Consider the following 56119-nt stretch of genomic DNA (forward strand, 5'->3'; position numbering starts at 1 on the left):
CTGTCCCTTGATCAGCCGCTTCGCCTGCCGCTTGGCCCGGCTCTTCTCCTTCCGGTTCTCCACCATGGTGTAGAGGGTCGGCACCAGGATCAGGGTCAGCAGGGTCGAGCTGACCAGGCCGCCGATCACCACGATGGCCAGCGGCTGGGAGATGAAGCCGCCCTCGCCGGTGAGACCCAGCGCCATCGGGATGAGCGCGAAGATGGTGGCGATCGCGGTCATCAGGATCGGGCGCAGCCGGTGCCGGCCACCCTCGATCACCGCCTCCCGCACGCCGTACCCGGCGGCCCGGTAGTGGTTGATCAGGTCCATCAGCACGATGGCGTTGGTCACCACGATGCCGACCAGCATGAGCACACCGATCAGGGCCGGCACGCCGAGCGCGGTTCCGGTGACCAGCAGCAGGATGATCGCGCCGGTCGCCGCGAACGGGATGGACACCAGCAGGATCACCGGCTGGATCAGGCTCCGGAAGGTGGCCACCATGATCACGAAGACGATCGCGATGGCGGCGAGCACGGCCAGGCCGAGCTGTGCGAACGCCTCCTCCTGGTCGGCGCTGACGCCACCGATGGCCCACTCGGCGCCGGCCGGCAGGTCGAGCTTCTCCAGAGCGGCGGTCAGATCCTGGTTGATCTGGGTGAGGTTGTCGCCGGTGACCACGCCGGTCACGGTGACGGTACGGCTGCCGTCCGCCCGGTTGATCTCGACCGCGCCGTCCACCTGCTTGACGTCGGCCACCTGGTCCAGCGGGATCACGCCGCGCGGGGTGGTGAGCGGAACGGCGCGCAGTGCGGCCGGGTCGGCGGGCGCCGTGCCGAACGAGATCACCACGTCCTGGGTGGTGCCGTCGACGTTGATCTGGCCGGCCGGGGCGGACTGGAACAGCGCCGCCACGTTCTGAGCGATCTGCGCCTCGGTGAGGCCCGCCTGCGCGGCGGCCTTGCGGTCCACCACCACGTCGAGACGCGGCACGCTCTCGGCGAGCGAGGTGTCGACGTCGGAGACCCCGGCCACCCCGGCCATCGCCGTACGGACCTGCTCGGTGGCCGCGGTCAGGACCTCGTTGTCGGGGGCGGTCACCGAGACGGACAGCTGGCTGCTGCCGAGGCCGGAGCTCTCCTGGCCGATCTTGATCTCACCGGCGCCGGACAGCGCGCCGAACTTCTCGTCCAGCTCGTCGGAGATCACCGCGGCGTCCGCGTCCTCCTCCAGCGCCACGTTGTAGGTGGCCGTGCCGGCGCCGCCGCCACCGGCGAACGGGTTGGCGGAGCTGCCGCCGACGGTCACCTGGTACGTCTTGACGCCGTCCTGGTCGGCGAGGACCGCCTCGACCTGCTTGGCCGCCGCGTCGGTGGCCGCCAGGCTGGTGCCGGCCGGCATCTCCTGGCTGATCGTGATGCTGTCCTGCCCCGACTCGTCGAGGAAGTTGGTCTCCAGCCGGGTGCTCAGGGCGAACGTGCCGATCAGCACCGCGATGCCGATGAGCACCGTGGTCCAGCGCTTGGTGGTGGCGAACCGGATGACCGGCAGGTAGCCGCGCTGCAGCGGGCTGCGCAGCTCCTTCTCCTCGGCGGCCTTGCGGATCGCCTCGGTGTCGGCGCCGGCCGGCGGCGGCTTGAGGAACCAGTACGCCAGCACCGGCACGATCGTCAGCGACACCACGAGGGAGGCCAGCAGGGCCACCGTCACGGTGATCGCGAAGGACGAGAAGATCTGCCCGACCAGGCCGCCCACCAGGGCGATCGGCGCGAACACGGCGACCGTGGTGAGGGTCGAGGCGACCACCGCGCCGGCCACCTCACGAACCGCCGTGAGGATGGCGTGGACCTTCTCCTCGCCGTACTCGAGATGGCGTTTGATGTTCTCCAGAACGACGATCGAGTCGTCCACCACCCGGCCGATCGCGATGGTCAGCGCGCCCAGGGTGAGCAGGTTGAGGGTGTAGTCGCCGACCCAGAGCGCGATCAGCGCGATCAGCACGGACAGCGGGATGGACACCGCGGTCACCAGGGTGGACCGGACGCTCATCAGGAAGATCAGGATGACCACGACCGCCATCAGCAGGCCGAGCAGGCCCTCGGTGGTGAGGCTCTCGATCGAGCGCTCCACGTACGGCGCCTGGTCGGTGATGACGGTCAGCGTCGCGCCGGACGACTTCTCCAGGTCGGCCAGCATGTCCCGGACCTCGTGCGAGATGTCCACCGGGTTGCCGTCCGGCCGCGCGGTGACCGCGATGCCGAGGCTGTCCACGCCGTCGGTCCGGGTGTACGACTCGGCGGGCGGCAGCTTGCTCTCCACGGCGGCCACGTCACCGAGGCGCACCGGGCCGCGCGAGCCGGTCAGGTAGACGTCCTTGAGCTGGTCGACGGTGGTGATCGGGGTGCCCACCTGCACGGTCAGCGACTTGTCGCCCTCGACCACGGTGCCGGCCGGGATGGACACGCCGTTGGCCTGGAGAACCGTGGTGAGCGAGGCGGGGCTGACACCGGCGGCGCCCATCTTCGCCATGTCCGGAGTGATCACCACTTCCAGCGCGCGGGCGCCGGTGACCTGGGTGTCGCGGACGCCCTCGATCCCGTTGAGCTCGGGCACCACGGTCTCGTTGAGCGCGGCGAGCAGCTCGGCCTCGTCCTTGTCGCCGGACGAGGCGGCCAGCACGATCGCCGGGATGTCGTCGGTGCCGCCCGCGAAGACGGTCGGGTCGACGTTCTCCGGCAGCTGCGGCTGGATCCGGTTCACCGAGGTGGTGACCTGGTTGACGGCGGACTCGATGTCCGTGCCGAACTCGAAGAGCACGACCACGCTGGACACGTTCTCCCGCGAGGTCGAGGTCACGCTGTCGATGCCGTCGATGCCCTTGACCGCGTCCTCGATCGGTTTGGTCACCTGTTCCTCGACCGCTTCCGGTGAGGCTCCGGGCAGCACCGCGCTCACGAACGCGGCGGGCAGCTCGATCGAGGGGAAGAGCTGCTGCTTGAGTGACGGGATGGCGTAAAGCCCGAAGCCACTGATCACGATCGCGATCAGGGCGACGAGACCTCGGTTGGCAAGGCTGAGCCGTGTCAGTGCTGACATGGGCGCTCCCCCGAGAAAGGTTCGGTCGATACTGATAGTTTGCATGACGCGAACAAATGGTTTTCGCCGGGGTTCCACTGGTACCGTCCGAGACCGGATGGACCCGTGCCGACCATCAGCACGTCACAAAAGGAGCATGCGGTGGGCGAGAAAGAGCAGCTCATCGCAGACATCATGGGCGCACAGATCCGCCTGGAGCACCTGTTCGCCGGGGATCGGTCGGATCCGCTCTTCTCCTCGCACCTGACCATGTCGCAGCTGAAAATCATGTTGCTGCTGGCCCGGCACGGCACGGTGGCCGGCGGCGAGCTGGCCCGGATGGTCGGCGTGGGAGCGGCCGCGCTCAGCGGCATGATCGACCGGCTGGTCGTGCAGGAGCTGGTCACGCGCACGGAGGACGTGCACGATCGGCGGGTTCGCCGGATCGGGCTGACCAGGGCGGGCACCGAGCTCATCGAGGGCATCATCACGGCGGGCGCCACGAAACAGCGTGAGCTCCTCAGCCGTCTCTCAGCCGAGGAGCTCACGATCGTCGCTCAAGCGATGGACCTGCTGGTCCGGGAGGCCGCCGCGGTCCAGCCCCCGGCGCCCGAGGATTAGGCCAGGTCCAGCGCCTTCGCCGCAAGCAGCGCGTCGTTCGCGATGACGGTCGGCGACGGGGCGGTGGAGATCGCCCACTCCGGGTCCTTCAGGCCGTGCCCGGTCACCGTGCAGACCACCCGGGATCCGGCCGGGATCTTGCCGGCCTCGGCCTGCTGGAGCAGACCGGCCACGCTGGCCGCGCTGCCCAGTTCGACGAAGACGCCCACCTCGCGGGCCAGCAGCCGGTACGCGTTCAGGATGTCCCGGTCGGTGACCGCCGAGATCAGGCCGCCCGAGGCGTCCCGCGCGTCCAGGGCCTTGGTCCAGCTGGCCGGGTTGCCGATCCGGATCGCGGTGGCGATGGTCGACGGGTGCTCGACCACCTTGCCGTTCACGATCGGCGCGGCGCCGGAGGCCTGGAAGCCGTACATCTTCGGCAGCCGGGTCGAGTTTCCGGCCGCGCGGTCCTCCTGGTAGCCCATCCAGTAGGCGGAGATGTTGCCGGCGTTGCCGACCGGCAGGCAGTGGATGTCCGGCGCGTCACCGAGCGCCTCGACGATCTCGAAGGCGGCCGTCTTCTGGCCGTGCAGCCGGAAGATGTTCACCGAGTTGACCAGCGCGACCGGGTAGTCCTGGGACAGCTTCGAGGCGAGCGCCAGGCAGTCGTCGAAGTTGCCGTCCACCTGGAGCAGCCGGGCGCCGTGCACGAGCGCCTGGGCCAGCTTGCCCAGCGCGATCTTGCCCTGCGGCACGAGCACCGCACAGGTGATGCCGGCGCGGGCCGCGTACGCCGCCGCGGAGGCGCTGGTGTTGCCGGTCGAGGCGCAGATGATCGCCTTGGCGCCCTCCTCGACGGCCTTCGACACGGCCATCGTCATGCCCCGGTCCTTGAACGAACCGGTCGGGTTGGCGCCCTCCACCTTGAGGTAGACGTCGGCGCCCGTGCGCTGGGACAGCACCGGCGCCGGCACCAGCGGGGTGTTCCCCTCGTGCAACGAGACCACCGGGGTGGCGTCGGTGACCGGCAGCCGGTCACGGTACGCCTCGATCAAGCCCCGCCACATGGCCGTACTCCTCACTCGCGTGTCAATCTTCGGGAATTCACGGCCATTATTCAGGACGGTGGCAGACGGCCTCGACGTTGTTCCCGTCCGGGTCGCGGACGAAGGCGCCGTAGTAGTGCTCGTGGTACTCCGGGTGCAGGCCCGGCTCGTGCAGCACCTCGGCCCCGGCCTCGACCGCGGCCCGGAAGAAGGCGTCGACCGCGCTCCGGCCGGCCGCGGCGAAGGCGATGTGGCTCTCGCGGAAACCCTCGCCCTCGGTGAACTCGCTGATCCAGAAATCCGCGTGATCCGTGCCATACCCGATCGCGACCTTGAAGTCCATCAGCCGGCGACCGCCCAGCGGCGCCAGCACCGCGTCGTAGAAGGCGGCGCTGCGCGACAGGTCGGCGCACTGGAACCCGACGTGGTCCAGCATCAGCCGGCCCCTCCCTCGACACGCAGCACACTGGCGATCGACCGGACGATGTCCAGCCGGGACAGCGAGTCCACGGTCGCGGCGAGAGCCGCGTCCGGCGCGCTGTGGGTGACGATCACCAGCTTCGCGTCGTCCGCCCGGCCGGACTGCCGGACCGTCGCGATGGACACCTCGTGCTGGGCGAACACCCCGGCCACGCTGGCCAGGACGCCCGGCTTCTCGGCCACGTCCAGGCTGATGTGGTAGCGGGTGAGCGACTCGCCGATCGGGCGGACCGGCAGCTTGGCGTAGTTGCTCTCGCTCGGCGCCCGGGTGCCGGTCAGCCGGTTGCGGGCCGCCGCCACGATGTCGCCGAGCACCGCGCTGGCGGTCGGCCGGCCACCGGCGCCACGGCCGTAGAACATCAGCGGACCGGCCGCCTCGGTCTCGACGAACACCGCGTTGAAGGCGTCGCCGACGCCGGCCAGCGGGTGGCTGAGCGGGATCATCGCCGGGTGCACGCGGACACTCACCGAATCGGCGCCGCGCTGCGCGATGCAGAGCAGCTTGATGGTGCAGCCCATCTCCTTGGCGCTGGCCATGTCGCCGGCGGTCACCGCGGTCATGCCCTCACGGAACACGTCGGCCGCGGTGACCCGGGTGTGGAACGCCAGGGAGGCGAGGATGGCGGCCTTGGCGGCGGCGTCGAAACCCTCCACGTCCGCGGTCGGGTCGGCTTCCGCGTACCCCAGCTCGGTGGCCTCCTCGAGGGCCTCGCTGAAGCCCGCGCCGGTGGAGGCCATGGAGGAGAGGATGAAGTTGGTCGTGCCGTTCACGATGCCGGTGACCGCGGTCACCCGGTCGCCGTGCAGCGACTCGCGCAGCGGGCGCAGCAGCGGGATCGCCCCGGCCACCGACGCCTCGTAGTAGAGATCGGCGCCACCCTCGGCGGCGGCGTCGTGCAGCGCGCCGCCGTCCTCGGCGAGCAGCGCCTTGTTCGCCGTGATGACGCTCTTGCCGGCCCGGAGCGCCTCGACCAGCCAGGTACGGGCGGGCTCGATGCCGCCGACGACCTCGATGACCACGTCCACGTCGTCGCGCTTGATCAGGCCGAGGGCGTCGGTCGTGAACAGCGACGGGTCGACCGGCAGGTCGCCGCGCTCACGGCCGGGGCGCCGCACCGCGATGCCGGCGATTTCCAGAGGGGCGCCGATCCGGGCGGTCAGGTCCTCCTGCTGCTCGTGCAGCAGACGGACGACCTCGGAACCGACGATGCCGCACCCCAGCAGGGCGAGGCGGACCGATTTGGCGGGGCTCATCCAACATCCAATGCAAGCAGGTCGTCCTCGGTCTCCCGCCGCACGATGACGCGGGCCGCGCCGTCGCGCACCGCCACCACGGGTGGCCGAGGAACGTGGTTGTAGTTGCTGGCCATACTCCGGCAGTAGGCGCCGGTCCCGGGGACCGCGATAAGATCTCCGGGCTGCACGTCGGCGGGCAGGAATTCATCCTTCACGACGATGTCCCCGGACTCACAATGTTTTCCCACCACTCGGGCCAGCATAGGGGTCGCGGCGCTGCTGCGATTGGCGAGCGTGGCGGAATAGGAGGCGTCGTAAAGGGCGGTCCGGATGTTGTCGCTCATGCCCCCGTCGACACTCACGTAGGTCCGGATGCCATCGACGTCCTTGACCGTCCCCACCTCGTACAACGTGAAGACCGACGGCCCCACGACGGCCCGCCCCGGCTCGATCGACAGGTGCGGCTTGCGCAGCGACGCCAGCTCGCACTCGGACTCGACGATCTTGTTGATCCGCTTCGCCAGGTCTCCAGGGGTGGACGGATCGTCCTGAGTGGTGTAAGCGATACCGAACCCGCCGCCGAGATCCAGCTCCGGCAGCTCCACGCCGCGCGCGTCCCGGATCTGCGCCTGCAGCTCCAGGATCCGCCGGGCGGCCACCTCGAACCCACTGGTGTCGAAGATCTGCGAGCCGATGTGCGAGTGCAGGCCACGCAGGTCGAGCGCGCCCTCGTCGAGGATCTGCGCGGCGGCCGCGAACGCCGCCCCGCCGGCCAGCGAGAAGCCGAACTTCTGGTCCTCGTGCGCGGTCGCGATGAACTCGTGGGTGTGCGCCTCGACGCCGACGGTCACCCGGATCAGCACGGCGGGCCGCTTGTTCAGCTCGCCGGCCAGGGCGGTCAGGCGGTCGATCTCATGGAACGAGTCGACGATGATCCGGCCCACCCCGGCCTCCAGGGCCCGGCGCAGCTCGCTCTCCGACTTGTTGTTGCCGTGGAAGCCGATCCGCTCGGGCGGGAACCCGGCGGCCAGCGCCACCGCCAGCTCGCCGCCGGAGCAGACGTCGAGGAAGAGCCCCTCCTCGTCGATGATCCGGACGACCGCCTTGCAGATGAACGACTTGCCGGCGTAATAGACGTCGGCCCCGGCGAAGGCGGCCGCGAAATCCCGGCAACGGGCCCGCAGATCGTCCTCGTCCAGCAGGTACGCCGGGGTGCCGTAGTCGGCGGCCAGATCGAGGACGCTCACGCCGCCGATCTCCAGGGACCCGGCCCCGGCGCGGATCACGGTCCGCGGCCACAGCTGCGGCACGAGGGCGTTCACGTCCTCCGGGGTACGCAGCCAGGCCGGCCCGCGGCTGCCGAGGTCACCGTGCAGGGCCCCGGCCTCGTGTGCGCGCATGCTCTACATCCTCTCCGGGGCGGAGACCCCGAGGAGGGCCAACCCGTTGGCGATCACCGTACGAGTGGCGTCGTTGAGCCACAGCCGGGCGCGGTGCCCGTCGGTGACCGGGTCGTCGGCGTTCTTGGGCGTGATCCGGCAGGCCGGCTCGTCGTAGAAGCGGTGATAGGCGCCGGCGATCTTCTCCAGCAGCCGGGCGACATGGTGCGGCTCCCGGTGCTCGGCGGCGAAGGCGACGGTCTCCGGGTACTCGCCGAGGGTCTTGAGGAGCTCGTTGTCCTTCTCGTTGTCGAGGAGGTCGGCGCGGAAATCCCCGGGCTCGCCGCGGGTCACGCCGAGCGCCTCCGCCTGCCGGGCGGCGCTGGCCGTCCGGGCCGCGACGTACTGCACGTAGTACACCGGGTTCTCCCGGCTGGCCCGGGTCCACAGGTCGATGTCGATGTCGATCGGGGAGTCCGAGGAGTAGCGGGCCAGCGCGTACCGGGTGGCGTCGACGCCCAGCGCCTCGACGAAGTCCTCCAGGGTGACCACCGTGCCGGCGCGCTTGCTCATCCGCACCGGCTCGCCCTCGCGGACCAGGTTGACCATCTGGCCGATCAGGATCTCCAGGTTCTTCGCCGGGTCGTCGCCGAAGCACGCGGCCATCGCCTTCATCCGGCCGATGTAGCCGTGGTGGTCGGCGCCCAGCATGATCACGACCCGCTCGAAGCCGCGCTTGCGCTTGTCCAGGTAGTAGGCGCAGTCGGCGGCGAAGTACGTCCAGTCGCCGTCGGACTTGCGCAGCACCCGGTCCTTGTCGTCACCGAAGTCGGTGGTGCGCAGCCAGGTCGCGCCGTCGGACTCGAAGATGTGCCCCTGCTCGCGCAGCCGGTCCAGGGCCTCCTGGAGCTCGCCGCGGTCGTGCAGGTCCTTCTCGTTGAAGTAGGTGTCGAAGTGCACGCCGAACTCGGTCAGCGACTTCTTGATCTCGGCGAACATCAGATCGACGCCGACCCGCCGGAAGGTCTCCTGCGCGGCCTCCGGGTCCTGGGACAGCACCTCCGGCTCGGCCTTGACCACGTCGGCCGCGATCTCCGCGATGTAGGCGCCGCCGTAGCCGTCCTCCGGCGCCGCCTCACCCTTGGCGGCGGCCAGCAGCGAGCGGGCGAACCGGTCGATCTGCGAGCCGGCGTCGTTGAAGTAGTACTCCGTGCCGACGTCGGCGCCGGCGGTGCGCAGCACCCGGGAGAGGGCGTCGCCCACGGCGGCCCAGCGAACCCCGCCGATGTGCACCGGGCCGGTCGGGTTGGCCGACACGAACTCCAGGTTGACCCGCTCCCCGGCGAGCCGCTCGGTCCGCCCGTAGGCTGAACCGGCGAGCACGATGTCGCGGGCCAGCACGCCGGCCGCGGCGGCGTCGAGCCGGATGTTCAGAAAGCCGGGACCCGCGATCTCCACCGATTTGACGCCGTCCCGGCGGCCCAGCTCCTCGGCCAGCGCCGTGGCCAGCTCACGCGGGGCGACCCCGACCTTCTTGCCCAGTTGGAGGGCGAGCGTCGAGGCGTAATCGCCGTGCTCGGGGTTACGCGGACGCTCCACCGTCGTCGTGGCGGGCAGCGCGCCGACGTCGAGTCCACGCGTCTCGAAAACGGCACGAGCGGCTGAGAGAACGGTGTCAGCAAGGTTGGCGGGAGTCACCCAACCATGCTATCGGGGGTAGACTTCGTCGTTCGGCGGCCACCCGAGCCCCGCCCCTTCCCCAATTCAGACGAATCGACGAGGCACGATGAGCATGAGCACGCCGGGGCCCGAACGGGTCCCGTCCACCGTCAAGGTCGACAAGACGACCGGCCAGGGAAAGCCGCCGGCGGCCAGGTCCGGCGCGAACCGGCCAGGGGGCAACCGGCCCGCCGGAAAGGGCGGGAAGGGCGGAAAGGGCGGAAAGGGCCGTAAGCCAGTCAGCCCGGTCAAGGTGGCCGGCGGACGCAACTGGGGACCGATCGCGGTCGCCGGTGTCGTCGTCCTGATCGCCGTCGGCATCATCGGCTGGGGGGTCGTCGCATCGATCCAGCAGGAGAAGAAGCAGGCCGTGCCGTGGGCCGACCGGGCCGCCGCCATCGCCGGCATCACCAACTACCGGGAGTCGAACCCGGATCTGGTGAAGGGCAGCCAGCACAAGAACGGCAAGCTCTCGTACGAGCAGCAGCCCCCCGTCGCCGGTGAGCACAACCCGAGCTGGCAGAACTGCAACGGCGTCGTCTACTCCGAGCCGATCGCGAACGAGCACGCGGTCCACAGCATGGAGCACGGCACCGTCTGGATCACCTACAAGCAGGGTCTGCCCGAGGACCAGGTGGAGAAGCTGGCCGACCGGGTCGAGGGCAAGGAGAAGCTCATGCTGAGCCCGGTGCCCGGCCTGAGCGACAACGTCTCCCTCCAGGCCTGGGGCTACCAGCTGAAGGTCGACTCGGTGGACGACCCGCGGATCGACGAGTTCATCCAGTCGCTGCGGATCAACGCGTCGATCGAGGGCCCGACCGCGGCCTGTGACGGCGGCGTGTCGGCCACCGGCGTCGTCCCGCAGAGCTGACCTTGGCGACGGAGAACCGCCGCTCCGGCTACTGGCTGCCCGCGACCCTGGTGGTCGGCCTGCTGCTGGGCGTGGCGATCGGATTCCTGATCCCCCGCGGCGAGAGCCTGCCGGCCGACGACTCCGCGGAGGCCGGCTTCGCCCGGGACATGTCCACCCACCACTCGCAGGCCGTGGAGATGGGCATGATCGCCTACACCCGCGCGACCAACGACGAGGTCCGGATGATGGCCCGCGACATCGCCCTCACCCAGCAGGGCCAGATCGGCATGTTCCAGGCGTGGCTGCGCGAGTGGAATCTCCAGCCGACCGGCTCGAAGCCGGCCATGTCCTGGATGCCGGACGGGGCGGAGAGCGTGAAGGACGGCCTCATGCCCGGCATGGCCACCCCGGAGGAGCTGAAGCAGCTCCGCGAGGCCACCGGCCTCGACGAGGACCGCCTCTTCATGAAGCTGATGATCAACCACCACCTGGGCGGCATCCACATGGCCCAGGAGGTGGTCGAGCTGAGCGACGACCCGGAGGTGGTCGAGTCGGCGCAGCTGTCCATCAACAGCCAGCAGCGCGACCTGACCGACATGCAGGATCTCCAGAAGCGGCTCGACACCGCATCCTGACCTGCGCTTATCGACGGGCCGCCGGCATCACACCGGCGGCCCGCCGTGTTTTCGCGATACCGATTGGCCGGGGCCTCCGGGGCCCTGCTAGGCTCTTCCTCACTGAGCCCCCGTAGCTCAGGGGATAGAGCGTCGCCCTCCGGAGGCGAAAGCGCAGGTTCGAATCCTGCCGGGGGCACAAACTTCTTTCAGGCCGCTGACCATTGGTCAGTGGCCTTTCTGCTTTTCTGGGCGGTCGTGGCGGACGGTCAGCCAATCCGTTGCGGTGGCCAGGTCGGCCCGGGGGAAATGGCGCACCTCGCCGGGGATGGTGCGGCCGAAGACGGTCAGGGCGCGGGTCACCCATTCGGCGTCGGAGACCAGGGCGATCCGTTCCCACAGCGAATGGTGCCGCAGGGCCGTTCCCAGGCCGAATTTCATGTCCTCCCAGAACGCCCCGGGCTGGAACCACCCGCAGTCGTCGTCGACGATCACCAGCAAGCGGATCCGCCAGCCCTCGCCCAGCGCGGCCCGGGTCCGCGGGAGGAAGACCGTCCGGTATTCCTCCCGCGTCACCGAGCCGGCGAACCGGAAGCCCAGCACGGACTCCGGCAGGTCCGGCAGAGCCTCGATCATTACTTGTCCCCGGCCGCGACGACGTCCTTCTCGATCTCGGCGGTGTCGGCCTGCAGCTCCCGGGTGGCGGTCTTCTCGGCGTTGGCCATGGCGTGCTCCACTTTCGAGCCGATGTCCGCGACGGCGATCACCACCAGGCCGGCCTGGCCCTCGTCCAGGTATTCGCCCAGTTCCTTGAGGTCGTGCCGGCTCAGCCCGGCCGCGGCGTGACCGGCCAGCGCCCCGAGGGCGACGCCACCGGCCGTGCTGGCCGCCAGCAGACCGCCGCCGATCGCCGCGAACGGGAACAGCGCCACGACCAGCCCGGTGGCCAGGCCGAAGCCGCCGCCGACGACACCGCCCACCCGGGTGGGTGTCTCGTGCTGTTTGACGATCGTGGTCTTGCCGTTCGCCTTGCGTTCGATGACCGCCGCGTCGTACGCGTCGATCAGGTTCGCTTTCCGGTGCAGTTCTTTCACCGCGTCGTAGTCGGCCCGCGCCTGGGCCACACTCGAGTACGCCCCGACATAGACCAGGAACGTGTCCACTGCCATCACCGGCTCCCTTCTCACGGATCTCCGCAGGATGCCGTGCCGCGGCGGTGGACCGCCTCACCCCGGGCAGATGAGAGATCAGGGGCCGGGGGAAACAATTCCTGAGAATCTCGAAGAATGTACGGACAAGGCGCGTCACCCACCGTACGAATGGTCGCCCCGAATGATCCGGGCCAGGTACGATTCGCTGCTCAGCGCGCCCGGGTCGTACCGCAGGCGCAGCTTGTGCGCGAACGCGCCTTCCATGATCGTCTGAAACATCTCCGGCTCGTACGGCCGCAGCATGACCGACCGCAGCGCGTGCGGCGGCGTCGCGTTGAGCCGCAGTCCGGCGTCCCATTCGGCCCGGAACCGGTCGTCGCAGTGCCACAGCATCTCGAAGATGTGGTGGTGCAGCAGCGGGTCGATCAGTTCGCCGCGTTTCTCCCACCACAGGAACGACGCGGCCCGCCACAGGTGCATGACGTAGCTGTCCGGGCGGGCGGCCAGGAACCAGTTCGACAGGTAGGGGCCGGTGTAGTCGAACGCGAAGACGCTTCCCTTGGCGAGCGCCCGGTCGACGTGCGGGCGCAGCGGCTCGGAGACGAAGCAGGTGGCGTCCACCCACACCCCGCCGAACTTCTCCAGCAGCAGCATCCGCAGCAGTTCGGAGAAGTGCCCGTGGTCGTCCTGGAGCGCGGCGGCCAGGTCCTCCGGCACGTCCACGTAGTTGCCGATGTCGTCGCGGGACAGCGCGTGCACGCCCGGGTTGTGTGCCCGCACCGCCGCGAGGCAGGCCCGGACCACCGGCGGCGCGGCGTCGAAGCCCTGCGCCCAGTAGACGAAGATCGGCTGGTCGAAACGGCTGCGCACCGGGCGGTCCAGCCGCTGCGCCGCCTGCGTACGGATCTGCCCGAGGTGTTCGGCCAGGAAGATCCCCAGCTCCCGGCGCGCGCCGAAGGCCGGTACGTCGGAGTCCAGCAGGGCCGGCCCGTCGAACGGCAGCTTGGTGTCGTGGACCAGGGCCGCCGCCGAGGCGCGCCGGCTGTCGTCCCGGCGCCGGAGCCGGTCGTAGGCGGCGGCCAGCGCGTACCCCCGCTCGTAGTCCTCCGGGCTCTTCGCCGCGGCGCCGCGCAGCAGTTGCTCGGCCGCCGCCCAGCGGTTCTCGGCCAGCGCGATCCGGCCCAGCCGGTACGCCGCCTCGCCGTCCGGATCGCCGGCCTTGACCACCCGGCGCAGTTCCGTGCCGGCGGCGGTCGGGTCGCCCTCGGCCAGCGCGATCCGGGCGAGCGCCAGCGGGTCGTCCCCCGCGGACGACCGCAGGAACGCCGCCTCCGCGGCGGTGAGCCGGGGCAGGCCGGCGGCCGGGGCGGTGGGCCGCAGCGTCCGGCGGGACGGTGACGCGTCCGGCTCGCCGGTCCACTCGTGGGAGAACCAGGGGTCGTCCGGGGTGGCGCCGTCGAAGTGCGGCACCGGGGCGGTGGTCTCGGTGACCGCGTAGTCGTACCAGACGACCGCGCCCTGTCCGGCGGCCATGCCGGCGCGCAGCCGGACGACCGCGTCCCGGGCGGCCGCCGGGACGGTGAAGGTCACGCTGATCCGGTGGTGCCCGTGCTCGTTGCGGGCGGGCGCCGACCGGGCCGGGGCGGCGGCCGCGTCGTCGGCCGTCCATTCGGCGACCAGCCGCAGTGCGGACCGGTGCAAACGGCCGCCGAGCGGTTCGGTGAGGAAGAGCGAGACACTCGCCGTGTAGGTGCCGCCGGGCCGCAGGGTGATCCCGGCGGGCGCCGCGAACGTGTCGTCGTCGCCGGTCAGCCCGGTCAGCCGCAGGCCGGTCACGCCGGGCCGGCCGGGCACCTCGACGGACTCGGCCGCCGTCGCGGCGGAGACCGGAACGGCCGCCGGATCGCCGCGGAACCCCGGGTCGGGCACCAGGTTGAGCACGGACGGCGGGGCCGGGGCCGGGGCCGGTTCGGGTCGCGGTGGCGGCGGGGTGAGCCGGAACGCGGCCCGGAACCGGGTCAGCATGCTCTGGTCGGTGGGTGCGGTCGCCGTCATCGATGTCCCTTCGCAGCGTGCCGCCGCAGTTTAGTCGGACATCCGACTCAGCCCGGCAGCCCGCGGGACGCACCGGCCTATAACGGCAGCACCACGGCGGACGGCCGGTTCCCCACGCAGGTCACGGTCATCCGATAGCGCTCCAGGACCCCGGCGAAGACCACGACCGCGGTCAGCGACGGGCCCCGCTCGACCCGGCCCACGGTGAATCCGGGCCGCGGCTCCCAGGACAGCAGCTCGGCGCCCGCCGGGACGCACCGGGCCAGCACCGACCCGCCCGGCGACGCCAGCCGGGTGCCCTGCGGTTCGGCCGGGCCGGACGGCTCGGTGACGGTCACGCTCGGTTGCGAACCGGGCGGCGACGGCCGCCCCGAGCCGTCCGGGCCGTCCGGCGGACCGGGCGAGACGACCGGGCCACGGCTGGTCACCGCCGCTTTCGTGGGCCGGGTGGCGGATTCGGCGGGACGGGTGACGGCCGGGCCGCCGGCGCCGCTTCGGGTCACTCCGGGTGAGGCGGCGGGCGGAGCGGCCACGCCGGGCTCGCCGGCCGGGTCGCCCTCGTGCCCGGCGAGCAGCATCGGCACGGCGGCGAGCAGGGCCGCGGCCAGGGCGCCGACCAGGAGCCGGGCACGCTTTCGACCCCTTTCCGGTACGGGTGGGACGGGCTCCGTCCACTCGCGCACGGGCGGTTCGACCCGCCGGGTGATCTCGTCGGGGGCGTCCGGGGAATCGGGTGCGGGTTCCCGTACCTCCTCGGTCTTCGTCACGCCGACGGCCTCGGCCGCGTCGCCCAGAACGCCCGCCACCTCGGCCGCGGCCGGACGCATCCACGGCTCCTTGGCCAGGCAGCGGCCGACCAGGTCGACGATCTCGGGGGGCACGCCGGGCAGGTCGGGCAGCGGCAGCGGCTCCTGGTAGACGTGCGCCTCGAGCATCTGGGTGGTGGTCTCCACCGTCCACGGCGCGCCGCCGGTGAGCAGGCGGTAGAGCAGCACGCCGAGCGCGTAGACGTCCGAGGCGGGCTCGATCGCGCCGCCGGTGAGCCGTTCCGGCGCCAGGTAGGCGGGTGTGCCGAGCAGGGCGTCTTCGGGCGAGGCGGGCCCGGCGACGGCGGCGATGCCGAAGTCGACCACCTTGGCGCCGGCCGGGGTGACCATGATGTTGGCGAGTTTGACGTCCCGGTGGACGAGCCCGTCGGCATGCGCGACGGCCAGCGCGGTGGCCACCTCGCCGCAGATCCGGAAGACCGTACGCGGTGGCACGCGGCCGCGCGACACCCGCTGTTGCAGGGTCGGCCCGTTGATCAATTCCATGACCACATAGGGGACCGGCTGCCCGTTCTCCTCGGATTCCCCGAAGTCGTAGATCTGCGCGATGTTCGGATGCGAGAGGGTCGCCGCCGCCCGCGCCTCGTGCAGGATCCGCAGCCCGAACCGGGGGTCGCCGGCATAACGGCCGGCCAGCACCTTCACCGCGACCGGGCGGTTCAGCACCTCGTCCAGGGCGTGCCAGACGACGGCCATGCCGCCGCGGCCGAGTTCATTGATCAGCCGATACCGGCCGCCGAGTTTCCGCTCCACCTGCACCCGAGGCAGTCTGCCGAAATGCTCGGGAATTCGCACATCCGAGCCGCGTTCGAATGCCATTCACCTTTCACATTCGGATAGTGTTCCGGGTATGGCGGTCTCCACGGCGGACAGTATTCTCGGCCGGGTTCTCGGGCAGACTCCGGCGCTCCATTCGTATTCGATCTCCGAAGTACGCACGCCGATGCGCGACGGCACCGAACTGATCGGTGATCATTTCGCGCCGGATTCCGCCGACGCCCGGGGGACGGTGCTCATCCGTACCCCGTACGGCCGCGGCTTCCCCACCTCGGCGCTCAACGGGCGGCTGCTGGCCGCCCGCGGCTACCACGTGCTGTTGCAGAGCGTGCGCGGCACGTTCGGCTCCGGCGGCGCGTTCCGGCCGATGGCCCAGGAGACCGAGGACGGTCAGGACACCGTCGCGTGGCTGCGCGGACAGTCCTGGTTCGACGGGCGGCTGGCCACCCTCGGCGCCTCCTACCTCGGGTGGACGCAGTGGACGCTGCTGCAGGACCCGCCGCCCGAGCTGCGCGCCGCGGTGATCTACGTGGCCCCGCACGACTTCCGCGAGGCGGTGTGGGGCACCGGGGCGTTCACCCTGGGCGACTTCCTCGGCTGGAGCGACCAGATCGCCCACCAGGAGGACGGCGGCGGGCTGCGGCGACTGCTCACGATGGCGTGGGCGCCCCGCCGGGTGGCGCCCGGCCTCACCGGGCTGCCGCTGCCGCACGCCGCGGTGCCGGTGCTCCGCGGGCGCGCCCCCTGGTACCGCGAGTGGCTGTCCCACCCGGACGGCGACGACCCGTGGTGGGAGCCGTACCGGGCCGGCGCCGCCCTGGCGAAGACCGAGGTACCGGTGCTGCTGATCGGCGGCTGGCAGGACCTGTTCCTCGACCAGACCCTCCAGCAGTACGAGGCCCTCGCCGCCCGCGGCGCCGACGTGGCCCTCACGGTCGGCCCGTGGACGCACTTCCAGGTCGCCACCCGGGCCGCCGGCCTGGTCGCCCGGGAGAGCGTGGCCTGGCTCGACCAGCACCTCGCCGGTGGGCCGGCCGCCCGCCGCCAACCGGTCCGGGTCCACCGCACCGGGCAGGGCGCCTGGCACGAGATGCCGTCCTGGCCGCCGCCGGCCGAGCCGGTCGCCTTCCACCCGCGCGCCGACCGTGGCCTCACCACGGCGGAACCCGAGCGGCCGGAGGGCAACGCGGCGTTCACCTACGACCCGGCGAACCCGACGCCCTCGGTCGGCGGGCGGACCCTGACCGGGGCGGCCGGGGTCCGCGACAACCGGCGGCTGGAGCGGCGTTCCGACGTGCTGACCTTCACCACCGAGCCGCTGCCGACCGCGGTCGACGTGATCGGCTCACCCGTCGTGGAGCTGGCGGTCGCGCTGGACAACCCGTACGGCGACGTCTTCGCCCGGATCTGCGACGTCGACGAGCGGGAGCGGTCCTTCAACATCACCGACCGGCACCTGCGCCTCGACCCGGCGACACCGGCCGGGCAGGTCCAGCGGGTCACCCTGACCCTGGATCCGTGCTTCCACCGGCTCCGGGCCGGGCACCGGCTGCGGTTGCAGATCTCCGGCGGCGCGTTCCCCCGGTTCGCCCGCAACCTGGGCACGCCCGGCGACCCGGCCGAGGGCCGCCACATGGCCCCCTGCCTGCACACCGTCCACCTGACCGGCACCCGGCTGATCCTTCCGGTGGCCGCCGGGCGGCTCACGGTTCCCGCATCCACCACTCCGTGAACTGCCGGGCCTGTCCGGTCAGGTCGAGGCGCAGCACCCACAGGTTGCGGTAGCGCCGCTTCGGGTAGGTGGTGCTCGCCTCGATCACCGCCATCTCCTCGGTGACGATCAGCGGATGCCAGGTGAAGGTGGTGGTGCCCGGCCGGTCGCGGTGTTTCAGCCAGCCCGCGACGATCGCCTCGCGGCCGATCCAGGGCTTCGCGTAGGGCGCCGTCAAGTAGGCGGCGTCACCGGCGAACAGCTCGCGGACGTCCTCCGGATCGTTGGACTCCCACGCCTTGCGGTACTTGTCCACCCACGCCGACACCGCGTCCAGGTTCGTCATCCCGGGCACCCCCTTCGTACCCTCCCCACCCTGCCAGCCGGACCGCCGTAGGGTCGCCTCCATGACCGATACCTGGCGGCATCTGCCCGCACCGGCCCGCCCGATCGCCGCCGCGGCCACCACCGCGGTCGCCGCGGTCCGGGCGAAGGACACGACGGCCCTGGACGACGCGGTGACCGCCCTGGCCGCGCTCGATCCGGCGCGGAGCGGCCTGGTTCTCGGCACCGCGGTCCGCCTGCTGCTCGAGGACGGCCATCCGGACGGGCTCACCGCCGACGACGTACGGGCCGCGCTGGCGAGCTGTGTCCGGTCCTGGCCGGAACAGGCCGACCCGCAGGTGGTGCTCTGGCTGCTGGCCGCGGCGCTCGGGGTGCTGGACGAGGACGGGACACCGCCCCCGGGACCGGGCGCGCTGGCCCGCAACGCCGCGGTGCTGCTCGCCGATCTGCTGGCCGGCCGGCCGCTCGCACCCTGGTGGGCCGCGACCCTCGCCGAGATCGAGCGGGCGCAGCTCAACGACTGACGGGTGGCGGCAACCGCAAGTTCGGCCACCGCCCGCCGGTGGGGGCCCGGCCGCGATCGGCCGGCCCTCCCCGGACGGGTGAGATCAGGACGGGCGCAGGCCCACCGAGGTCCGCGGGCTCGGCGGCTCGGCGCAGCCCAGCAGGCCGACCAGGCCGGAGACCCACAGTTGCCGGTAGACGGTGGCGCTCGGGTGGCTGACCACCAGCTTCACGCCGCTCGCCGCGGCCGTGTGGAAGCAGGCGACCAGGATGCCGATCCCGATGCTGTCGATCAGCATCACCCGTTGCAGGTCCAGGCAGATCCGGCTCGGCGTCATGCCGGTCAGGACGTCGTTCACCGCGTCCCGCATGACGTGTGCGTTGTCCAGATCGATCTCGCCGCTAGGTGCGATCTCGACGGTGCCGTCAGCCAGCTGGCGGGTCGTGATCGGCAGATACACAGCTGCCCTCTTTCTGGCGCACAGCCGGGGCTGACGCCGACATGCCGCGGGACACTCGGTGCGCCGGCCGGAGAAGGGGCCGTGCGCTGGAGGCGATCATCGGAGGACGCCGACCGGAACCCGCGTACCTTCAACAATCCGCTGGTCTGCAAGTTACGCCACGTAGGCGCGGAACGCCAGAGTAGTTCATATGGCCGGAATGCGCTGGAACGGTCACCGCGTGGCGGCCACGTTGACTGTCCACTGACTCGGACCGAAACTCACCGTATGCGTTGGAGCTCCGGCCGGGATGGTTGACGCCCCTCCCCGCGCCACATCGGCGCCGGGATCCGTCTACTTCGACAGTGTCGACGGCGAGCGTGCCCGCGAGGTCCTGAATCGTTTCTACCACTCAGCGTCGATCGGGAACGATCTCGAACTGGGCGCCGAGATGATCCAACTCGGACCGCTCACCGTAGGCCACCTCACGTTCGCCCGTAGCGCAACTCTGGACGTCGCCGAAGCCGAGGCGTATCACGTCACGCTGCCCACCGCGGGGCTGGTGCGGGTGCGGCGCGGCGGCCGGGAGCTGACCGCGTCCCCGGCCACGGCGCTGGCGTTCCGGCCCGGGGACCGGGTCCGCCTGCGGCACGAACCGAACAGCGCGGAGCTGGGCGTACGGATCGAGAGCTGGGCCCTGGAGGCGGAGCTGGCCGGGCTGCTGGGTCACCCGATCGAGGGACCGATCGACCTGCCGCCCGCGTTCGACCTGACCGAGGGGCCGGCGCACAGCTGGAGCCGGCTCATCCGGCTGCTGCGCGACGAACTGGAGCACGAGAGCAGCCTGATCCACGAGCCGGTCATCGCCGAGCAGCTGTGCGGCAGCGTGCTCAGCGGGTTGCTGCTCAGCGTGCCGCACCGGTACCACGAGGAGCTGGTGGCGCCGCCCATCGCCGGACCGCCCCGGCCGATCCGCCGGGCCATGGCGGCGATCACCGACGCACCGGAGCGCGCCTTCACGGTCGGCGAGCTGGCCGCCATCGCCGGGATCAGCGTCCGCTCGCTCCAGTCCGGGTTCCGGCGGCACGTCGGGTGCGCGCCGATGGCCTACCTCCAGGACGTCCGGCTCACCCGGGCGCACGAGGCGCTGCGGCACGGCGATCCGGCCGCCGTCACGGTGGCCGAGGTGGCGCACCGCTGGGGGTTCGCCCATCTCGGCCGGTTCGCGTCGGCGTACCGGAAGCGTTTCGGCGTCGCGCCGTCCGAGGCCCTGCGGGCCGGGAACACCTGATCGGGTGTCACTCCCCGGGGTCGCAGCGCCGCGGCTGCGGCACCCCGCCGGTGCTCCGCGGGGCCGCGGCGGCCCCGAACAGGTGACCCCGCAGCGGAGTCCAGTCGCTCCAGGCCGCCAGGCGCGGCGGCACCGTGGCCACCTCGCCGTCGGAGGCCCGGCACTGCTGCCGCAGGAACGCGACCACGCGCTCGGCGGCCGCCTCGCCGTTCTCGGCCAGGCTCCGCAGCACCCGGGGATCGGCGGTCTCCACGTCGCGCAGCAGTTCGGCCAGGCCGGACAGGGCCTGGACCACCGCGGACGCGTCCCGCTCGGCGTCCCACAGGCCGGTCACGCCGGCGCTCCCCCAAGCCGGGCCGGCTTCGCTCCGGCTGCGGTGCAATCCGTCGTGCCTCTGGCTGTGCAGTCGGTCATGCAATGCATCCCCTCACCCCGACACGCGCCCGGCGGTCGTCGCGGGCCCGCGACAGCCGCCACCGGGCCGTCCTCCCGGCGCGCGTGACAAGCCGAAAATGTATTCGGCTCGCTACTATGCGTCCATCCGTAACGCGCAGGCTCTGTCCAGTTAGCGCTCAGTTCGGCCGGCCGTGTCTCCCCTCCCGGCCATCCGGCGTAGAACGCCCGAAATCGGGTATACGCCCGATCACACCCGATTCGTGGAGAGGGCAATGATGAGCAGGACCGAGACCGGGCCGACCACACCGAACTGGCGGACAGGCGCCGAGCAGCCCTGGGATCCGGAGGATCTGGCCGTCGCGCAGGGCAAGTACCCCACGCCGGAGAACGTCGCCCGCGCGAAAGCCGAGCTCGAACGCGACGGCGCCGCCGCGATCGAGCGCACGGTCCCCTAGCCGGCCAGGGTGATCGTGGTCCGTTCGGTGACCGCCCGTTCGGCGGCGACCAGGATCGCGGTCACCTCAGCGCCGAACCGCACGTCACAGGACGGCCGCTCACCGCCCTCGGCCGCCGCCAGCAGCCCGGCGAGGGCCCGGCGCAGCGCGTCGACCGGGGCCCATGCGATCTCCGGGACGCTCCACACCCCCGCCTCACCGGCGAAGACCGCCTCCTCGCGGGCGGACGCGGGCGGGGCGTCGACGGCGAGCGTCAACCGGCTCACCGCCCCGCCGGTGTGCCGCAGCATGAGATGGGTGAGGTCACGCCCGCCGGCCATGCCGGCCACCTCGGCGACCGGGCCCAGCACCGGGATCACCAGGGCCAGCGCGTGCGGGCCGACGTCCCAGAGGCCGCCCCGCTCCTTGCGCCACGGCGACGCCCCGAACGGGTTGTCCGGCGTGAAGATCGAACCCAGGTGGTCGACCCGCGCCTCGGTCCAGCCGCCGGCGGCGACCGCCGAGGCCAGGAAGTCGTCCAGCGCCGCGGTGAACCGGCGGGTGAAGAAGACCACCGACGCCACGTCGGCGGCCGCGGCCACGAGCGCCTCGGCGTCCGCGGTACGGGTGGTGATCGGCTTGTCCAGCAGCAGATGCCGTCCGGCGGTGGCCGCCTCGACGGCGAGCGGCGCCTGCACGTCCGGCGGCACGGCGAACGCCACCGCGTCCACGTCCGAGATCAGGGCGGACGGGTCGGTGTAGACGGGGACGCCGTACCGGTCGGCCAGGGCGGCCGCCTTCTCCGGATCGCGCCCCCACACGCCGGCGAACTCCACACCGGGTGAATCGGCAAGCGCCGGGGCGTGTGCCTGCTGAGCCCACGGGCCCGTACCGAAAAGTCCGAAGCGCACCGGATCGACCATCCTCACGTCACTGATCTCCGGGCCGGAAGTTACCAGGCCGAGAGGCCCTCAGTACCCTGGCCGGGTGAACGGTCCCCTGTCGGTGGCGACGATCGTCGCCGCCCTTGTCCTGGCGGCGTGGTATCTGCTGCGGGCGGCGCTCGACCGCGCGCCCAGCCGGTTCGACCTGCTCGCCGCCGTCGTGCTCACCGCGCTGGTCGTGGTTCTCGTCGTGGTCGCCGTGATCGGCCTCTTCGACGGCGACCGCCCGGCCGACACCGGGACCTTCGCCGGCTATCTGATCACGACGATCGCCTTCGTCCCGACGGCGCTGGTGCTCGCCAAGATGGAGCCGACCCGCTGGGGCAGCGTGATCCTCGGGGTCGGCTGCCTCATCCTGCCCGTTCTCGTGCTGCGCCTGCAGCAGATCGCGTCGGTGGCCGGTGCCTGAGGAAACCACCGCCACCCGCCCCGGCGACGCCGCGCTCAACTCCGGCCTGGGCCGGGTGCTGCTGCTCGTCTACGGGGTCTTCGCCCTCTCCGCGAGCGCCCGCGCCCTGGTGCAGATCAGCACCCACTTCTCCGAGGCGCCGCTGGCGTACGTGCTGTCCGCCCTGGCCGGCCTGGTCTACATCGCGGCGACCGTGGGCCTGGCCCGGGGCGGCCCGCGCGGCCGCCGGATCGCCCTGATCAGCTGCACCGTAGAGCTGATCGGCGTACTCGTCATCGGCACGCTCAGCGTCCTGGACCGCGGCGACTTCCCGGACGCCACCGTCTGGTCCGACTTCGGCAGCGGCTACGGCTACGTCCCCCTGGTCCTGCCCTTCGTGGGCTTGTGGTGGATCTGGCGCCACAAGCCCGAGTAGCAGCCGGAGTCAACCGCACCCACACGCACCACCCCGCCGCCCCCACGCACCCACACCACAGACCAACCCGCAAAACGCCGCCGACAGCAGGGCGAACACGGAGCCACCGCACCCACACGCACCACCCCGCCGTCCCCACGCACCCACACCACAGACCAACCCGCAAAACGCCGCCGGTGACGAGGCAAGTGATTTGCCGACGCCAGCGGGGTGTGCTGGCGGCGGGAAATCACCTGCCTCGTCACCGGTTACAAGGCGTTTTGCCGCGGAGCGAAGCGGAGCAATCAGGCACAGCAATCAGGCAATACCAATAACATGGGGAACGAAGTTACACATGTTGTTGGTCACCAGGCCCGCGGTGCCGACGCCCTCGCGGATGCCCATGCCGGCCGGTTCGCCGTCGATCAGCCAGGCGCCGATCACCGGGTGGACGGTGCCTTCGAGGCCGTCGAAGGACGGCAGCTCGCACAGCTCCTGGACGATGTAGCGGCCGTCCGCGCCGTACTCCGAGGAGGTGGAGGTGAGCGGGACGCCGTCGCGGACGAGGGTGACCGAGCCACCTTCGCGGCCCCAGACGGGCTTCTTCGCGTACGACGTCAGTGAGCGGGCGCCGGACGACTCGGCGAAGTAGGCCGGGAGCAGGTATTTCGAGCGTTCCGGGTCGTCGCCGAAGAGTTTCCACAGCACCGGGAGCAGCGCCTTGTTGCCGAGCAGCGCGGCCTTGTAGGGCGGCTCGATCCACACCGTCCCGCGTTTTTCCGGGTCGGCCATGTTCCGGAAGAAGGCTTTGCCGCCCTCCTCGTGCCAGAACCATTCCCACGGGTAGAGCATGAAGACGACGTCGATCGGTTCGGCCCGGTGTTCCTGGCCCGGCCCGGGGACGAAGAGCACCCGGTCGCCGGCCACGTCCCACCCGATCTGGCTCATCGCGATCAGTTCGACCGGGAAGCCGGCCTCTTCCGCGGTCGCCATCAGGTACGCCACGTTCATCCGGTCTTCGCCGGACGTCTCGCTCGTCTCGTACGCGAAATAGATCTTGGGTTTCTCCGGGAGCCAGGGACGTGCCTCGCGCAACTTGGCGATGTTGCGCCGCCAGGCGCCCGGATCGCCCGGTTCGCCGGGCTGGTCCTCCCAGCCGACCAGGCGCTCGTGGATCGAGTTCCACTGCCGCCACTCGTGCTGGGCCACGCCGGTCTGGTCCATCCAGTGCCACTGGATGACCGCGCCCTCGACCAGGGACGTCGGCGTCTGCGCGTTGAACTCGAGCAGTTTCGGGACGGTGCCGGCGCCGTTGTACCAGAGGTCGAAGCGGCCGTAGACGGTCGGCGAGAAGTCCGGCGTCTGCATCGGCAGGCGGCCGTCCGGGTCCTTGTCGCGGTGCGTCCAGGTTTCGGCGTCGCCGTCGAACCAGGTGCGGAGGATCTGCTCGTGGGTGTATTCGGGGATCCCGATACGGGTCAGGAAGCACGAGTCCGCGGTGCAGACCGAGGAGAAGAAGCCCTGGCGGCGGCCTTCGGCGGTGCGCCGGGGGCATTGACCGGCCATCCAGTCGCCGGCCTCCAGGCACATGGCGTAGAGGGCGGTGGTGGCCGCCTCCAGTTCCTCGATCTCCGCCGCGGTGAACTCGTAGTACGGGCCTTCCTGCCAGTACGAGTACGCCGTCCCGTCGGGCAGGACGTCGTCGTTGTACGTCAGCCCGAGACTGAAGTTGGTCAGCTGCCAACCGTCGCGGACCGGACCGTACGGGATCCGCCGCACCTCAGCCCCCGGACTTGCTCGACGAGCCGCTGCCGCCCTTGCCGACCACGCTGGTCTTGACCGTCCCGTTGCTGATCCGCCCGCTCGACGGCAGCCCGAACTTGGCACGCGAGGCGGCGTCGTTGTAGGCGAACTTGGACCCGCCGGAGGGCAGTTTGTGGCCGACCGGGTAGCCCGACCGGTAGCCGGCGGAGTGCCAGATGAAGAAGCCGCCCCCGCCGCTGCCACCGCCACCGTCGTCGTCGCAGTAGTCCTCGTCGACGACCACACCGTTGGCGTCGGCGCAGTAGAAGCCCTCGTCGACGTATTCGTCGTTGTCGCACGCCGCAGTGCCCCCCGCGGCCAGCAGGAGGAAGGTGCTGGTCAACGACACGGTCCGGGAACTCATGCGTCGGTTCATGATTTCTTTGTAACTCTTCTCAGCAAGTTGCCAGCCACCGCGTTCCTCAGTCCCTCGGCCCGCCGGCCACGTAAATCACCTGTCCGGAGACGAATCCGGCGCCCTCGCCGGCGAGGAAGGCGACCGTGTTCGCCACGTCCTCCGGGCGGCCGGCGCGGGCCACCGGGATCTGGCTCACCGTGTGCTTCTCGAAGTCGGCGAAGTCGACGCCGATCCGGGCGGCGGTCGCCTTGGTCATGTCGGTGACGATGAAGCCCGGCGCCACCGCGTTCGCGGTGATGCCGAACTTGCCCAGCTCGATCGCGAGGGTCTTGGTGAAACCCTGGAGCCCGGCCTTGGCGGCGGCGTAGTTGGCCTGGCCGCGGTTGCCGAGGGCGGAGGTGCTGGAGAGGCTGACGATCCGGCCGTACCCGGCGGCGACCATGTGCTGCTGGACGGCCCGGCTGAACAGGAACGCGCCGCGCAGGTGGACGGCCATCACCGTGTCCCAGTCGTCCTCGCTCATCTTGAAGAGCAGGTTGTCGCGCAGCACGCCGGCGTTGTTGACCAGCACGGTCGGCGCGCCCAGCTCGGCGACGGTCCGCTCGACGGCGGCCACCACCTGGTCCTTGTCGGCCACGTCGGCGCCGATGGCGATGGCCCGGCCGCCGGCCTCCTCGATCGCGGCCACCGTCTCGGCGCCGGACTTCTCGTCCAGGTCGACGACCGCCACGGCCAGGCCGTCGGCGGCGAGCTTGCGGGCGATCGCGGCGCCGATGCCGCGGGCGGCTCCGGTCACGATGGCGACACGAGAGGGGACGGACTGCGACATTGCGGCCTCCAACAGTGATCTCCGCGATTCGGAGGCCGAGCCTAATGCCCGTCAGGCGGTTCTGCGCATCCGGATCCACCGGTATCCGTACCCGCTGACCTTGATCTTGTCGAGTCCGTCCGGTTCCGGGTACTCCCGGTCGGCCAGCACGTCGTTCGGGAACTCGGCCTCCCCGGACAGGCTGCTGAGATCGACCACCGCGTCAGCGTCGCTCAGATTGTGCACGAACAGCATGGTGCCGGTGACATCGTCGGCGCGGTGCGCGAGCACGCCGCGCGGCGCGGGCACGTCGACGTGGGTGCAGCGGCCGCTGCCGATCTCGGGGGCCTCCCGGAGGGTACGGATCATCCGCTCGAACCACGACAGCAGCGACGCCGGATCGTGCCGTTGCAGGGTCACGTTGACCTTCTCGAACCCGAACTCGCCGCCGGAGATCACCGGCCGGACCAGGTCCTCCGTCCGGGCGCTCGAGAAGCCGCCGTTCGGCAGCAGGGACCACTGCATCGCGGTACGGATGGCGTTGCGCCCCGGCAGCGTGAGGTCGTCGCCCATCCCGATCTCCTCGCCGTACCGCAGCACCGGAGTGCCCCGCAGGCTGAACTGGAGCGCGTAGGCGAGTTCCAGCCGGCGCCGGTCGTTGCCCAGCATCGGGGCCAGGCGACGGCGGATGCCCCGGCCGTACAGCTGCATGTCCTCGTCCGGCCCGAACTGCTCGAACACCTCGCGGCGCTGCTCGGCGGTGAGCCGGGACAGGTCGATCTCGTCGTGGTTGCGCAGGAAGGTGGCCCACTGGCCGCCGGCCGGCAGCCGGGGCGAGTCACGCAGCGCGTCGATGATCGGCTCCGGGTCCCGCCGGGCCAGGGCGAGCACCAGCCGGGCGTTGAGCATGAAGTCGAACAGCATGTGGATGCGGTTGCTGGAGCCGCTCTCGTCGCCGAAGTAGGCGACCAGCCGCTCCGGCTCCACATTGGCCTCGGCCAGCAGGATCGCGTCGCCGCGCCGCCACTGCACGTGCTGGCGCAGGTCGGTGAGGAAGTCGAAGTCCATCGGCGGGGACGGCTCGCCCGGCTGGGTCTCCTCGATGATGAACGGCACGGCGTCCATCCGGAATCCGGCCACCCCGAGCTGCAACCAGAACGCGCAGATCTTCTTGATCTCGGCCCGGACCTCGGGATTCCTGAGGTTCAGGTCGGGCTGGAACTTGTAGAACCGGTGGTAATACCAGGCCTTCGCGGTGCGGTCGTAGGTCCAGGTGGCCTCCTGCTCACCGGGGAAGACCATGCCCTGGTCACGGTCCGGCGGAGCGGTCTCGCTCCAGACATACCAGTCACGGTACGGGGAATCCGGCGACGAACGCGCGGACCGGAACCACGGGTGCTGGTCCGAGGTGTGGTTCACCACCAGGTCGATGATCACCTTGATGCCCCGGTTGGCGGCCTGATGCAGCAGTTCGGCGAAGTCGCCCAGGCTGCCGAACCGGGGGTCCACGTTGTAGAAGTCGGACACGTCGTACCCGTCGTCGCGGCCCGGCGACGGGTGGACGGGGTTGAGCCAGAGGCAGGTGACGCCGAGCCGGGCCAGGTAGTCGAGCCGTCCGATCAGGCCGCGGATGTCACCGCAGCCGTCGCCGTCGGAATCGGCGAACGAGTCGATGTCGAGGCAGTAGACGACGGCTTTCGAGTACCACCGGTCATTCATGCGCCCTTACATGTCCGTGGCCCCGGTCGGCCAAACGTTCCCGGAGGCCCAGCAGCAGCACGCCACCACCGAGCACCGCGAACGGCAGCAGGAACAGCACCACGGCGGACAGGACGCCGCCGGCCGTCGGGCCGGAGTAGCGCCACTCGGTCACCACCTGGTCCAGCGCCTGGAGGACGAACGCGATCATCAGGACGACGGCGGACAGCACCGCGATCCGGCCGCGCACCCGGCGGCCGGCGGTCCACGCCGCGGCGGCCAGGGCCAGAACCGGCAACCCGTAGTAGGCCAGGTCCCAGAACACTTCGGCGAACCCCGGGTCGAACCACGGGCGTTCCTGCGCGCGGGACCGGGCGATCGCCTCGGTAGTCGCCGCGACCACCGTCCCGGCGGCGACGAGGGCCAGGCCGCGGCCGCTCAGCACGGCCCGGACCGGGCGGTCGGAGAACGCGAACAGGCCGGTCACCACGAGCGCCAGGCCGAGCTGCCAGAACAGGAACATCGCCGGCAACTGCACGATCGCGCTCCACAGCAGCATCGCCCCGGCCTGCACCAGCACACCGGCGGCCGCGAGCCCCACCGTCGCCCGCCGCAGGCCCAGCACCGCCGCGGTGACGACCAGCAGCCAGATCACCGTGCGCGCCGCCGGATCGGCCAGCATCAGGCCGTCGACGCCGAGAGCGCGCATCGGGTCGCCCCGCCCCCACAGCAGCAGGCCGGCCGCCAGCCGGCTGACCGCGCCACCGGCCAGCGCCAGCGCGACGAACAGGCCGGTGACCGCGGCGGCGGCGCGCCACCCCGTACCCCTCTGGGTGTGGAAGGAGTGACCGAGACGCGCCGTGAGGCCCGCCCGCAGCAGGTCCAGCGCGTCGGCCGGGGAGGGGAACCGGCGGCCGGGCTCGGCGCCGGACATCAGCACGCCGACCATCTCCTCCTCGTAGGCGGCCCGGTGGCCGGACGGATAGATCCGCAGCAGGCGGCGGTAGCGCACTTCCAGGGTGGTCACGCGGGGGCCCCTCCGATCTCGGCGCGGGCCCGCAGACGCCGCTCGGCGATGGTCGCCTGGCTGCGCAGGCGGGCGGTCTCGGCGGCCAGGCTCCTCGCCCCGGCCGCGGTGAGCCGGTAGTAGCGCCGCAGCCGGGACTGCACGACCTCTTCCCGGTCGACCTCGATCAGGCCCTCGGCGCGCAGCCGGTCAAGGGCGGCGTAGAGCGTGCCGGCACGCAGCCGGACCCGCCCCGCGGTGATGGTGGCCACGTCCTCGATCACGGCGTAACCGTGCCGGGGCTCCTCGGCCAGGGCGGTGAGCACGAGGAACGTCGGCTCCCGCATCGGGCTCTCACTCATGCCGGAAGCATATACCGATGAAAGGTATATACGGGGGACGGTTCACCGGCTTTCTCTCGGGTAACTCTCAGCAACCGGCTGCACTGTGTAGAGAGTTCCGCACGCTCGAAACCCACGGAGGCGCACACATGGCCGAAGGCGATCTCGGCAATCTCGGCGGACTGACCGGCTGGGTCGCCTCGGTGATCGAATCGCTCGGCGAGGTGGGGGTCGGCCTGCTGGTCGCCCTGGAGAACCTGATCCCACCGATCCCCAGCGAGATCGTCCTGTCGATGGCCGGGTACCTGGCCGGCGAGGGCCGGGTGAATCCGGTCCTGGTCTGGGTCACCGCGACGCTGGGCGCGCTGCTCGGGGCGGTGGCGCTCTACTGGCTGGGCCGTGGGCTCGGCGAGGAGCGGCTGAAGCACTGGCTGGACCGGATCCCGCTGGTCGACACGGACGACCTCAACAAGGCGGACCGCTGGTTCGAGCGGCACGAGCGGGCCGCCGTGCTGTTCGGCCGGTGCGCCCCGGTGGTGCGCAGCCTGGTCTCCATCCCGGCGGGCGCCAACCGCATGCCGATGGGCTGGTTCATCCTCTGCACCGCGATCGGCAGCGGGGTGTGGAACGCGCTGTTCATCGGCGCCGGGTACGCGCTCGGCTCCCGCTGGCAGGACGTGGAGCGGTACAGCCACTGGTTCGACTACGCGATCGGGGCGTTCTTCGCCGTCGCGATCGCGTCCTGGGTGGTGAAGAAGGTGCGCAGGCGGCGGCAACGCGCCGCCGCCCGCACGTGAGTCACTTCCGGAACTGGATCCAGTTCACGTTCACGAAGTCGGCCGGCTGACCACTGGTGAAGGTCAGGTAGACGGTGTGCGATCCGGTCACGTTCGACACGTTGGCGGGGACCGAGGTCCAGGTCTGCCAGCCGCCGGTGTTGGCCAGGGCGAAACTGCCGATCGGGGCGTTGCTGCGACTGTCCAGGCGTACCTCGACCAGGCCGCTGACCGCGGTTCCCGCACCGGACGCGACCCGGCCCACGAAGTCCTTCACCCCGCCGGTCCCGAAGTTGACGTTGTTGAACTGGAGCCAGTCACCGTTCGCGACGTAGCTGACGTTCTGGCCGCCCTCCGAGCACGTCTCGACCTGCACCCCGGCGGAGCCGTTGAACGACTCGGCCTCGATCCGGGAGTAGGCGTCCCGGCTGGTGCCGCTGGTCGGGGTCGGGGTGGGGCTGGTCGTCGGCGTGGTGCCGCCGCTCGACTGGTAGACCGCCACGTAGTCGATCAGCATCGGCACGCCGGACTGGGTGGCCGAGGTCGGGCCGCCCCCGAAGGCCGCCGGGAACCCGCCGCCGATCGCCACGTTGAGGATCATGAAGAACCCGTGGTGCAGGGCGTTGTTCCAGGTGGTGGAGTCGACCGCGTTCGAGGTGAGGGTGAAGTAGTTGGAGCCGTCCAGGTAGAACCGCAGCTGCTCCGGGGAGGTGCTCCGGTCGTACTCCATGGCGTAGGTGTGGAAGGCGCCGAGACAGCCGTTGCAGGCTCGCTCACCGCTGGTCAGCCCGGTGGTCTCGTTGCACGGCCCGCCCGGGTTGCTGCCGCAGTGCAGGGCCGAGAAGACGCTGGAGCGGCCGTTGATGTTCTCCAGGATGTCGATCTCGCCGATGCTGGGCCAGTTGGTGGCGCCGACCGGACGGGCCGCCGCGCCGAGGGCCCAGAACGCCGGCCAGTAGCCGGCCGCGGCCGCGCCGGTCACGTTGGGCTGCTGGATCCGCGCCTCCATCCGCATCTTCCCGCCGGCCGGGGCCGCGAAGTCGGTGCGCTGGGTCTCGACCCGGCCGGAGGTCCACCGGCCGGCGGAGTCCCGGATCGGCTTGATCACCAGGTTGCCGCCGCCGTCCTGGTAGACGTTCGCGGTCGAGTCGGTCATCGTCTCGATCTCGCCGGTGCCCCAGTTGGAGGCGCCGCCGGGATAGCCGGTGCCGGTGGAGTAGAGCCAGTTGGTGCGGTTGAGGCCGGTGCCGGCCGAACCGGTGAAGTCGTCGCTGAACACCAGGCTCATGCCCGCCGGCGCGGAGGGGACGGCGGCCTCGGCCTGGGCGACGAAGGTCACCGAGGCGCCGACCGCGAGCATCGCGGTGGCCACGGCCAGTATCCGTCGGGTGACTTTCATGGGGATGCGCCTTTCGCGGGGGAATATGGCGGGAGAGAGCGCTCTCACAGATTGCACGCTTGTTTCCATGCGTTGTCAATATGGAAGTACGCCGATCGTTTCCGGGGAACGGCCGCCGGGTATCCGGGTGCCCATGAAAACCGCCACCGAGGGCACGGCGATCTCCCCCGACCTCGCCGCCAAGGCCGAACGCGAAGACCTGCTCACCCTCGGCGTCGAGGAGGAGTACCTCCTGGTCGACGCGGTGGAGCCGCACGCCGTGGAGGCCGTCGACGCGGTCTTCGCCGAGGTGCCCGCGGAACTGCGGGACGTGGTGCAGCACGAGTACCAGCGCAGCCAGATCGAGGTGGCCGGCCCGCCGCAACTGGAGCTGGACGATCTCGCCGCCGCTCTGCGCCGGCTCCGGGCCGGGGTGGCCAACGCCGCCGCACGGGCCGGCGCGCGCCTGCTCGCGGTCGGCACCGGGCCGGCCGCCGGGCCCAGCATGCGGATCGTCGACGACCCGCGCTACCACCGGATGCGGGAGCGCTTCGGCGACCTCTCCCCCGGCCAGGGCATGTGCGGCACCCACGTGCACGTCAGCATCCCCGACCCGGAGACCGGCGTCCGCGTGCTCAACCATCTGCGCCCGTGGCTGCCGGTGCTCCAGGCGGCCACCGCCAACTCACCGCTCTTCGCCGGCCACGAGACCGGGTACGCCAGCTGGCGCTCGATGATGTGGGAGCGGTGGCCCACCGTGGGGCCGACGCCGTACCTGCGGTCGCACGAGCACTATCTGACCCTGGTCGACGACCTGAAGCAGAGCGGCGCGATGCTCGACGAGGGGATGCTCTACTGGTATGCCCGGCTCTCCGCGCACTACCCCACCGTGGAGATCCGGATGGGCGACGTGATGCCCACGACCGACGACGCCGTGCTGCTCGCCGCGCTGACCCGGGCCCTGGTCGCCACCCTGCTGCACGAGGTGCGGGCCGGGGTGGAGGCGCCGGACGTGCCGCATCCGCTGCTGATGGCGGCGCACTGGCGGGCCGCGCACGACGGCCTCGAGGGGCTGAACATCGACATGGCCACCCGGCAGCCGCGCCCGGCCTGGCGCCTGCTGCGGCAGCTCTTCGACTACGTCCGGCCGGAGCTGGAACGGCACGGCGACCTGGCCACCGCCACCCTCCTGATGGGACGGCTGCGCGAGCACGGCACCGGCACGACACGGCAGCGGGCGCTGCTGGCCCGGGGCGGTTCGGTGGCCGACGTGGTGACCTGGCTGGCCGCCGCCACCCGCGGAGAGGACGGTACATCATCGATCTGACGGGTGTTTGCGTTCCGTAACCGCACGGGATGACCTGCATCTATCACCGCGTGTACCGGCAAGGTGACGGATTCGGTATCGCGCTTGATCTTGCGGCACGGTAGGCATGACGGATGCCGCCGCACTCTTCGCTCTCACCGGAGCCGACGTCCCAAGGGGACAGACCGGCCGGGCGGCACCGGGCGCCAGAGGCGTCGACCGCCCCCGCGCCCCGGATCCCGGTTCCGCGGATCCCCGTTCCGCGGATCCCGGTTCCCCGGGTCGCCTTCCTGGAGGGCGGCAACTCCGCACGGCACCGCGCCGGGGCGTACGAATCGTATGGCTCCTCCCGGACGGCCGCCCGCCGGACGCGCGCCGCGGAGGCCAGGCACGCGCAGAGCCGGCGCCGGCCCACGACCGACAAGGCGTCCACCGGCGTGCATCGCGCGCCCGACAGCCTGCCGGTGGAGGCCTGGGTGCGGGCCGCCCGGAACCGCCCGCAGGTGCTGCTCGGCACGCTCGTCGCCGCCGGTCTGCTGCTGACCGCCGTGCCGATCCCGCAGTCCGGCGGGGAGAGCAACAGCGTGATGACCGCCGCCGCCGAGGCGGTCGGCGTGATCAGCAAGAGCGAGAAGAAGAAGCCGGAGAAGAAGCCCCAGCCGGACCCGGTCCAGGCCCTTCCGGCGGTCGTCGACCCGTCGGTGGCGCCCTCGCCGCCGGCGTCGTCGGTCACGCCCAGCGTCCAGCCCTCCGGAAAGCAGCCGGAGCAGGTCGTGGTCCCGGTCGGCGACGGACCGTTCAACTCGCTGCGCACCACCGGATCGAAGCTGGTGATGCTGAGCTTCGACGACGGGCCGGACCCGGCGGAGACGCCGAGGATCCTGGCGCTGCTGGAGAAGCACCAGGTGAAGGCGGTGTTCTGCCTGGTCGGCACGCAGGCGCGGCGGCATCCGGACCTGGTCCGGCAGATCGCCGCCGCCGGGCACGTGCTCTGCAACCACACCTGGAGCCACGACCTGCGGATCGGCAAGAAGAAGCCGAAGCAGATCCTCGCTGATCTGGAACGGACGAACGCGGCGATCCGCGCGGCCGTGCCGGATGCCGAGATCCCCTACTTCCGGGCGCCCGGCGGCAACTTCACCGACCGGCTGGTCAAGACGGCGTACGGCGACGGCATGACCTCCCTCTACTGGGAGGTGGACCCGCGCGACTGGGAGCACCCCGAGGGCGAGACCTCCGAGCAGCACGTGCAGCGGATCATCGCGCAGGTCAGGAAGGAGACCCGGCCGGGCGCGATCGTGCTGTCGCACGACTTCAACCAGCCGGACACCACGGCCGCGTACGCCGAACTGCTCCCCTGGCTGGTGGAGAACTTCGAGGTCGGCGTCCCGGGCGCGGCTTCCGAGCCGACCCCCGCCCCGTCGTCGCCCGCGCCCACGCCCTCGACCACCCCGGCCGAGACGCCGTCCGCTACGCCGAGCGCTTCCGTGGCGCTGTGACCGGCGGCTGGCAGGCCGGGCACCAGTAGAGGTTGCGCCCGGCCATCGGGCCGCGGGCGATCGGCGTGCCGCAGACCAGGCAGGGCTGGCCGGGGCGGCGGTAGACATACACCTCACCGCCGTGCCGGTCCACCCGCGGCGCCCGGCGCATCGCCTCCGGGGTGTGCTCGGTGTGCACCGTGTCGATGCGGCCGCGGGCCACGCCCTCCTTCATGAGCGCCCGCAGATCGTCCCAGATCGCCGTCCAGGTGTCCGGGCCGATCGTGACGCCCGGGGTGGCCGGCGACAGCCCGGCCCGGAACAGCACCTCGTTGGCGTAGATCAGGCCGCAGCCGGCCACGATGGACTGATCCAGGAGCAGTGCGGACAGCGGCTTGGTGCTGGAGCGGATCCGGCCGTACGCGAACGCCGGGTCGGCGTCGTCGCGCAGCGGGTCGGCGCCCAGACGGGCCCGCAGCAGGTCGGCCGCGGCCGGGTCGACGACCTCGCAGGCGGTCGGGCCGCGCAGCTCCAGCCAATGATCAGAACCGGTCAGAACCATCCGCAGCTGGCCGACCGGGGCGGGCGCGGGCAGCTCGCCGTCGGCGAACTTGCCGTACAGCCCGAGGTGGACGTGCAGGATGCGATCGCCCTCGTAGTGGTGCAGCAGATGCTTGCCGTACGCCTCGGTGTCGAGCAGCACGCGCCCGTCGATGAGGGTGGCCCCGGCGGTGAAGCGGCCCTGCGGGCTGTGTGCCCGCACCGGACGCCCGGCGAAGAGCTCACGGTGGCGGGTCGCGAGGCGGTGAATGGTATGTCCCTCCGGCACGCACCAAAGGTAGCCGGGCATTATGCCGTGAGCGGATTCGCCCTGAGGCGAATCGCTGGGATCCGGGGACCGAGTGGGAGAAGGTGGGTTCATGAGCATTGAGACGACCATGCGGGGCGGCGGCGCGTCCTTCGACGACCAGGTGTTCGACCGGCTGCTGCGGGAGCGGATCATCTTCCTCGGCAGCGAGGTGAACGACGAGGTGACCAACCGGATCTGCGCGCAGATGCTCCTGCTCGCCTCCGAGGACTCCGAGCGCGACATCGCTCTCTACATCAACTCTCCGGGCGGCTCGATCAGCGCCGGCATGGCGGTCTACGACACCATGCAGTACATCAAGAACGACGTGGCCACCATCGCGATGGGCATGGCCGCCTCGATGGGCCAGTTCCTGCTCTGCGCCGGCACCCCCGGTAAGCGGTACGCGCTCCCGCACGCCCGGGTGATGATGCACCAGCTCTCCGGCGGCATCGGCGGCACCGCCGCGGACATCGCCATCCAGGCCGAGAGCATGCTGCACATCAAGCAGGTGATGAACGAGCGGATCGCCTTCCACACCGGGCACACCCCGGAGGAGATCGAGCGCGACTCGGACCGGGACCGCTGGTTCACCGCCCAGCAGGCGAAGGAGTACGGCCTCGTCGACCACGTGATCGCCAAGGCGACCGACGTGAACGCGGTGTCCTCGCTGGTCTGACGCCGTCATCCGCGCCGCCCGTGTCAATTCCGGGCGGCGCGGGTACATAACCACGTCAGAACCTGACAAGGAGGTGCTGACGTGCGGATTCCTACCTTCCCGCGCCAGTCCACGGACGAGGAGACAGCCACCGGGCGCACCCCGGTGACCCCCCGCCGGGACGACGGCGCGACGACCACGACCCTGCCCCCGGTCCGCTCCGAGACCGAGCGCGCCCGGGCCGTCTCCGAACCGGTCGCGATCCCGTCGCCCGCTCCGCGGGCCCGGGCCGGCTTCCTGGCCACCCTCGGCCTCATCCTGTCGGTGGCGGGCGCGATGCTCGTGCTCTCCGGCCCCCTTCTGGGGTACGGCATCGGCGTCGCCGCGGTGGCCCTGATCATCTCGCTCGCCGGCGTCTTCGCGACCCGTAAGCGGCACGTGGCCGGCAAGACCAGCGCGCTGATCGGGATGCTCCTGTCCATCGGCGCGATCGTGCTGGGCGTGCTCGCCCTGACCGGTCAGGTCTGGTGGCTGGGCACCGACACCGACTCGGCGACCGAACTCCGGACGTGGCTCGACACACAGTTTGCGAACCGGACCTGACGGGTATTCGTCTGACAAGTCCTTCAGCGGTTCGCGGAGGACGCCCAAGGCCCCGGCATGGGTGGCGGTTCGCCGCCCCGCCGGGGCCTTTGCAATGAATCGCCGCTGGCCGCCGCGATCACGCAACGATCGGCCGCGTGACGCATGGTTGATCAGGGGCATCCGACGGTCACCCCGACCTACCGTTTTCTTCCATGACGTTCAAGCGCCGCTACCTGATGTGCCGGCCCACCCATTTCGCCGTCACCTACCGGATCAATCCCTGGATGGACCCGACGGCGCCGTACGACAACGCGCTGGCCATCAGCCAGTGGGAGAACCTGCGGCAGACCTTCCTGGGCCTCGGCCACACCGTCGATCTGATCGACCCGCTACCCGGGCTGCCCGACATGGTCTTCGCCGCCAACGGCGCCACCGTGGTCGACGGCCGGGCCCTGGGTGTGCAGTTCCGCGACGCCGAGCGGGCCGACGAGGCCCCGGCGTACGCCGCCTGGTTCCGTGAGAACGGCTTCGACGTGTTCGAGCCCAAGCACACCAACGAGGGCGAGGGCGACATCCTGCTCGCCGGGGACGTGCTGCTCGCCGGCACCGGCTTCCGGACCTCGCACGCCTCGCACGCCGAGACCCAGGAGTTCCTCCAGCGGCCGGTGATCACGCTCCAGCTCGTCGATCCGGCGTACTACCACCTCGACACCGCGCTCTGCGTACTGGACGAGACCAACATCGCGTACCTGCCGCAGGCCTTCTCGGCCGGTTCGCAGGCCGTGCTCCGGCAGCTCTTCCCCAACGCGATCATCGCCACGCCGGAGGACGCCGCCGTGCTCGGCCTGAACGCGGTCAGCGACGGTGAGACCGTGGTGCTGGCCGAGCAGGCCACCCACCTGGCCGACGCGCTGCGTGCGGCCGGATACCGGACCATCGGGGTCGACATGTCCGAGCTGCGCAAGGCCGGCGGCGGACCCAAGTGCTGCACGCTGGAGGTGCGTTCGTGACGACCGTGGAATTCCGTACCCCTGGGGCGCTGGCCGACGCCGAGCGCTGGACCGCCCACAACTACCACCCGCTGCCGGTGGTCGTGGCCGAGGCCGAGGGCGCCTGGGTCACCGACGTGGACGGCCGCCGCTACCTGGACTTCCTGGCGGGCTACTCGGCCCTCAACTTCGGGCACCGGCACCCCGGCCTGATCGCCGCCGCGCACGCGCAGCTCGACCGGGTCACCCTCACCAGCCGGGCCTTCGTGCACGACCAGTTCGCCGCGTTCTGCCGCGGGCTGGCCGAGCTGTGCGGCAAGGACCTGGTGCTGCCGATGAACACCGGCGCCGAGGCCGTGGAGACCGCGATCAAGGTGGCCCGCAAGTGGGGCTACCGGGTCAAGGGCGTGGCCGACGAGCGGGCCGAGATCATCGTGGCGGCGAACAACTTCCACGGGCGTACCACCACCATCGTCAGCTTCTCCACCGATCCGGAGGCGCGGGCCGACTTCGGGCCGTACACGCCCGGGTTCGTCGTGGTGCCGTACGGCGACCTCGACGCGGTCCGGGCCGCGATCACGCCGAACACGGTCGCGGTGCTCATGGAGCCGATCCAGGGCGAGGCCGGTGTGCTGGTGCCGCCGGCCGGGTTCCTGGCCGGGGTGCGTGAGCTGTGCGACACGAACAACGTGCTGATGATCGCCGACGAGATCCAGTCCGGGCTGGGCCGTACCGGGAAGACCTTCGCCATCGAGCACGAGGGCGTCGTTCCGGACATGTACGTGCTCGGCAAGGCCCTCGGCGGCGGCATCGTGCCGGTCTCCGCGGTCGCCGCCAACCAGGACGTCCTCGGTGTGCTGCGGCCCGGCGAGCACGGATCCACCTTCGGCGGCAACCCGCTCGCGTGCGCGGTCGGCGCCGAGGTGGTCCGCCTGCTGGCCACCGGCGAGTTCCAGGAGCGCTCGGCCCGCCTCGGCGCGCGGCTGCACGCCGGCCTGGAGGCGCTGATCGGCCGCGGTGTGGTGGCGGTCCGCGGCCGTGGGCTGTGGGCCGGGGTGGACATCGACCCGGTTCTGATGACCGGCCGGCAGGCGTGTGAACGGCTCGCCGAACGGGGTGTGCTGGCCAAGGACACCCACGGGTCGACGATCCGCCTGGCGCCGCCGCTCGTGGTCACCGAGGAGGACCTCGATCACGCGCTGGCGCAGCTGGCCGCCGTACTCGAGGGTTGATCGGGGCATGCGCCGCCGCCGGACCGGCGGCGGCGCATCGCTATCGGCCGACCGGCCGGAACGCCATGGTGGGAGCCTCGCTCATCACCGACTCGGGCTGGACCACGCCGCCGGTCGCCCACATCTTCGACCGGCCCACGTGCACCTGGGCGTAGAGCTCGACGATGTCCTCCGGGCCGAGCACCCGGCGCTCGTCACGGCGCAGCGTGAGCCGCTGGTCGTCGTCGAACGAGCCGCCCGGGCGGATCCCGGTGCCGTTGGTGCTGATGTCCTGGGCGGTCACCTCACCGCCGCGCAGCGACAGCCGGACGTGCCCGCGGCTGATCCACTTCCGGGCGTCCTCGGTGAGCCACTGGCCCAGCATGACCCCGCCGCCGCCCTCCGGCGCCCGGCCGATCACCACGGCCTTGTCCTCGGAGACCACGAAACGCTGCCGGATCACGCCGTCGATGCGCACCGAGAAGACCTCGGTGGCCGGGCGCGCGCCCATGTCCTTGAGCCGGTCGCCGTGCCGGGGGCAGGTCGGCGCGCCGGCTCGCAGGGCGGGGGGCGGCTGCGACACCGGGCTGGTGAAGGTGCGCATGTCGGCGAACGGGCTGTCCGGGTCGCCGCCGTCGCCGTAGGTGTTGCAGTTCATCTGCGGGCAGCGCCACACCCGGGCGAGCAGCCGCTCACCGAGCGGGGACCGCGGCACCGGCGGCGCCGCCTCACCCCGGCCGACCCGGGCCACCAGCACCGGGCCACCCTGGTTCGACACCAGGGCGAGCAGCCGGCCCGGATCGGTCACCCACGGCCGGCGGTCCCGGAAGCGGTCCTCCCGGTCACGGGTGAGCACCGGCAGGCCGAGCATCTCGGCCACCTCCAGCACCCGGTCGTCGATCTGCGGAACCACCTCGACCTTGCCGTCGTCGGCCCAGCGGCGCACCACCATGCGCTCGTTCGACGTCAGGTCGGCGTCGGAGAGCAGCGCGCGGGGCGCGACCGCGTAGACCGGGACGCTCTCCTCCGCCACATACCGCCCCAGGGCGTCGATCAGCAGACCTAGGCGGACCAGGCTGGCCGGACGGCCCCCGTCGAGGTCCGCGTAACGGACCACCTCTGACAGATCCACCACACCCCGGGCCAGCGCCGGATCGGTGGTGAGCCGGGCCTCGATGGCGTCGAGGACCTTGCTGACCTCGAATCTCACGAGTCCTCCCCTGTTACGTACGCGTGCGGCCCCTCCGACCCATCATGCCCCGCCCATGATCGCCGGAGAAATCGGGCCGGTGGTTGTCGCACCCGGCCGCTATGGTGGGCGCCGCTCGACGAATCGACAAGGAGACACATATGAGGTTCCAACGGCTGGCCGTCGTCACGGTGACGATCGCGGCCCTCGCCGGCATGGGTGGCTGCGGTTCGGCCTCCACCGACGCGAAGTCCCCCGCCGCCACGCAGGCCGCCGCCGACCCGCTGGCCGAGTTCGTCGCCGCGTCGAAGAAGCTCGGCAACGAGAAGATGAAGATGAAGATGTCGATGCCGGGCGGCATCGAGGCGAGCGGCGTGTCCGACCTCGCCGGCAAGAAGGTCGACATGGTGATGAGCGTCGGCGCCGCCGGCCAGGAGATGAAGATCGCGGTCCGCCTGATCGGCGACGAGATGTTCATGAAGTACGGCACCACCGCGGGCGCCAAGTGGTGGCGTCTCGACGTGTCGAAGCTCCCGGCGAGCAGCTCGATGAACCCGAAGAACATGGCGGACGCGTCGGCTTTCGCGCAGGCCGCGGTCAAGGTGGAGAAGAACGGGGACACGTTCTCCGGCACGCTCGACATGACCAAGTCGCCGACCTCCGACCCGGAGTCGCTGAAGGCTCTGGGCGACAAGGCGTCCGCCGTCCCGTTCACCGCCAAGGTGGACGGTGAGGGCCGGCTCACCGAGCTGGTCATCGACATGAGCTCGCTGGGCGCGGGCGCCGGCAAGATGACGACCACCTACTCCGACTTCGGCACCCCGGTGTCGGTGGAGGCCCCGCCGGCCGCCGAGGTCACCGAGATGCCGGCCGAGATGCTCAAGTCGCTGACCCAGACGGCCTAGCCCACGGCGCGCCCCGGCCGCGTCCACAGTGGCCGGGGCTCCGGACGGTTCTCGTCGATCCACGCGTCGATGCGGGCCCACCAGTCGTAGAGCCACTCGATCCGCTCCTGTTCGCCGGTGGGCACCTCCTCCGGCGGCACACTCCAGAACCGCATCACCAGCCGCTTGTCCATCGGCAGCTCACGCCACACGTCGGCGACGCTCGTCATCCGGTCCAGGCCGGTGTGCGCCACGAAGATCACCCCGGCGTCCGGGGCCGCGTCGATCGCGGCGAAGAGCCCGCCCGGCTTCGGCGGCAGCAGGTTGTTCAGACTCTCCGCCCGGGCCGCCAGGTCGTGCAGGCCACGCGACCACAGCCGGGCGATGGCGCTGGCCCGTCGGCGGTGCGTGAAGTTGCCGCCCTCCGGGAAGATCACGAACGCGTCGTTGTCGTCCAGACCGGTGGCCAGCTCGCCGATCTGCTGCTCCAGCGTCGCCGTCCCGGTGCGGCCCGGTGAGATGAACCGGTTGGGCAGCCGGTTGAGCAGCACGTCCACCGCCGGATCCCATTGCAGGGCCGCCTTCAGCACGATCCGCGGCTCCCGGGCGAACCAGTTGACCAGCGCGTGGATCAGGGTGAAGGAGTCGCCCGGCCCGGCGTGCCGGCTCACCACGATCTCCGGGCGGCCGGGCTGCGCGGTGTCCGGGTCGGTGCCGACCACGTCGATCGTCAGGTGCAGCGACCAGCGGGCGAACCAGAAGAGGCTGCGCAGGAACCAGCCGGTCAGCACGTAGTGCGCCCGCTGGAACCCGGGGCCGCGGATCCGCCGGCCGAAGCCCGACGCCACCCAGAGCACCGCGAGCCCGACCAGCGCCACCGCGTCCCACACCAGGTAGACGATGAGCAGGAAGACCACCCGGGGCAGCCGCAGCCGGCCCGGCACCACGGGCGAGACGGCCAGCGCGATCAGCAGCCAGACCGGCAGGGTGGTGAGCAGGGTGAAGGCGAGCAGCACGACGGCCGGGGCGATCACCATGCGGCGGACCCAGACCGGGGGCATCAGCGACCCGGCCCCGGCAGCGGGTTCACGTTGGCGTTCAGGTAGCGGCGGGAGGCGGTGTAGGCCCGGCTGATCCGGCGCCCCACCGCGGCCATGTCCCGGTAGGCCCACGGGGAGTCGTCCCGGTTCTCCCCGCCGCCGCTCGGCAGCACGTGCACGCGGACGTCGTCCGGCAGCGACGCGAGCTCACGGGCGAACCGGTGCCGCCGGGCGATCTCGAACGCCACCTGCGCCACCTCCCACGGCCGCTTCGGCACGCTGAGCTGGCGTTCCACCCGGCCGACCTGGAGCACGAAGATGAGCTTCGCCCCGAGCCGGACGGCCTCGCCGATCGGGATCGAGTTGACGATCCCGCCGTCGACGTAGTGCTCGCCGTCGATCTCCATGGGCGGCAGCAGCCCCGGCACGGCCGAGGAGGCGACCACCGCGTCGACCAGCGGGCCACTGTCGAACCAGTGTTCGGCGGCCCGCTCGATGCTCGCCGCACAGCAGTGGAACGGCACCTTGAGATCGGCGAACGTGGCGTTCTCCCCCAGCTCGCTCTCCAGCAGGCGGCGCAACGGGCGGGGCGAGTGCAGATGGGTACGGGCGGCGAACCGGCGCATCTGGCGGCCGAGCGAGTCGCCGTACACCGCGGCGGCCTCCGGCGACGTCCAGAGCCGGACCAGGCGCTCGGTGACGTGCTCGGCGGGGTCGGCGGCGACCAGAGCACCGTTCACCGCGCCGATCGACGTGCCCACCACCATGTCCGGACGGAACCCGGCCCGGAAGAGGGCCCGCAGCATGCCGACCTCGACCGCGCCGAGCACGCCTCCGCCGCCGAGCACGAAAGCCACCGGACCGTCGACCATGTCACCATCCTCGCACGATCTTGCACCCTTGCCCTGACGCCGATGTCAGGGCTTACCGTCGGCTCATGCTTATCGGAGAGCTGGCCGACCGGGCCGGCACCAGCCCGCGAACGCTGCGCTACTACGAGAAGCACGGGCTGATCCGTCCACGCCGGGACGCCAACGGCTACCGGCAGTACGACGACGCGGAACTGCGCGTGGTGCACGAGATCCGCACGCTGCTCGCCGACGGATTCGGCGTGGACGACATCAAACCGTTCGTCGCCTGCCTGCGGGCCGGCAACAGCGCCGGGCACGTCTGCCCGGAGTCGGCGGTCGTGCTGCGGCGGCGACTGGCCGAAGTGGACGAGCTGCTGGGCCGCCTCACCGACGTACGGGAGCGGCTGCGGGACCAGTTGAAGGAGATCCGATGCCAGATGACACCCTGACCACCGTCACCGACGCCACCTTCGCCGAGATCGTGCTGTCGGCGAAGGTCCCGGTGCTCGTCGACTTCTGGGCGCAGTGGTGCCCGCCGTGCGGGCCGCTGAAGCGGGTGCTCGGCGAGCTGGCCGGAGAGTTCGGCGACCGGGTGCTGATCGCCACGCTGGACGTGGACGCCAACCCGTCGACCACCATCGCCTACCGGGTGCACTCGATGCCGACCCTGCTGTTCCTCCGGGACGGGACGGTCACCCAGACGATCGTCGGCGCCCGGCCGAAGTCGGTGCTCCGGCCGGCGATCACCAACCTCATCACGCCGTACGCGAACGTCTAGTCCAGTTCGGGCATGGCGACCGGCTGTGGCCGGGGACGGCAGGTGCCGCACTGCACCGCGTCCTCGACCACCAGCGCCTCGGCCCGGTCCCGGCGGGCCGACCGGGTCACCTCCAGCAGGTAGGGCCCGAAGCGCGCGTGCTCGGCGCACACCCCGCGCCCGCAGAACCGGCAGATCGCCCGCGCCCCCTCGGCGCAGAACCAGCACAACATGGGCGGCCACTCCTTCTCACGTCGGGAGGCCGCCGATGTTCAGTTGCTGGACGGCCCCGTGGTCGTCGGCTCGGGATCCGGCTGGGTGGTGGTCGGATCCGGGTCCGGCTGCGTGGTGGTCGGGTCCGGGTCCGGCGCCGTGGTCGTCGGTTTGGTGGTCGGCTTCGTGGTCGGCTTGGTGGTCGGCTTCGTCGTGGTGGGCCGGTTGGTCGGCACCGTGATCGTCGGGTTGCCGGTGGTGGGCCGGGTCGTCGTCCGGGTCGTCGTCGGGTTCGTCGTCGTCGCCGGGTCGCCGTCGTCCGAGCCGTCCACCGGCTCGTCCTCGGTGCCCGGAACGGTAGTCGGGTCGGTCGAGGGCGCCGGGATGGCGGGCGCCTCGGCCGGGGACGACTCCTCGGTCGGGTCCGGGGTCGGTTCGGCCTCGGTCGGCGGGGTCACCGGCACGCCGTCGCCGCAGTTCAGCGGCTGCTTGTCGGCCTCGTCACGGGAGCCGCCGACGGTCACGGCCCCTTCCGAGACCGCGACACCGGCGGTGTCCACTGAATACCACGCCCGGCCGTCGCTGGTCACGTCACCCTGGGTGCGCAGCACGGTCAGATCGAGCGGCTGGTACGCCCCGCTCGGGCTGCTCGTGTCGGCCAGCAGCCGCCCGTTCTCCAGGGTGAGCTGCCCGGACGGGGTGGACCGCCGCCCGTTCGCCACGGTCACCGCGGTGACCTCGGTCCGCGAGCCGCCGCACAGCACCACCGCGGCGCCGCCCGGGAAGGTCAGCAGGGCCACGCCCCGCCCCGGTACCTCGATCTCGGCGCCGGCCGCGAGGTAGCGGCGGTCGTTCGGGCCGAGCGCGATCGACTCCCGGTCGGCCACCGCCGTGGCGGAGCCGCGCTGCACGGACAGCAGCACCCGCTCGGCGGGCATCTCCGCCCAGGCCGGTCCGGAGCTCACGTTCACCAGCAGGCTGCCGAGGGCGAACACCAGCAGCAGGCTCACGAAGCCCCACATCCGGCGTTCGAAGTGGCGGTCCACGTCGTACTGTTCGTCGGCGTCCGGCGGGCCGGGTGGCACGGCGAGGGGCGGGTGCGCCGCGCCGGGCCGGGCCACCGCCGGGATGCTGGGCCGCAGCGCCGGCATCGGGACGCCGGGACCGTACGAGCCGATCAGCGGGGGCAGGTCGGAGGCGTCCGGGATGATCCACAGCCGGACCGGGGTCCGGGCCTGGGCCACCATGCCGGGGCTGCCGTCGCCGACCGGGCCGACCAGGGTGCCGCGGCGCAGCTCGACGCCGTCCGGCATGGCGATCACGCCGGACTCGACGACCACCGCGTGGGTCGGGCCGGGCAGGATCACCGGCGCGCCCGGGTCCAGGTCGGCCGGGTGCGCGGCGGCGATCAGGGCCAGCCGCTGGTCCTCCTCCAGCGCGGCGAGCGCCGGGGTGTCGGCGAACAGGGCCTCGGCCTCGGCGCGCTCCTGCGGCGGCGGGCCGGGCATCGGGCCGACCACGGTGGCCACCGTGGAGGTGGGCAGGGTCAGCAGGGTCACGCCGGCGGTGTGCCAGTCGAGCTGGGCGCTGCGGCCGGTGAGCGCGGTGGCCAGGCCGACCACGCCGCCGGGGCCGACGTGGTGCCGGATGGTGCCGCCCGGGTCGCCGGGCCGGCGGCCGTGCAGCGCGCCCTCGACCACCACGTAGACGGCGCCCTGGGTCTCCCCGGCGAGCACCAGCTGGCGGCCGGTCGGCGGACGGTACCACCGGGCCCGGGCGGCGAGCGCCTGCAACGACGGCTCGGGCAGCCCGCCCAGCTCGGAGGCGCGCAGGGTGGCCACCCGGCGGGGCAGGTCGGCTTCCCGGTCCCGCTCGGCGAGCTGCTGGCGCGCCCGGCGGGCGGCCCGGACCAGGCGGCCCAGCAGGAAGTACAGCGGCGGCGCGACGACACCGAGAACGATCACCAGGAGCAGCAGCGCGCCGGCGACGCCCTCGTACCAGAGGCCGACGATCAGGCCCTCGATCCGGTCGGTCCACAGTCGGTAGCCCAGCCCGATGGCGCTGACCAGCCACAGCAGCGACAGGAAGCCGTAGAGGGCGACGAGCCGGCCCTCCCGGTCCAGAGCCTTCCAGCCCGGCCCGCGGCGGCGCAGGCGGCCGCCCATCCAGGACAGGGCGCGGGCCCGGACGTCCGGAATCTCCAGCCAGTCCATCAGCAGGTACTTGCCGTCCAGCGGCAGCAGCGGGCTGAGGTTGAAGAACGTGTGCAGGTAGAACAGGAACGCCAGCTTGAAGGTGACCCCGGCGACGGCCGGGATGGCGAGACCGGTCAGCTGGAACAGCCCGGCCAGGCCCAGGGCGGTGGCCGGGCCGGCGGCGGTGACCGCGATCCGGGCGCGGCGGCCGGCCATCCAGACGTCGCTGGTGTCGACGAAGACCGAGGGGACTCCGAAGTAGAGCATCAGGCCGGCGGCCGGGACCTCCCGGCCGACCCGTTTCGCGGCGAGCGCGTGCCCCAGCTCGTGCACCGCCAGGACCAGCACGTTCAGTGACACCAGGGTGAGCGCGCCGAGCAGGTACGAGTCACCCACCAGGAAGAGCGACCGGCTGCCCCGCTGCCAGGTGCCCGCGAACAGCAGCAGGCCGACGGCCGCCACCACCGCGCCGAGCCACACCGCGACCCGGGTGAAGAGCAGCCGGCCGACGGTGTTGTAGAGGGTGGTGACCAGGCCGTCGATCGGGAAGGACAGGACCACGCGGCCGCGCGCGGCGGCGGCCAGCGAGTCGCCCATCCGCCGGGGCAGCGGGTCCCGGCGCAGGTCGCGCAGCGGGCGGAAGGCGTCCATCGGCAGCTCTTCGAGCATCCGGTTGGCGGCCAGGTCGGCGACGACCCGGCGGACCTGGTCGGGTGCGAGGCGGCCGGCGATCCGGGCGAACTCGGCGACCAGCCGGGCCACCGTGCTGTCGCCGTCCATCATCAGGGCGAGCTGGTACTCCTCCGGGGTCAGCCGAAGGTACGAGCTGCGGCCACCGTCCTCGGGCGAGCGGAGCATCACGTACCGGCCGCCGCGCACCGCCGTACGATGCCGGACCTCGATGCCGGAGCGCAGGATCGGACGGGCGCTGGCCGGGTTGAGCCGGTCGGCGACGGTGTGCCAGAGGCCGGTGTCGGCGGGGCCGGAGGGCACTCCCGGAGCCCGGCCGGCCAGGGCTTCCCAAACGTTGGTCCGGGTCTCGACGTACGTCAACTCAGGAGGCCCTTCACTCCGCCGGTCGTGGTGGGGGGATGCTCGCCGGCGACTGGCGAAGGCGTCGCCGATGGCGAATGGAGATTAGGCGGTCGCCTGCACAAACGCGAGCCCCACCCGAGGAAACCGTCCTGTTGGTCGCTAAGGTCCCGAATCCCGGCATAGACACAATCACGGCGGGTGACGCACCCACCCCCCGGGTACGTCACCCGCCGTGGCGGGAGAAGCCGATCTCTACTGCGTCTCTTGCAGGGTGACGGTGACCGTCTGCTTGCTGCCGTTGCGGGTGAAGTTCAGCGTCATCTTCTGCCCGACCGCACCCGCCTGGACCGCCGCGACCAGGTCGTCGGAGTCGTCGATGGCCTTGCCGTCGGCCGCGGTCACCACGTCGCCGGTCTGGAGCCCGGCCTTGTCCGCCGCGCTGCCGCTGGTGACGTTGCTGATCAGGGCCCCGCCGTTCTCCGCGTCGGTGACGCTGACGCCGAGCGCCGGGTGGCTGACCTTCTTGCCCTGCATGAGCGCCTCGGCGACCTGCTTGGCCTTGTTGCTCGGGATGGCGAAGCCGAGGCCGATGTTGCCGGTGCTGGAGCCGGAGGTGGCGATCGCCGAGTTGATGCCGATCACCTCGCCGTTCGTGTTGACCAGCGCGCCGCCGGAGTTGCCCGGGTTGATCGGGGCGTCGGTCTGCAGCAGGCCGGTCATCGTGGTGGTGCCGGACTGCTGCTGTTGCTGCTGCTGGCCGCCGAACGGGCTCTGCTGCTCCTCGCCGCCGGACTGGATGGTGCGGTCCTTGGCGCTGATGATGCCGGCGGTGACCGAGCCCTCCAGGCCGAGCGGGCTGCCCAGGGCGAGCACGGTGTCGCCGACCTGGATCTGCGCGCTGTCGCCGAAGGTGGCGGCCTTCAGGTCGGAGACGCCGGTGGCCTTGATCACCGCGAGGTCGGTGCGCTCGTCGGTGCCGACGACGGTGGCCTGGGTCTTGGTGCCGTCGGCGAAGATGACCGTCACGTTCGAGCCCTGGGCGGTCGAGACCACGTGGTTGTTGGTGACGATGTAGCCGTCGGCGGTCAGCACCACGCCGGAGCCCTCGCCCGAGCCGGTGGTGATCGAGACCACGCTGTCCTGGACGGCGGCGGCGATCTGGGCCAGCGACGACCGGTCCACCACCCGGGTGACCGACGAGTTGCCGCTCTGCACGGTGTTGACCGCGTTGCCGCCGTCGAGGGCCAGCGCGGTGGCCGCGCCGACGCCACCCGCGGTGAGCGCGATCAGCAGTGCGGCCGCTCCGGCCAGGAGGACCTTGCGGCCGGAGCCCGGGCGGCGCGGGGCGGCGGCGGGATGCGCCGTGACCCAGCCCGGCGGGACGGTGCCGTCGCCGGCCGCCGCCTGAGCGGCCTGGGCGGCCTGGGCGGCGTGCCAGGCCTGGTACGCCGACTGCTGCTGGGCGTAGTCCTGGTAGCCGGGCTGCGGCGACTGGTAGCCGTAGTGCGGGTGGCCGTGGGGAACCGGGCCCGGCTGCGCGGAGACCGGCTGGGTGGACACCGGCTGCGCCGAGACGGGCTGCGGCTGTTGCCAGGGCGACTGGGCCCAGGCGCTGTGCTGCTGGGGTGCCGCGGACTGGGGAGCACCGGACTGCGGAGCAACCGGCGGCTGCGCAAGAGTCGGCTGCTCAGACGCCACCCGCTCCGTGCTGCTGTGATCAGCGGCGGCGTCCGCGGTCTGCGGGTTGGTCTCGTTCTCGTTCATGTGAATAACTCTGCCCCGTCGTACTCGTACCGAACTGTGTTACTCCTGGACGTTTTCTGTGAACCCTTTATCCGCATTTATGGTCGGCAATGACACGCGGAAGGTGGCACCGGCGCCGGGCTCCGACAGCACCTCGACGGATCCCTCGTGGGCGGCCACGATGGCGGCCACGATGGCCAGCCCCAGGCCCGTCCCGGTGGCCGCCCGCTCGGTGTTGCGGGTCCGCGCCTCGTCCACCCGGTAGAACCGCTCGAAGACCCGGGCCCGCTGCTCCTCGCTCATGCCGGGCCCGGTGTCGGCCACCTCGACCACGGCCCGGCCGTCCTCCCCGGCATACAGCCGGAGGGTCACCGAGGCGCCCGGCGGGGTGTGGACCAGCGCGTTCGTCATCAGGTTCCCGATCACCTGGCGCAACCGGGCGTCGTCACCGTAGGCCACCAGGCGCTCCGGCGCGTCCCGCACCTCCAGGCCGATCTCCTTGTCCGGGGCCGTCGCCTGCGCGGCCTGCACCGCGTCGACGGCCAGCACCGGCAGCTCCACCGGCGCCAGGGTGAGCGGGCGCTCCCGGTCCAGCCGGGCGAGCAGCAGCAGGTCCTCGACGAGCAGGCCCATCCGGGCGGCCTCGTCCTCGATCCGCCGGACCAGCCGGGCGACCTGCTCCGGGTCGGAGACGGCGCCCTGCCGGTACAGCTCGGCGAAACCGCGGATGGTGGTCAGCGGGGTGCGCAGCTCGTGCGAGGCGTCCGCCACGAACCGCCGCATCTTCTCCTCGGACCGCAACGCCCGGGACTCCGACGCGAGGGCCCGGGCCTCGGAGCGCTGCGCGGCCTCGGCCGCCTCCATGGCCGCCTGCTCGGACTGCGCCCGGGCCAGGAAGGCCGCCTCGATCTGGGCGAGCATCGCGTTCAGCGCGCCGGAGAGCCGGCCCAGCTCGGTGGTGGGATGGCCGCCGGACTCCTCCGGGTCGGGCACCCGGCGGGTGAGGTCGCCGGTCGCGATGGCCGCCGCCGTGCGCTCCACCTGGATCAGCGGGATCAGGCTCTGCCGGACCAGGGCGGCGCCGACCGTGGCGAGGGTGACCAGCACCCCGACGCCGACCAGCACGTCCACCCAGATCAGCCGGGCGACCACGTCGTCGATGCCGGACATCCGCTGGCCGACGTGCAGGACGCTGTCGTCGGGCAGGCGACGCACCAGCATCCGCCACATGTACTTCCCGTTGCGGCCCTTGACGGTGTACGCCTTGCCGTCGTGGGCGGCGATCACGTCGACGCCGCTGAGCAGCCGGGGTGTGTCGTCGGCGGCGACCCCCACACCGATCGTGCCGACCGCGGCCTCCCCACTCACCGAGGTGAAGGCGATGAGGAAGTCCGGTGGCGCGTAGACGGCGCGGTAGTGCAGGTTCGCCATGTCCACGGCGGCGTTGTCGGCCATCACGTCGAGCTGCTTGTCGAGCCGGGCGACCATGTAGGTGTTCAGCGCGTAGGTGCTGGCGGCGCTGATCAGGGTGAGCGCGGCGAAGACCAGGACCAGCACCGAGGCGACCAGCTTGGTCCGCAGCGAGATCCGGCGCAGGGTGGGGTGGCGCGGGATCCGCTCGCGGACCCGCTCGGTCAAACCCATCCCGCGGCCTAGACGGCTGGCTTGCGCAGCACGTAACCCACACCGCGCAGGGTGTGGATCAGGCGGGGCTGGACGTTGTCCACCTTGCGGCGGAGGTACGAGATGTACGACTCGACGATGTTGTCGTCACCGCGGAAGTCGTACTTCCACACGTGGTCCAGGATCTGCGCCTTGGAGAGCACCCGGTTGGCGTTGAGCATCAGGTAGCGCAGCAGCTTGAACTCGGTCGGCGAGAGCTGCACCCGGGAGCCGGCCCGGTAGACCTCATGCGTCTCCTCGTCCAGCTCCAGGTCGGCGAAGACCAGGCGGGACGGCTGCTCCTCGGTGGCGTTGGTGCGGCGCAGCACCGCCCGGATCCGGGCGGTGAGCTCCTCCAGGCTGAACGGCTTGGTGACGTAGTCGTCGCCGCCCAGGGTCAGCCCGCGGATCTTGTCGTCGGTGCCGTCCCGGGCGGTCAGGAACACCACGGGGGTCCGCTGGCCGCCCTCGCGCATCAGCCGGATCACCTCGAAGCCGTCCAGATCGGGCAGCATCACGTCGAGGACCACCAGGTCGGGGGTCGAACTGCGGGCCGCGCTCACCGCCGCGCTGCCGCTGGTCGCGGTGGTCACCTCGAACCCGGCGAAGCGCAGGCTCGCGGAGAGCAACTCGAGGATGTTGGCGTCGTCCTCGACGACGAGGAGCTTCGCCTCGCTCTGCTTGGGCTGGGTCTGGATGGCCATGGGGTCATTCTTTCCCGGACCGCTGCGGCCTGCCTGCACCCTCGCTGAAAATTTTCTGTGAGCCGTGGACCGGTCAGGCGGCCAGGCGGTAGCCCGCCCCACCCAGGCTGGCCTGGGCCGCCCGGGCCAGCGCCCGCCGGTCCGCGCCCGGCGCCGGGCGCATCGCGGGGGCGGCCACCAGGGTCACCGTCAGCCGGCGCACCCGGGCCACCCGGCGCACCGACTCCCACAGGGTGTCCGCCGCGACGAAGGACGCCTCGGTCGAGTCGTAACCGATCGAGACCGGCACGACCGGGGCGCCCGCGTCGATCGCCGCCTGGAACAGGGCGGGACGGAACCTGCCCTGATCCGGGCCGCAGAACGTCGTACCCTCCGGAAAGAGGGCGACCGACCGCCCGGCCCGCAGCGCGGCCGCCACCTCGGCCACCGTGCCCGGCAGCGCTCTCGGCCGGGTCCGGTCGATGAAGATCGCGCCGGCTCGCCGCGCGGTGCCGCCGATGCCCGGCCAGGCCGCCACGTCGTGTTTCGCCACCGGCGCCGCGGGCAGCGACGCGCCCAGCGCCACCACGTCCAGCCAGGAGACGTGGTTGGCGACCAGCAGGCTGCCGGGGCGCGGCCGGGGACCGCGCCAGACCGTCCGGACCCCCAGGGCCGCGAGGATGGCGCGGGACAGGGTCCGCAGCGCGGCGCCACCCAGCAGACCCGCGGGCAGCAGACCCAGCAGGAGTACGGCCCAGAGCACGGTCACCCGCACGGCGACGGTGACCGCGCCGGCCCGCCGGAAGCCGCCGTCCCGGCAGTGCGCACCGCAACCGGAGGCCGGCTGCCACAGCGTCGCGCTCACCGGGACGCTCCGAGGAAGTGCCGGCGGTACCGCGGGTCCAGCCGGTCCAGCGAGAAGAGCACGTAGAAGTCGGCACAGTCGAAGTCGGCGTCGTAGGCCGGCTCGCCGCACACCCAGCTGCCCAGCCGCAGGTAGCCGCGGAGCAGCGGGGGCACCGCCACCTTCGGGTCGGCCACCACGCCGTCCGGCACGGTCCACGGGCGGCGCGGCCGGACCCGCAGCGCGGGCGGCGACAGGTGCCGGCCGTTGATCCGCTCGCGTACCCCGGCGGCCGTCGCGCCGCCGTCGCCGAGCGGCACCGAGGCGCAGCCGCCCAGCCAGCGGAGGTTGTTCAGGTGCAGGTAGCGGGCGATGCCGGCCCACATCAGGTTGACCACCGCGCCGGAGCGGTGATCGGGGTGCACGCAGGAGCGGCCGATCTCGACGAGATGGTCGCGCAGCGGGCGCAGGGCGCTGAGGTCGAACTCGGCGTCGGCGTACCGGCGGCCGGCCAGCTCGGCGGCGCGCGGCGGCAGCATCCGGTAGGTGCCGACCACCTCGCCGGTCGCGTCGTCCCGGACGATCAGGTGGTCGCAGTGTGCGTCGAACTCGTCGGCGTCGAGGCCCTCCGGGGTCTCCGGGAGACGGGCGCCGAGCTCGCCGGCGAAGACGTCGTGGCGCAGGCGCTGCGCGGCCTCGACCAGACCCGGACCGTCGGCGAGGAGCAGGGTGTAGCCGCTGGTCCCGGTGGGTGCGGCGGCGGTCATCAGAACTGCCATGTGATCTGTGTAAGCCCGGTGTCTGCCGATGGCGTGTCCGGTTCGGTGGCGATGTGTGACCGCTGGATGAACGACGTGTGCGAAGGTCTGGGGATGATCGTTCCGGCTCGTTTCAACGGCCCGCCCGGCTCCGGCAACGGCGGCTGGTGCGCGGGCGCCTTCGCGGCCGCCGCCGGCGCCCGGCCCGGTGGACCGCCCCACCAGGTGACCCTGCGGGTGCCGCCGCCCCTGGAGACCCCACTGGAGCTGCGGGACGGGTCGGTCTGGGCGGACCGGACCCTGGTCGCCGAGGTGACCGAGGCCGCCGGCGCCGGTCCCGGGGTCCCCGGCGTGCCGTTCGCCGAAGCGGTGACGGCGTCCCGCGGCTATCCCGGGTTCACCGCCCACCCGTTCCCGGGCTGCTACGTCTGCGGGCCGGACCGGGCGCCCGGCGACGGGCTGCGGATCTTCCCGGGACCGCTGCCCGGAGACCGTACGGCCGCCCCGTGGACGGTCCCCGGCGAGGTCACCCCGGAGACCGTCTGGGCCGCGCTGGACTGCCCCGGCGGGTGGACGGCGATCGGCTCCGGCGGCCGGCCGTACGTGCTGGGCCGGATCACCGCGGACGTCGGCGCGCTGCCCACTCCGGGGGCGGAGTGTGTGGTGGTCGGCGCACTGTCGGGGGTGGACGGCCGCAAGGCGACGGTGGACTCGGCCCTGTACGGTCCGGACGGGGAGCGCCTGGCCCATGCGAGGGCCACATGGCTCGCCCTGGTCTAGTACCTTGATCGCTTCCAGCTGACGGGGAAGGAGCCGCGACCATGAGCCGGCCCAACCATGCGGAGATCAGCGTCGAGCACCTCACCAAGCAGTACTCGAAGGTGCGGGCCGTCGACGATCTCTCCTTCACGGTGCACGCCGGCCGTGTCACGGGCTTCCTGGGCCCGAACGGGGCGGGCAAGACCACCACCTTGCGGATGGTCCTGGGCCTGGTCACGCCGACCTCCGGGACCGCGACGATCGGCGGCGTCCGGTACGTGGACCTGCCCGATCCGATCCGCCACGTGGGCGCGATCCTGGAGGCCTCCAGCGCGCACCGCGGCCGCAGCGCCCGGAACCATCTGCGGGTGATCTGCCGCGCCGCCGGGCTGCCCGACCGCCGGGCCGACGAGGTCCTCGAGATGGTCGGCCTGCACACCGTGGGCGGCCGCAAGTTCAAGGGCTACTCGCTGGGCATGAAGCAGCGGCTGGGCATCGCCGCGGCGATGCTCGGCGACCCGCGGGTGCTGATCCTGGACGAGCCGGCCAACGGCCTCGACCCGGAGGGCATCCGCTGGATGCGGGACCTGCTCAAGGCGTTCGCCGCCGAGGGCCGCGCGGTCCTCGTCTCCAGCCACCTGCTCGGTGAGATGCAACAGCTCGCCGACGACGTGGTGATCATCGCGGCCGGCCGGCTGATCCGGCAGGGGCCGGTCAGCGACGTGCTCGGCGAGACGGCCGGCGTGGCGAAGGTGCGGGTCCGCACACCGCAGGCGGAGCAGCTGTCCGCCGCGCTGCGCGACGCCCAGCTGGAGGTGGCCGTCCAGCCGGACGGTTCGCTCCAGGTGCTCGGCGCGGAGCCGGCGCGGGTCGGCAACGTCGCCTTCACCGCCGGTGTCGAGCTGCACGAGCTGATCGGGGAGGCCGCCGACCTGGAGCGGGTCTTCCTGGAGCTGACGGCCGGAAAGGCGGGGGCCCGATGAACCTCATCAGTGCCGAGCTGCTGAAACTGCGGACCACCGCGCTCTGGTGGATCTTCGCGATCATCCTGGTGCCGCTCTGGGGTCTCGCCCTGGGCTTCAACTGGCTGACCATGAACGCGGCGCTGAGCCTGAGCGAGGCCGACCTCGAGGAGGCCGGGCTCGGCGACCTGGAACGGCTCGTCTCCGGCCTCTACACCAGCGGCCAGTTCTCCGGCGTGCTGCTCGTGCTGCTGCTCAGCGCGATCCTGGTGACCAGCGAGTTCTTCCACCTGACCGCCACGTCGACGTTCCTCACCACGCCCCGGCGGGAGCGGGTGATCATCGCCAAGATGGTCGTCGCGGTGATCATCGCGGTGGTGGTCTGGCTCTTCACCACCGTGCTCAACCTGGCGCTCAGCCCGATCGTGCTGGGCACCATGGATCAGCCGACCTATCTCGGCGAGCCCTTCGTCTGGCAGGCGATCGGGCTCAACGGCCTGGCCTTCGTGCTCTGGTCGCTGCTCGGCGTCGGCGCCGGCGTGCTGATCCGCAGCCAGATCGGCGCGACGATCACGCTGTCCGTCGTCTACGTCATCGGGACCCAGGTGCTGAGCGTCATCTTCGTGGTGCTCAGCGAGTTCGTCTGGGAGCCGTTCATGGATCTCCGGGTGCTGGTCCCGACGTTCGCCTCGGACCTGCTGATCTCCGGGCCCCAGCTGCCGGACGACCCGCCCCGGTGGGTCGGCGGTGTGATCCTGATCGGCTACGCCGCGGTCATGTCGGTGATCGGCACACTTGTCACGAAGCGACGGGACATCGGGTAACCGAAGCCTGCGAACGACGCACGACCGGCCTGCCCGGTCGTGCGTTTTTCGTTGACGCGACCAGCGGAAACGCTGTCCTGGGGAGGCTCCGGTGCGCCGGTCGGCGAGAAAACGGAGGGTGTAGTCTCGCCCCGTCGCGACGGTGCGGCGGAGGCCGGAGCTGTTGGTCACAGGGTGGACGTCCGCACCGACAGCGCCCATCCACGGCGTAGCCTGGACACCGAATCCTACCCGTCCCGCGTGACGGAGCGGTCACGTGATGACAAAAACGGTGAAAGAGGCGAACGCGGCAGTGTCGACGCAGCAGACTTCGCAGGACAATCCACTCGCGGATTTCGGTCCCAACGAGTGGATCGTCGATGAGATGTACCAGCGCTACCTGGCCGACCCGACCAGTGTCGACCCCGCCTGGCACGATTTCTTCGCCGACTACAAGCCGGCGACGTCCCAGGGACCGATCGCGACCCCGGACCAGGCCACCGCGGCCAACGCCACGGCCACCGCGGCCAAGGCGGGCACCGACGCGCCGGCCGCCACCACGGTCGCGCCGCCCAAGCCGGTGACCCCGCCGGCCGCGCAGGCCCCGAAGGCCGCCGCCAAGCCCGCGCCGAAGCCGGCCGAGGCCGCCCCGGCCGGCGCCCGGACCACCACCCTGCGCGGTGTGGCCGGCAAGATCGTGCAGAACATGGAGGCCTCGCTGCAGGTCCCCACCGCCACCTCGGTGCGCGCGGTCCCGGCGAAGCTGATGGTCGACAACCGCATCGTCATCAACAATCACCTGTCCCGCGGCCGCGGTGGCAAGGTCAGCTTCACCCACCTGATCGGCTGGGCCCTGGTGCGGGCGGTCATCGCCCACCCGGAGATGAACAACACCTACGCCGAGATCGACGGCAAGCCCACCCTGATCCAGCCGGAGCACGTCAACCTCGGCATCGCGATCGACCTGGTCAAGAAGGACGGGTCCCGCACGCTGGTGGTGCCCTCGGTCAAGAACTGCGAGACGCTCGACTTCCGCGGGTTCTGGCAGGCGTACGAGGACATCGTCCGGCGCGCCCGCCGCAACGAGCTGACCATGGACGACTACGCCGGCACCACGATCTCGCTGACCAACCCCGGCGGCATCGGCACGGTCCACTCCATCCCCCGGCTGATGAACGGGCAGAGCGCCATCATCGGCGTCGGCGCCATGGAGTACCCGGCCCCCTACTCCGGGATGAGCGACGAGACCCTCGCCGAGCACGGCGTGAGCAAGGTCACGACGCTGACCAGCACCTACGACCACCGGGTCATCCAGGGCGCCCAGTCCGGCGAGTTCCTCAAGGTGATGCACGAGCTGCTGCTCGGCCAGCACGGCTTCTACGACGAGATCTTCACCTCGCTGCGGATCCCGTACGAGCCGGTCCGCTGGGTGCGTGACGTCGCCCGGACCTCCGAGGGCCAGATCGACAAGGCCGCGCGGGTGGTCGAGCTGATCCACGCGTACCGGGTGCGCGGTCACCTGATGGCCGACACCGACCCGCTCGAGTTCACCATCCGCAAGCACCCCGACCTGGACGTGCTCCAGCACGGCCTGACCCTGTGGGACCTGGACCGGGTCTTCCCGGTCGGCGGCTTCGCCGGCAAGCAGCGGATGAAGCTGCGCGACGTGCTCGGCGTGCTGCGCGACACCTACTGCCGCCGCGTCGGCATCGAGTACATGCACATCCAGGACCCGGAGGAGCGCCGCTGGGTCCAGGAGCGCATCGAGGTCAAGTACACGAAGCCGGACACCGACGAGCAGAAGCACATCCTGCACCGGCTCAACGCCGGCGAGGCG

General features: G+C 71.6%; 55 protein-coding genes and 1 tRNA gene (2 of these 56 running past the window's edge). 24 read left to right on the forward strand and 32 right to left on the reverse strand.

Features of this window, described 5'->3' with window-relative positions; translation table 11 throughout:
• Positions 1–3078 carry the 5' portion of an efflux RND transporter permease subunit gene (locus tag J5X75_RS02520; RefSeq protein ID WP_208465537.1) on the reverse strand. It extends 189 nt beyond the left edge of the window, so the window shows 3078 of its 3267 coding nt (coding positions 1–3078); its start codon is at positions 3076–3078; its stop codon lies off the left edge, out of view.
• A gap of 141 nt (positions 3079–3219) precedes the next feature.
• Between J5X75_RS02520 and J5X75_RS02525 the strand changes: the two genes are divergently transcribed.
• Positions 3220–3678, forward strand: a complete 459-nt coding sequence (locus J5X75_RS02525) for a MarR family winged helix-turn-helix transcriptional regulator (RefSeq protein WP_307797893.1) — start codon at positions 3220–3222, stop codon at positions 3676–3678.
• Here J5X75_RS02525 and thrC read toward each other — a convergent pair.
• Genes thrC through argS form a run of 5 tightly spaced genes read right to left on the reverse strand, consistent with a single transcriptional unit; the run spans position 3675 to position 9496 of the window.
• Positions 3675–4724, reverse strand: a complete 1050-nt coding sequence (gene thrC, locus J5X75_RS02530) for a threonine synthase (RefSeq protein ID WP_208465538.1) — start codon at positions 4722–4724, stop codon at positions 3675–3677. The two genes, J5X75_RS02525 and thrC, sit on opposite strands and share 4 nt — an antisense overlap.
• A 46-nt stretch (positions 4725–4770) precedes the next feature.
• Positions 4771–5139, reverse strand: coding sequence for a VOC family protein (locus J5X75_RS02535; protein ID WP_208465539.1), 369 nt, complete (start codon positions 5137–5139; stop codon positions 4771–4773).
• Positions 5139–6437, reverse strand: a complete 1299-nt coding sequence (locus J5X75_RS02540) for a homoserine dehydrogenase (protein ID WP_208465540.1) — start codon at positions 6435–6437, stop codon at positions 5139–5141. Before J5X75_RS02540 ends, J5X75_RS02535 begins: the two co-directional genes overlap by 1 nt.
• Positions 6434–7819 (reverse strand): diaminopimelate decarboxylase, encoded by a 1386-nt coding sequence (gene lysA / locus J5X75_RS02545; RefSeq protein WP_208465541.1) that lies wholly within the window; start codon positions 7817–7819, stop codon positions 6434–6436. The genes J5X75_RS02540 and lysA overlap by 4 nt, the downstream gene beginning before the upstream one ends.
• Positions 7820–7822: 3 nt before the next feature.
• Entirely contained in the window at positions 7823–9496 is a 1674-nt protein-coding gene (argS, locus tag J5X75_RS02550) for an arginine--tRNA ligase (RefSeq protein WP_208465542.1), read from the reverse strand.
• An 88-nt stretch (positions 9497–9584) separates the two neighbouring features.
• Here argS and J5X75_RS02555 point away from each other — a divergent pair, with 88 nt between their 5' ends.
• The 3 genes from J5X75_RS02555 (at position 9585) to J5X75_RS02565 (ending at position 11183) form a co-directional block, all read left to right on the forward strand.
• Positions 9585–10388, forward strand: coding sequence for a thioredoxin-like domain-containing protein (locus J5X75_RS02555; RefSeq protein ID WP_208465543.1), 804 nt, complete (start codon positions 9585–9587; stop codon positions 10386–10388).
• Positions 10389–10390: 2 nt separating this feature from the next.
• Entirely contained in the window at positions 10391–11005 is a 615-nt protein-coding gene (locus J5X75_RS02560; protein ID WP_238487122.1) for a DUF305 domain-containing protein, read from the forward strand.
• A 106-nt stretch (positions 11006–11111) separates the two neighbouring features.
• Positions 11112–11183, forward strand: a tRNA-Arg gene (locus J5X75_RS02565).
• Positions 11184–11212: 29 nt separating this feature from the next.
• Here J5X75_RS02565 and J5X75_RS02570 read toward each other — a convergent pair.
• From J5X75_RS02570 to J5X75_RS02585, 4 genes are all read right to left on the reverse strand, one after another.
• The gene (locus J5X75_RS02570; protein ID WP_208465544.1) at positions 11213–11620 is read right to left on the reverse strand and encodes a SpoIIAA family protein; all 408 of its coding nucleotides are present in this window, start codon (positions 11618–11620) and stop codon (positions 11213–11215) included.
• Positions 11620–12153 (reverse strand): hypothetical protein, encoded by a 534-nt coding sequence (locus J5X75_RS02575; RefSeq protein ID WP_238487123.1) that lies wholly within the window; start codon positions 12151–12153, stop codon positions 11620–11622. The genes J5X75_RS02570 and J5X75_RS02575 overlap by 1 nt, the downstream gene beginning before the upstream one ends.
• Positions 12154–12288: 135 nt before the next feature.
• Positions 12289–14190 (reverse strand): capsular polysaccharide synthesis protein, encoded by a 1902-nt coding sequence (locus J5X75_RS02580; protein ID WP_208465546.1) that lies wholly within the window; start codon positions 14188–14190, stop codon positions 12289–12291.
• Between the two features lie 77 nt (positions 14191–14267).
• Positions 14268–15776: a serine/threonine-protein kinase gene (locus J5X75_RS02585; protein WP_307797894.1), complete on the reverse strand. Its 1509-nt coding sequence runs from the start codon at positions 15774–15776 to the stop codon at positions 14268–14270.
• A 91-nt stretch (positions 15777–15867) separates the two neighbouring features.
• Here J5X75_RS02585 and J5X75_RS02590 point away from each other — a divergent pair, with 91 nt between their 5' ends.
• Positions 15868–17526, forward strand: a complete 1659-nt coding sequence (locus J5X75_RS02590; protein ID WP_208465548.1) for a CocE/NonD family hydrolase — start codon at positions 15868–15870, stop codon at positions 17524–17526.
• Here J5X75_RS02590 and J5X75_RS02595 read toward each other — a convergent pair.
• Positions 17498–17914, reverse strand: coding sequence for a nuclear transport factor 2 family protein (locus tag J5X75_RS02595; RefSeq protein WP_238487124.1), 417 nt, complete (start codon positions 17912–17914; stop codon positions 17498–17500). The genes J5X75_RS02590 and J5X75_RS02595 overlap by 29 nt on opposite strands.
• Here J5X75_RS02595 and J5X75_RS02600 point away from each other — a divergent pair.
• The gene (locus J5X75_RS02600; protein ID WP_208465550.1) at positions 17913–18374 is read left to right on the forward strand and encodes a hypothetical protein; all 462 of its coding nucleotides are present in this window, start codon (positions 17913–17915) and stop codon (positions 18372–18374) included. The genes J5X75_RS02595 and J5X75_RS02600 overlap by 2 nt on opposite strands.
• Before the next feature lie 84 nt (positions 18375–18458).
• On the opposite strand, the gene J5X75_RS02605 is transcribed toward J5X75_RS02600, so the two are convergent.
• Positions 18459–18815, reverse strand: a complete 357-nt coding sequence (locus J5X75_RS02605; RefSeq protein WP_183216858.1) for an STAS domain-containing protein — start codon at positions 18813–18815, stop codon at positions 18459–18461.
• 289 nt (positions 18816–19104) lie between these two features.
• Between J5X75_RS02605 and J5X75_RS02610 the strand changes: the two genes are divergently transcribed.
• The gene (locus J5X75_RS02610; RefSeq protein ID WP_208465551.1) at positions 19105–20085 is read left to right on the forward strand and encodes a helix-turn-helix transcriptional regulator; all 981 of its coding nucleotides are present in this window, start codon (positions 19105–19107) and stop codon (positions 20083–20085) included.
• 7 nt (positions 20086–20092) lie between these two features.
• Here J5X75_RS02610 and J5X75_RS02615 read toward each other — a convergent pair whose 3' ends face one another.
• Complete coding sequence (locus tag J5X75_RS02615; RefSeq protein WP_208465552.1) at positions 20093–20419, reverse strand: hypothetical protein; 327 nt, start codon at positions 20417–20419, stop codon at positions 20093–20095.
• A gap of 337 nt (positions 20420–20756) precedes the next feature.
• Between J5X75_RS02615 and J5X75_RS02620 the strand changes: the two genes are divergently transcribed.
• Entirely contained in the window at positions 20757–20936 is a 180-nt protein-coding gene (locus J5X75_RS02620; protein ID WP_208465553.1) for a hypothetical protein, read from the forward strand.
• Here J5X75_RS02620 and J5X75_RS02625 read toward each other — a convergent pair.
• Positions 20933–21838, reverse strand: a complete 906-nt coding sequence (locus J5X75_RS02625; RefSeq protein WP_208465704.1) for a Gfo/Idh/MocA family protein — start codon at positions 21836–21838, stop codon at positions 20933–20935. The two genes, J5X75_RS02620 and J5X75_RS02625, sit on opposite strands and share 4 nt — an antisense overlap.
• 64 nt (positions 21839–21902) lie before the next feature.
• Between J5X75_RS02625 and J5X75_RS02630 the strand changes: the two genes are divergently transcribed.
• The gene (locus tag J5X75_RS02630; protein WP_208465554.1) at positions 21903–22268 is read left to right on the forward strand and encodes a hypothetical protein; all 366 of its coding nucleotides are present in this window, start codon (positions 21903–21905) and stop codon (positions 22266–22268) included.
• Positions 22261–22683, forward strand: coding sequence for a hypothetical protein (locus tag J5X75_RS02635; RefSeq protein ID WP_208465555.1), 423 nt, complete (start codon positions 22261–22263; stop codon positions 22681–22683). The genes J5X75_RS02630 and J5X75_RS02635 overlap by 8 nt, the downstream gene beginning before the upstream one ends.
• A gap of 297 nt (positions 22684–22980) precedes the next feature.
• Here J5X75_RS02635 and J5X75_RS02640 read toward each other — a convergent pair whose 3' ends face one another.
• Genes J5X75_RS02640 through J5X75_RS02665 form a run of 6 tightly spaced genes read right to left on the reverse strand, consistent with a single transcriptional unit; the run spans position 22981 to position 28697 of the window.
• Positions 22981–24441 carry a glutathionylspermidine synthase family protein gene (locus J5X75_RS02640; RefSeq protein WP_208465556.1) on the reverse strand — a complete coding sequence of 487 codons (1461 nt, stop codon included), beginning with the start codon at positions 24439–24441 and terminating at the stop codon, positions 22981–22983.
• 1 nt (position 24442) lies between these two features.
• Positions 24443–24841 carry a hypothetical protein gene (locus J5X75_RS02645; RefSeq protein ID WP_208465557.1) on the reverse strand — a complete coding sequence of 133 codons (399 nt, stop codon included), beginning with the start codon at positions 24839–24841 and terminating at the stop codon, positions 24443–24445.
• Between the two features lie 46 nt (positions 24842–24887).
• Positions 24888–25652, reverse strand: a complete 765-nt coding sequence (gene fabG / locus J5X75_RS02650) for a 3-oxoacyl-ACP reductase FabG (RefSeq protein ID WP_208465558.1) — start codon at positions 25650–25652, stop codon at positions 24888–24890.
• Positions 25653–25703: 51 nt separating this feature from the next.
• A complete protein-coding gene (locus tag J5X75_RS02655; RefSeq protein ID WP_208465560.1) occupies positions 25704–27350 on the reverse strand; it encodes an alpha-amylase family protein in 1647 nt (548 codons plus the stop codon).
• Complete coding sequence (locus J5X75_RS02660; protein ID WP_208465562.1) at positions 27343–28356, reverse strand: hypothetical protein; 1014 nt, start codon at positions 28354–28356, stop codon at positions 27343–27345. Before J5X75_RS02660 ends, J5X75_RS02655 begins: the two co-directional genes overlap by 8 nt.
• Positions 28353–28697 carry a PadR family transcriptional regulator gene (locus J5X75_RS02665; protein ID WP_208465564.1) on the reverse strand — a complete coding sequence of 115 codons (345 nt, stop codon included), beginning with the start codon at positions 28695–28697 and terminating at the stop codon, positions 28353–28355. The genes J5X75_RS02660 and J5X75_RS02665 overlap by 4 nt, the downstream gene beginning before the upstream one ends.
• A 128-nt stretch (positions 28698–28825) precedes the next feature.
• Here J5X75_RS02665 and J5X75_RS02670 point away from each other — a divergent pair, with 128 nt between their 5' ends.
• On the forward strand, positions 28826–29473 hold the full coding sequence (locus tag J5X75_RS02670; protein WP_208465566.1) for a DedA family protein: 648 nt from the start codon (positions 28826–28828) through the stop codon (positions 29471–29473).
• A gap of 1 nt (position 29474) precedes the next feature.
• Here J5X75_RS02670 and J5X75_RS02675 read toward each other — a convergent pair whose 3' ends face one another.
• A complete protein-coding gene (locus J5X75_RS02675; protein WP_208465568.1) occupies positions 29475–30851 on the reverse strand; it encodes a carbohydrate-binding protein in 1377 nt (458 codons plus the stop codon).
• A 127-nt stretch (positions 30852–30978) separates the two neighbouring features.
• On the opposite strand from J5X75_RS02675, the gene J5X75_RS02680 reads away from it, so the two are divergent.
• Together J5X75_RS02680 and J5X75_RS02685 are read left to right on the forward strand one after the other, a co-directional pair.
• On the forward strand, positions 30979–32157 hold the full coding sequence (locus tag J5X75_RS02680) for a carboxylate-amine ligase (RefSeq protein ID WP_372450829.1): 1179 nt from the start codon (positions 30979–30981) through the stop codon (positions 32155–32157).
• Positions 32158–32270: 113 nt separating this feature from the next.
• Positions 32271–33635 carry a polysaccharide deacetylase family protein gene (locus J5X75_RS02685; RefSeq protein WP_238487125.1) on the forward strand — a complete coding sequence of 455 codons (1365 nt, stop codon included), beginning with the start codon at positions 32271–32273 and terminating at the stop codon, positions 33633–33635.
• Here J5X75_RS02685 and J5X75_RS02690 read toward each other — a convergent pair.
• Complete coding sequence (locus J5X75_RS02690) at positions 33607–34443, reverse strand: Fpg/Nei family DNA glycosylase (protein ID WP_208465572.1); 837 nt, start codon at positions 34441–34443, stop codon at positions 33607–33609. The two genes, J5X75_RS02685 and J5X75_RS02690, sit on opposite strands and share 29 nt — an antisense overlap.
• A 91-nt stretch (positions 34444–34534) precedes the next feature.
• On the opposite strand from J5X75_RS02690, the gene J5X75_RS02695 reads away from it, so the two are divergent.
• The 4 genes from J5X75_RS02695 (at position 34535) to rocD (ending at position 37925) form a co-directional block, all read left to right on the forward strand.
• Complete coding sequence (locus tag J5X75_RS02695) at positions 34535–35140, forward strand: ATP-dependent Clp protease proteolytic subunit (RefSeq protein ID WP_208465573.1); 606 nt, start codon at positions 34535–34537, stop codon at positions 35138–35140.
• 81 nt (positions 35141–35221) lie between these two features.
• Positions 35222–35722 carry a hypothetical protein gene (locus tag J5X75_RS02700; protein WP_208465574.1) on the forward strand — a complete coding sequence of 167 codons (501 nt, stop codon included), beginning with the start codon at positions 35222–35224 and terminating at the stop codon, positions 35720–35722.
• 194 nt (positions 35723–35916) lie between these two features.
• Positions 35917–36714: a dimethylargininase gene (gene ddaH, locus J5X75_RS02705; RefSeq protein ID WP_208465575.1), complete on the forward strand. Its 798-nt coding sequence runs from the start codon at positions 35917–35919 to the stop codon at positions 36712–36714.
• Complete coding sequence (gene rocD / locus J5X75_RS02710; protein WP_208465576.1) at positions 36711–37925, forward strand: ornithine--oxo-acid transaminase; 1215 nt, start codon at positions 36711–36713, stop codon at positions 37923–37925. Before ddaH ends, rocD begins: the two co-directional genes overlap by 4 nt.
• A 40-nt stretch (positions 37926–37965) precedes the next feature.
• Here the strand turns inward: rocD and J5X75_RS02715 are convergent, their stop codons facing one another.
• Positions 37966–39114 (reverse strand): FHA domain-containing protein, encoded by a 1149-nt coding sequence (locus J5X75_RS02715; RefSeq protein WP_208465577.1) that lies wholly within the window; start codon positions 39112–39114, stop codon positions 37966–37968.
• 140 nt (positions 39115–39254) lie between these two features.
• Here J5X75_RS02715 and J5X75_RS02720 point away from each other — a divergent pair, with 140 nt between their 5' ends.
• Positions 39255–39998 carry an SCO4651 family lipoprotein gene (locus J5X75_RS02720; RefSeq protein WP_208465578.1) on the forward strand — a complete coding sequence of 248 codons (744 nt, stop codon included), beginning with the start codon at positions 39255–39257 and terminating at the stop codon, positions 39996–39998.
• Here J5X75_RS02720 and J5X75_RS02725 read toward each other — a convergent pair.
• On the reverse strand, positions 39995–41038 hold the full coding sequence (locus J5X75_RS02725) for a 1-acyl-sn-glycerol-3-phosphate acyltransferase (RefSeq protein WP_208465580.1): 1044 nt from the start codon (positions 41036–41038) through the stop codon (positions 39995–39997). The two genes, J5X75_RS02720 and J5X75_RS02725, sit on opposite strands and share 4 nt — an antisense overlap.
• On the reverse strand, positions 41038–41889 hold the full coding sequence (locus J5X75_RS02730) for a patatin-like phospholipase family protein (RefSeq protein WP_208465582.1): 852 nt from the start codon (positions 41887–41889) through the stop codon (positions 41038–41040). Before J5X75_RS02730 ends, J5X75_RS02725 begins: the two co-directional genes overlap by 1 nt.
• 65 nt (positions 41890–41954) lie before the next feature.
• On the opposite strand from J5X75_RS02730, the gene J5X75_RS02735 reads away from it, so the two are divergent.
• Both J5X75_RS02735 and J5X75_RS02740 read left to right on the forward strand, forming a co-directional pair.
• Positions 41955–42317 (forward strand): MerR family transcriptional regulator, encoded by a 363-nt coding sequence (locus J5X75_RS02735; protein ID WP_208465583.1) that lies wholly within the window; start codon positions 41955–41957, stop codon positions 42315–42317.
• On the forward strand, positions 42299–42646 hold the full coding sequence (locus J5X75_RS02740) for a thioredoxin family protein (protein ID WP_208465584.1): 348 nt from the start codon (positions 42299–42301) through the stop codon (positions 42644–42646). The genes J5X75_RS02735 and J5X75_RS02740 overlap by 19 nt, the downstream gene beginning before the upstream one ends.
• Here the strand turns inward: J5X75_RS02740 and J5X75_RS02745 are convergent.
• From J5X75_RS02745 to J5X75_RS02775, 7 genes are all read right to left on the reverse strand, one after another.
• The gene (locus J5X75_RS02745) at positions 42643–42858 is read right to left on the reverse strand and encodes a hypothetical protein (RefSeq protein WP_183216903.1); all 216 of its coding nucleotides are present in this window, start codon (positions 42856–42858) and stop codon (positions 42643–42645) included. The genes J5X75_RS02740 and J5X75_RS02745 overlap by 4 nt on opposite strands.
• A gap of 39 nt (positions 42859–42897) precedes the next feature.
• The gene (locus J5X75_RS02750) at positions 42898–46086 is read right to left on the reverse strand and encodes a cyclic nucleotide-binding protein (protein WP_208465585.1); all 3189 of its coding nucleotides are present in this window, start codon (positions 46084–46086) and stop codon (positions 42898–42900) included.
• A gap of 234 nt (positions 46087–46320) precedes the next feature.
• A complete protein-coding gene (locus J5X75_RS02755; protein WP_208465586.1) occupies positions 46321–47832 on the reverse strand; it encodes a trypsin-like peptidase domain-containing protein in 1512 nt (503 codons plus the stop codon).
• A 39-nt stretch (positions 47833–47871) separates the two neighbouring features.
• Positions 47872–49455: a sensor histidine kinase gene (locus tag J5X75_RS02760; protein WP_208465587.1), complete on the reverse strand. Its 1584-nt coding sequence runs from the start codon at positions 49453–49455 to the stop codon at positions 47872–47874.
• An 8-nt stretch (positions 49456–49463) separates the two neighbouring features.
• A complete protein-coding gene (locus J5X75_RS02765) occupies positions 49464–50177 on the reverse strand; it encodes a response regulator transcription factor (protein ID WP_208465588.1) in 714 nt (237 codons plus the stop codon).
• Between the two features lie 73 nt (positions 50178–50250).
• A complete protein-coding gene (locus J5X75_RS02770) occupies positions 50251–51021 on the reverse strand; it encodes a lysophospholipid acyltransferase family protein (protein WP_208465590.1) in 771 nt (256 codons plus the stop codon).
• Positions 51018–51779, reverse strand: a complete 762-nt coding sequence (locus J5X75_RS02775) for a GNAT family N-acetyltransferase (protein WP_208465591.1) — start codon at positions 51777–51779, stop codon at positions 51018–51020. The genes J5X75_RS02770 and J5X75_RS02775 overlap by 4 nt, the downstream gene beginning before the upstream one ends.
• A 93-nt stretch (positions 51780–51872) precedes the next feature.
• On the opposite strand from J5X75_RS02775, the gene J5X75_RS02780 reads away from it, so the two are divergent.
• The 4 genes from J5X75_RS02780 to J5X75_RS02795 all read left to right on the forward strand — a co-directional run.
• Positions 51873–52538, forward strand: a complete 666-nt coding sequence (locus J5X75_RS02780; protein ID WP_208465592.1) for a hypothetical protein — start codon at positions 51873–51875, stop codon at positions 52536–52538.
• 41 nt (positions 52539–52579) lie between these two features.
• Positions 52580–53500 carry an ABC transporter ATP-binding protein gene (locus J5X75_RS02785; protein WP_208465593.1) on the forward strand — a complete coding sequence of 307 codons (921 nt, stop codon included), beginning with the start codon at positions 52580–52582 and terminating at the stop codon, positions 53498–53500.
• Positions 53497–54303: an ABC transporter permease gene (locus J5X75_RS02790; RefSeq protein ID WP_208465594.1), complete on the forward strand. Its 807-nt coding sequence runs from the start codon at positions 53497–53499 to the stop codon at positions 54301–54303. The genes J5X75_RS02785 and J5X75_RS02790 overlap by 4 nt, the downstream gene beginning before the upstream one ends.
• Positions 54304–54595: 292 nt before the next feature.
• A protein-coding gene (locus tag J5X75_RS02795) for a multifunctional oxoglutarate decarboxylase/oxoglutarate dehydrogenase thiamine pyrophosphate-binding subunit/dihydrolipoyllysine-residue succinyltransferase subunit (protein ID WP_208465706.1) crosses the window boundary here: on the forward strand, positions 54596–56119 show its start. It continues 2172 nt past the right edge of the window; the window shows 1524 of its 3696 coding nt (coding positions 1–1524); its start codon is at positions 54596–54598; the stop codon falls past the right edge of the window.

The organism is Actinoplanes flavus (assembly GCF_017592555.1).
GTDB lineage: Bacteria > Actinomycetota > Actinomycetes > Mycobacteriales > Micromonosporaceae > Actinoplanes > Actinoplanes flavus.

Coding starts and splice junctions, on each gene's coding strand:
- thrC (WP_208465538.1), bottom strand. CDS start 4,724: ATGTGGCGGGGCTTGATCGAGGCGTACCGTGACCGGCTGCCGGTCACC.
- J5X75_RS02535 (WP_208465539.1), bottom strand. CDS start 5,139: ATGCTGGACCACGTCGGGTTCCAGTGCGCCGACCTGTCGCGCAGCGCC.
- J5X75_RS02540 (WP_208465540.1), bottom strand. CDS start 6,437: ATGAGCCCCGCCAAATCGGTCCGCCTCGCCCTGCTGGGGTGCGGCATC.
- lysA (WP_208465541.1), bottom strand. CDS start 7,819: ATGCGCGCACACGAGGCCGGGGCCCTGCACGGTGACCTCGGCAGCCGC.
- J5X75_RS02555 (WP_208465543.1), top strand. CDS start 9,585: ATGAGCATGAGCACGCCGGGGCCCGAACGGGTCCCGTCCACCGTCAAG.
- J5X75_RS02570 (WP_208465544.1), bottom strand. CDS start 11,620: ATGATCGAGGCTCTGCCGGACCTGCCGGAGTCCGTGCTGGGCTTCCGG.
- J5X75_RS02575 (WP_238487123.1), bottom strand. CDS start 12,153: ATGGCAGTGGACACGTTCCTGGTCTATGTCGGGGCGTACTCGAGTGTG.
- J5X75_RS02580 (WP_208465546.1), bottom strand. CDS start 14,190: ATGACGGCGACCGCACCCACCGACCAGAGCATGCTGACCCGGTTCCGG.
- J5X75_RS02590 (WP_208465548.1), top strand. CDS start 15,868: ATGGCGGTCTCCACGGCGGACAGTATTCTCGGCCGGGTTCTCGGGCAG.
- J5X75_RS02600 (WP_208465550.1), top strand. CDS start 17,913: ATGACCGATACCTGGCGGCATCTGCCCGCACCGGCCCGCCCGATCGCC.
- J5X75_RS02595 (WP_238487124.1), bottom strand. CDS start 17,914: ATGGAGGCGACCCTACGGCGGTCCGGCTGGCAGGGTGGGGAGGGTACG.
- J5X75_RS02610 (WP_208465551.1), top strand. CDS start 19,105: ATGGTTGACGCCCCTCCCCGCGCCACATCGGCGCCGGGATCCGTCTAC.
- J5X75_RS02620 (WP_208465553.1), top strand. CDS start 20,757: ATGAGCAGGACCGAGACCGGGCCGACCACACCGAACTGGCGGACAGGC.
- J5X75_RS02625 (WP_208465704.1), bottom strand. CDS start 21,838: ATGGTCGATCCGGTGCGCTTCGGACTTTTCGGTACGGGCCCGTGGGCT.
- J5X75_RS02645 (WP_208465557.1), bottom strand. CDS start 24,841: ATGAACCGACGCATGAGTTCCCGGACCGTGTCGTTGACCAGCACCTTC.
- fabG (WP_208465558.1), bottom strand. CDS start 25,652: ATGTCGCAGTCCGTCCCCTCTCGTGTCGCCATCGTGACCGGAGCCGCC.
- J5X75_RS02655 (WP_208465560.1), bottom strand. CDS start 27,350: ATGAATGACCGGTGGTACTCGAAAGCCGTCGTCTACTGCCTCGACATC.
- J5X75_RS02665 (WP_208465564.1), bottom strand. CDS start 28,697: ATGAGTGAGAGCCCGATGCGGGAGCCGACGTTCCTCGTGCTCACCGCC.
- J5X75_RS02670 (WP_208465566.1), top strand. CDS start 28,826: ATGGCCGAAGGCGATCTCGGCAATCTCGGCGGACTGACCGGCTGGGTC.
- J5X75_RS02675 (WP_208465568.1), bottom strand. CDS start 30,851: ATGAAAGTCACCCGACGGATACTGGCCGTGGCCACCGCGATGCTCGCG.
- J5X75_RS02685 (WP_238487125.1), top strand. CDS start 32,271: ATGCCGCCGCACTCTTCGCTCTCACCGGAGCCGACGTCCCAAGGGGAC.
- J5X75_RS02695 (WP_208465573.1), top strand. CDS start 34,535: ATGAGCATTGAGACGACCATGCGGGGCGGCGGCGCGTCCTTCGACGAC.
- ddaH (WP_208465575.1), top strand. CDS start 35,917: ATGACGTTCAAGCGCCGCTACCTGATGTGCCGGCCCACCCATTTCGCC.
- J5X75_RS02720 (WP_208465578.1), top strand. CDS start 39,255: ATGAGGTTCCAACGGCTGGCCGTCGTCACGGTGACGATCGCGGCCCTC.
- J5X75_RS02725 (WP_208465580.1), bottom strand. CDS start 41,038: ATGCCCCCGGTCTGGGTCCGCCGCATGGTGATCGCCCCGGCCGTCGTG.
- J5X75_RS02730 (WP_208465582.1), bottom strand. CDS start 41,889: ATGGTCGACGGTCCGGTGGCTTTCGTGCTCGGCGGCGGAGGCGTGCTC.
- J5X75_RS02735 (WP_208465583.1), top strand. CDS start 41,955: ATGCTTATCGGAGAGCTGGCCGACCGGGCCGGCACCAGCCCGCGAACG.
- J5X75_RS02740 (WP_208465584.1), top strand. CDS start 42,299: ATGCCAGATGACACCCTGACCACCGTCACCGACGCCACCTTCGCCGAG.
- J5X75_RS02745 (WP_183216903.1), bottom strand. CDS start 42,858: ATGTTGTGCTGGTTCTGCGCCGAGGGGGCGCGGGCGATCTGCCGGTTC.
- J5X75_RS02755 (WP_208465586.1), bottom strand. CDS start 47,832: ATGAACGAGAACGAGACCAACCCGCAGACCGCGGACGCCGCCGCTGAT.
- J5X75_RS02760 (WP_208465587.1), bottom strand. CDS start 49,455: ATGGGTTTGACCGAGCGGGTCCGCGAGCGGATCCCGCGCCACCCCACC.
- J5X75_RS02765 (WP_208465588.1), bottom strand. CDS start 50,177: ATGGCCATCCAGACCCAGCCCAAGCAGAGCGAGGCGAAGCTCCTCGTC.
- J5X75_RS02775 (WP_208465591.1), bottom strand. CDS start 51,779: ATGGCAGTTCTGATGACCGCCGCCGCACCCACCGGGACCAGCGGCTAC.
- J5X75_RS02780 (WP_208465592.1), top strand. CDS start 51,873: ATGATCGTTCCGGCTCGTTTCAACGGCCCGCCCGGCTCCGGCAACGGC.
- J5X75_RS02785 (WP_208465593.1), top strand. CDS start 52,580: ATGAGCCGGCCCAACCATGCGGAGATCAGCGTCGAGCACCTCACCAAG.
- J5X75_RS02790 (WP_208465594.1), top strand. CDS start 53,497: ATGAACCTCATCAGTGCCGAGCTGCTGAAACTGCGGACCACCGCGCTC.